Below are 44402 nucleotides of genomic sequence, written 5' to 3'. Positions count from 1 at the left end.
GCACGGGGGCGGACAGGCGGTGGTGACGGTGTGTCCGCCGGCCGGAGCCCGCGGATGCCCGGCCGTGCCTGCCGGACACACCGTCGGGTGGGTGCCGGCCGAACGCTGTGCCGGCCGGGTTCGGGCGGGCGGCGCGGCCCGCCCGTCGGTCAGCGTGCCTCGGCCAGCAGGTCGGACAGCCGCTGGACGCCCGTGACCAGGTCCTCGTCGCCGAGCGCGTAGGACAGCCGGGTGTAGCCCGGGGTCCCGAACGCCTCACCCGGCACGATCGCCACCCCCGCTTCCTCGAGGATGAGTGAGGCCAGTTCCGCCGAGGTGGCCGGGGTCTTCCCCCGCAGCGTGCGGTCGAGGACGCCGGCCACCGACGCGTAGCAGTAGAACGCCCCGTCGGGCAGCGGGCAGACCACCCCGGGCGTGCTGGAGAGCATCCGGTGCATGGTCAGCCGTCGCCGGTCGAAGGCCTTGCGCATCTCCACGACAGCGTCCAGCGGCCCGGTCACCGCTGCCAGCGCCGCGGCCTGCGCGACATTGGAGACATTGGACGTGGCGTGGGACTGCAGGTTGGTGGCGGCCTGCACCACGTCCGGCGGGCCGATCAGCCAGCCGACCCGCCAGCCGGTCATGGCGTAGGTCTTGGCCACCCCGTTGACCACGATGGTGCGGTCGGCGATCTCCGGCACCTCGACCGGCAGGGAGGCGAACCGGGCGTCGCCGTACACCAGATGCTCGTAGATCTCGTCGGCGATCACCCACAGGCCGGCGTCGGCCGCCCAGCGCCCGATCGCCCGGACCTCTTCGGGGGTGTGTACCGCCCCGGTGGGGTTGGACGGCGAACAGAACAGCAGCACCTTGGTGCGGGGGGTGCGGGCCGCCTCCAGCTGCTCGACCGTCACCCGGTAGCCCTGTTCCGGGGTGGTGACGACGTCCACCGGGACGCCGCCGGCGAGCCGGATCGACTCCGGATAGGTCGTCCAGTAGGGAGCGGGCAGCAGGACCTCGTCACCGGGGTCGAGCAGGGCGGCGAACGCCTGGTAGACCGCCTGCTTGCCGCCGTTGGTGATGATCACAGAGCTGGCGGGGACGTCGAAACCGGAGTCGCGGCGGGTCTTGTCCGCCACCGCCTCCCGGAGCTCGGGCAGGCCGGCGGCGGGTGTGTACCGGTGCATCTTCGGGTCGCTACAGGCCTTCTCGGCGGCTGCGACGACGTGGTCGGGGGTGGGGAAGTCCGGTTCGCCGGCACCAAAGCCGATCACGTCCCGGCCGGCTGCACGCAGCGCCTTCGCGGTCGCGTCCACGGCGAGCGTCGCGGAGGGGGCGATGCTGCCGATGCGGTGAGAGATCCGGGTCATGACCGTCATGCTGCCACGTATCAGGGGTTGGCCGCCCGATCATTGCCGGAGCCGTTCGGATTCCACGGGACGCCACAAGGGTCGGTGTGCGGGCGGTCCGGCAGCGGTTTCGGTCGGTATCCGCCTCGTCTGGAGGAAGACCTTCGGCACCCATCCTCCGTCTGGCCCCCGGTTCCGCACCCGGCTCGGTGCCGGCTTCGTGCCGGTTCTGCACCGGTTCCGCAGGGATGCGGGACGTCGAATCCGCGTCACAGGATCGCTCCCCGGCGGGCATCCGCGGATCCCCGCCGGGGCCGGGGCCGGGCGGCCAGGTAAGCGGGCCTGCGTAGGAGTATGGTGGACGCGCTTGGGCTGTCGTCCCGGTATGTAGTGCTGCTGATGGTCATCAGGGATGGTCATCAAGATTGATCTCTTGATGGATTCGATCTTGTTCGGCGGCTGCTGCTCCGAGGACGACCGCAGTGCAAAGGGGCGTGGCTCAATTGGTAGAGCACCGGTCTCCAAAACCGGCGGTTGCAGGTTCGAGTCCTGTCGCCCCTGCGGTATCCGACGACCAGGTAGGTGGAGTGAGTGGCGACCGACACACGTGACGCGGCACCGCGGGCCGGCCGGCCGAGCAGGCCCGCGGGCCGGCGTCGCACGACGCCACTGCGGTTCTACCGCGAGGTTGTCGCCGAGCTTCGGAAGGTCGTCTATCCGGGCCGGAGCGAGCTGGTCACTTATGTGATCGTCGTGCTCGTGTTCTGCTCGATCACGGTGGCCTTCGTCGCGTCGTTGGACTTCGGTCTCACCAAGGCGGTGTTGGCCATCTTCGGTTGATGTGACCGGATTCCGCGGATTCATGTCGCCCCGAGGCCCACACAGCTCACAGAGCACGGTCATAGAGAGAAGGAACGTCCGCGTGTCCCAGTTTCCCGAGCACGTCTCCTCCGAACAGGGGGAGGCCCTCGACGGTCTCGATCCGCTGGCGGCACTGGCGCGCGACGAGGTGGCGAGTACGGAGGCCGGCGCTCTGCCGCAGGCTGGCGAGAGCGGCGACGGCACCACGGGCACCGACACGTCTCCCGGCTACCTCGCGACGGACCAGGCGGACGTGACCGGCCCGGCAGGCGCGGACCAGCCCGCTGCCGACGACGAGGACGACGCCGAGGACATCCGGCAGGCCTTGGAGGACGCTCCGGGCGAGTGGTACGTCATACATTCGTATGCCGGATACGAGAACAAGGTCAAGACGAACCTTGAGACCCGGATCTCCAGCCTCAACATGGAGGACTACATCTTCCAGATCGAGGTGCCGACCGAGGAGGTCCCGGTCATCAAGAACGGCAAGCGGCAACTGGTGCAGCAGAAGAAGTACCCCGGCTACATCTACGTGCGGATGGACCTCACCGACCAGTCGTGGTCGGCGGTCCGCAACACCCCGGGCGTGACCGGCTTCGTGGGGCTGACCAACAAGCCGTCGCCGTTGCGCACGGAGGAGGTCCTCTCGATCCTCGCGCCGCCGGCGCCACGCGAGAAGAAGGTCGAGACGGTCCGGGTACAGGAGTTCGAGGTCGGGGAGTCGGTGACCGTCATGGACGGCCCGTTCGCGACCCTGCCGGCCACCATCAGCGAGATCAACCTCGACGCACAGCGGCTCAAGGTGCTGGTGTCCATCTTCGGCCGCGAGACGCCGGTCGAACTTCAGTTCAACCAGGTCGCGAAGATCTGAACCCGCCCCACCAGCAGCAACTCGCAGCAGCAACTCGGAGAGAAACGACACCATGCCTCCCAAGAAGAAGATCGCCGCCATCATCAAGCTCCAGATCAATGCCGGTGTGGCGACGCCGGCGCCTCCGGTGGGGCCGGCACTCGGCCAGCACGGCGTGAACATCATGGAGTTCTGCAAGCAGTACAACGCCGCCACCGAGTCCCAGCGGGGGAACGTGGTGCCGGTCGAGATCACCGTGTACGACGACCGCTCGTTCACCTTCGTCACCAAGACACCGCCGGCGGCGCGGCTGATCCTCAAGGCCGCCGGGGTGGAGAAGGGCAGCGGCGTTCCGCACCGGACGAAGGTCGCCAACCTGACCGCCGAGCAGGTCCGTCAGATCGCCCAGACCAAACTGCCGGACCTCAACGCCACCACCCTGGAAGCCGCCGAGAAGATCATCGCTGGGACCGCCCGGTCGATGGGCATCACCGTCAGCGGGTGACGACCAGTCCGGCCGCGAGGTTGCGACGGCCGTGACCGCGACAACTGTGGGAGGGCGCCCGATCACGCCCGACCCGTCCTGGAAGGTGCCTGCAACCAGGATGGGCGGGTGGTGCAGCGGCTCCGGCCCGTCATCACCACGAGGAGACACACATGACGAAGCGCAGCAAGGCGTACCGGGCCGCGATCGAGAAGATCGAGCCGGACCGCCTGTACACCCCGCTGGAAGCCGTCCAGTTGGCCCGTGAGACCTCCACGACCAAGTACGCCGCCACCGTCGAGGTCGCGCTGCGTCTCGGGGTGGATCCGCGCAAGGCCGACCAGATGGTCCGGGGAACCGTGAACCTGCCGCACGGCACTGGGAAGTCCCCGCGGGTGGCGGTCTTCGCCGCCGGGGAGAAGGCAGCCGAGGCCACCGCCGCCGGTGCCGACATCGTCGGCAGCGACGATCTCGTGCAGCGGATCCAGGAGGGCTTCCTCGACTTCGACGCGACCGTCGCGACCCCCGACCAGATGGCCAAGGTCGGCCGCATCGCCCGCATCCTGGGGCCGCGCGGGCTCATGCCCAACCCCAAGACCGGCACGGTCACCCTCGACATCGCCAAGGCCGTCCGCGACATCAAGGGCGGAAAGATTAATTTTCGGGTCGACAAGCAGGGCAACCTGCACATCGTCATCGGGAAGACGGCCTTCACCGACGAGCAGCTGATCGAGAACTACAGCGTCGCACTGGACGAGATCGTCCGGGTCAAGCCGGCCGCGGCCAAGGGCCGCTACCTGAAGAAGATCACTTTCACGACCACGATGGGCCCCGGAATTCTGGTCGACCCGGGTCGTACCCGCAACCTCCTCGAGGACGTCGTCGCCTGATCCAGGCGGTACCGGCTTCGGTCGGTACCGGCCCTCGCGGGCCGCGGTCGGACGGGGTGCGCAGGGCGCTCCCTGGCCGGCCGCGGTTTCCAGGCCGTGTACCATTTTGATGCGAAGGCCGAAAGCGGAACGATCATATTTTTCGTATCGCGGTAGGCCCGAGTATCCTGCCCACTGAGAACCAACTGTTCACTGAGAACCAAACCGAAGACCGCTGGTCGTCGTCCCCTCGTGGGGCGGCCGAAGGTTCCGGAGCCACCGGACGGCCCGCGCAGGTGAGGGAGCATTGTCCGGGGTCGGCATCGTTGTGCTCCGGTCGGTACGCCCCGCGCGCCTGCGCCGGGGCGTTCGTCGTCTGCGGCACCTTTCGGACGACTGGCCAGACCCCATGAAGGAGCCCGATGGCGAAGCCGGAAAAGGTCGCCGCGGTAACGGAGATCGCAGACTCGTTCCGGGGCGCGTCCGCGGCGGTGCTGACCGAGTATCGCGGGCTGACGGTGAGCCAGCTCACCGAACTGCGCCGTTCGCTCGGCGAGGGCACACAGTACGCGGTGGTCAAGAACACCCTCACCAAGATTGCCGCTGGGCAGGCCGGCGTCAACGGCCTGGACGATCTGCTGGTCGGCCCCACCGCGGTCGCGTTCGTCACTGGCGACCCGGTCGAGGCGGCCAAGGGCCTGCGTGACTTCGCCCGAGCCAACCCGGCTCTGGTGGTCAAGGGCGGCGTCGTCGAGGGCAGGCCGGTGTCGGCGGACGACATCCGCAAGCTGGCCGATCTCGAGTCGCGCGAGGTGTTGCTCGCCAAGCTCGCAGGTGCGCTCAACGGTTCGCTGGCCAAGGCGGTCGGCCTGTTCGCGGCGCCGTTGTCCCAGACGGCCCGCCTGGCCGAGGCGCTGCGGGCCAAGCGGGAGGCGGAGGCGTCCGCGGTTCCCGAGCCGGCGGCCGACGCGTCCCCGGCCGAAGCGGGCGCCTAGCGCACCGGCCGCCCGTGGCCCGACACGTCCTGCTACCCGGTCAGCTGGCCGGTAGCCGATGTCGACGGGCGCCGGCCGTCCCGGTCCCCGGGATCCGTGAACCAGGCAGTCCGAAGTAGCCCCAAGTAACAACAAGTAGCCACAGGTAACCCGACGGGCGGTAGTCGCGGCGCTTTCGGCCCGCTGACGCGGTACGCCCGACCGGACTTTCTGATCCATCACGATGAAAGGACCGCCATCATGACGAAGCTGTCGACCGACGAGTTGCTGGACGCGTTCAAGGAAATGACGCTGCTGGAGCTGTCGGAGTTCGTGAAGCAGTTCGAGGACACCTTCGGTGTGACCGCGGCCGCGCCGGTCGCGGTTGCCGCGCCGAGCGCCGCGGGGTCGGCCGCCGAGGCGCCGGCCGTCGAGGAACAGGACGAGTTCGACGTCATCCTCGAGTCCGTCGGCGACAAGAAGATCCAGGTCATCAAGGAGGTCCGCGCGCTGACCAGCCTCGGGCTGAAGGAGGCCAAGGACCTCGTCGACGGAGCGCCCAAGCCGGTGCTGGAGAAGGCGACCAAGGAAGCCGCGGAGAAGGCCAAGGCCGCCCTGGAGGGCGCCGGCGCCACGGTCACCGTCAAGTAACCATGACACCGCGGGCCGTTGCTCTCTCCCTCCGTGGAGACGAGAGGGCAACGGCCCGCGTCGTTGGCTCAGACCGTCCTGACGCTTCAGACTGCCCTGGTGGGTCAGGCTGTCTCGACAACAAAGCCGAGGCTGCCGGTGCCCGTCGAACGGGCTGCCGAGCGTCTGCCCGAGCCGGCCGCCACCGGGCCGGTCGTCGCGGCTGTCGGCCCGGTCGCGGGCGGACGGATCGGGTGGGGGAGCCTCGCTGCGCCGCCTCGCGGCCGGACGGCCTGCCCGGGCGCGCGGGCCGCTCACGCAGGCCCGGCCGGGGCGTGCCGCGGACTTCCTCGCGCTCATTACCTCGCAACCGGTTGACGACCTTACCCGGGACGGAGTTCCATCATCTCCGAGGCGGTGACCCAGACCCGTCGGACGGCGTCGGTCAGCTGGCATCGGCTGACCAGCTTCCGTCGGGCGGCCCCCGTCGGCCAGCCTCGAGCTCAGCCTTGCGGCCAGCCTTGTCAGCAGTGCAGCCATCGGCTACACTGCTCGTTTGGGCTGTCCTTTCGTCGTGCGCTCACTGCTCCTCGAGGTATGCGACGGTGCCAGCCCGCGTACGGCTTCAGTCCCTGTGCAGCCGCGTCCACCGGGCGCGACCGTCCAGACAGACGTCACGACCGAGGTAACCCGAGCGAGACCGTTGATCGCAATCCGCCACCGAAGCGCCGCCACGTCACCAGTACAGGACGACCATCCCACGCGGAGGTCCCCGTCCGAAAGCTGTCGTGACGGACTACTCGCTGACGCCCGTGTCGCGTCTGCCTGCATTCGTGAGTCACCCGTGCACCCTGTTGGACTACCCCCGCCGACAGTCACCACAACCGTAGCGAGACACTGATCACCCGACCACCCCTCCGTCGGATTGTTCTCGAGCAGGCCGAAGGCGACGCGATCATGAATCCTCCCGTGTTGCCGGAGGCCGTATCAAGGAAGCCGCAGCGCCACCAGCCCGACGATCAGGCCACCGGAAGGACCACCTTGGCCGCCTCGCCTACCTCCTCCCGCATCTCGTTCGCAAAGATCATCGAGCCTCTCGAGGTCCCCGATCTTCTCGCCCTGCAGACCCAGTCCTTCGACTGGCTGATCGGCAGTGATGCGTGGGCGGAACGGGTCCAGGAAGCCATCGACGCCGGTCGTGACGACGTACCCGTCACGTCGGGTCTCGAAGAGGTCTTCGAGGAGATATCCCCGATCGAGGACTTCTCCGGTTCGATGTCACTGTCGTTCCGGGACCACCGTTTCGAACCGCCGAAGTACTCCGTCGAGGAGTGCAAGGACAAGGATATGACCTACTCGGCCCCGATGTTCGTGACGGCCGAGTTCACCAACAACACCACTGGTGAGATCAAGAGCCAGACGGTTTTCATGGGTGATTTCCCGCTCATGACCCCGAAGGGCACGTTCGTCATAAACGGGACCGAGCGGGTCGTCGTCAGTCAGCTGGTGCGTTCCCCCGGGGTGTACTTCGAGAAGACCATCGACAAGGTCTCCGACAAGGATCTGTTCTCCTGCAAGGTGATTCCGTCCCGGGGTGCCTGGCTGGAGTTCGAGGTCGACAAGCGGGACACCGTCGGCGTCCGTATCGACCGCAAGCGCCGCCAGTCCGTGACCGTGCTGCTCAAGGCGCTCGGCTGGGACGAGGCGCGCATTCTGGAGCGGTTCGGTGATTTCCCGTCGATGCGGGTGACCCTGGAGAAGGACCACACCTCCAGCCAGGACGACGCGCTGCTCGACATCTACCGCAAGCTGCGCCCGGGCGAGCCGCCGACCCGCGAGTCCGCGCAGACGCTGCTGGAGAACCTCTTCTTCAACCCGAAGCGCTACGACCTGGCCAAGGTCGGCCGCTACAAGGTGAACAAGAAGCTCGAGGTGGACGTCCCGCACGACGTCGGAGTGCTCACCGAGGACGACATCGTCCGCACGATCGAGTACGTCGTCCAGCTGCACGCCGGCAGGGACTCGTCCTACGACGTGGACGACATCGACCACTTCGGCAACCGGCGGCTGCGCACGGTCGGTGAGCTGATCCAGAACCAGGTGCGCCTGGGCCTGGCCCGGATGGAGCGGGTCGTCCGGGAGCGGATGACCACCCAGGACGTCGAGGCGATCACGCCGCAGACGCTGATCAACATCCGGCCGGTGGTCGCCTCCATCAAGGAGTTCTTCGGCACCAGCCAGCTCTCCCAGTTCATGGACCAGACCAACCCGCTGGCGGGCCTCACCCACAAGCGGCGCCTGTCCGCGCTCGGCCCGGGCGGTCTCTCCCGGGAGCGGGCCGGCTTCGAGGTCCGGGACGTCCACCCCAGCCACTACGGCCGGATGTGCCCGATCGAGACGCCGGAAGGGCCGAACATCGGTCTGATCGGCTCGCTGTCGACATTCGCGCGGGTCAACCCGTTCGGCTTCGTCGAGACGCCCTACCGCAAGGTCGTGGCCGGGCGGGTCACCGACCAGATCGACTACCTCACCGCGGACGAGGAGGACAGGCACGTCATCGCGCAGGCGAACGCGCCGCTGAGCTCCGACGGGTCGTTCGCCGAGCACCGGGTCCTGGTCCGCCGCAAGGGCGGCGAGGTCGAGTTCATCCCGCCCGACGAGGTCGACTACATGGACGTCTCGCCGCGGCAGATGGTGTCGGTCGCCACCGCGATGATCCCCTTCCTCGAGCACGACGACGCCAACCGGGCCCTGATGGGCTCGAACATGCAGCGTCAGTCCGTCCCACTGCTGCGCAGTGAGGCGCCGCTGGTCGGCACCGGCATGGAAGCCCGCGCGGCCAAGGACGCCGGCGACGTCGTCGTCTGCGCGCAGGCCGGCGTGGTCGAGGACCTCTCCGCCGACTACATCACCGTCATGCACGACGACGGCACCCGGCGCACCTACCGGATGGCGAAGTTCCGCCGGTCCAACCAGGGCACCTGCATCAACCAGAAGCCCATCGTGGACGAGGGGGACCGGGTCGAGGCGGGCCAGGTCATCGCGGACGGCCCCTGCACGGACAACGGCGAGATGGCGCTGGGCAAGAACCTGTTGGTCGCCTTCATGCCGTGGGAGGGCCACAACTACGAGGACGCGATCATCCTCTCCCAGCGGCTGGTCCAGGACGACGTGCTGTCCTCGATCCACATCGAGGAGCACGAGGTCGACGCCCGGGACACCAAGCTCGGGCCCGAGGAGATCACCCGGGACATCCCCAACGTCGCCGAGGAGGTCCTCGCCGACCTCGACGAGCGCGGCATCATCCGTATCGGCGCCGAGGTCTCGCCCGGTGACGTGCTGGTCGGGAAGGTCACGCCCAAGGGCGAGACCGAGCTGACTCCGGAGGAGCGGCTGCTGCGTGCGATCTTCGGTGAGAAGGCCCGGGAGGTCCGCGACACCTCGCTGAAGGTGCCGCACGGGGAGTCTGGCAAGGTCATCGGGGTCCGGGTGTTCTCCCGGGAGGACGGCGACGAGCTGCCACCCGGCGTCAACGAACTGGTCCGGGTGTACGTCGCCCAGAAGCGCAAGATCACCGATGGTGACAAGCTCGCCGGGCGGCACGGGAACAAGGGCGTCATCGCGAAGATCCTCCCGGCCGAGGACATGCCCTTCCTCTCCGACGGCACCCCGGTGGACGTCGTGCTCAACCCGCACGGTGTGCCCCGCCGGATGAACATCGGCCAGATCCTGGAGACCCACCTCGGCTGGGTGGCCAAGACCGGATGGCAGGTCGACGGCGGTGCCGAGGGCTGGAAGGAGCGGCTGCGCGGCATCCGGGCGGACCAGGCGCCGCCGAACACCAACGTGGCCACGCCGGTCTTCGACGGCGCCCGTGAGGAGGAAATCACCGGCCTGCTCGCCTCGACGCTGCCCAACCGGGACGGCGTCCAGCTCATCGGGGCCAGCGGCAAGGCCGAGCTCTTCGACGGCCGGACCGGCGAGCCCTACCCGTACCCGGTGGCGGTCGGTTACATCTACATCCTCAAGTTGCTGCACCTGGTCGACGACAAGATCCACGCTCGTTCGACCGGCCCCTACTCGATGATCACCCAGCAGCCGCTGGGTGGTAAGGCGCAGTTCGGTGGGCAGCGTTTCGGCGAGATGGAGGTGTGGGCGCTGGAGGCCTACGGTGCCGCCTACGCCCTGCAGGAACTGCTCACCATCAAGTCGGACGACGTCCTCGGGCGCGTCAAGGTCTACGAGGCCATCGTCAAGGGCGAGAACATTCCCGAACCCGGTATCCCGGAGTCCTTCAAGGTGCTCATCAAGGAAATGCAGTCGCTGTGCCTGAACGTCGAGGTTCTCTCCAGCGACGGCGTTTCCATCGAAATGCGTGACACCGACGAGGACGTCTTCCGCGCCGCGGAGGAACTCGGTATTGACCTGTCCCGGCGGGAGCCGAGCAGCGTTGAGGAGGTCTGACGAGTAGTGGTCTGCGGCCGGGTGACCGCCAGCGGCCGGAGGCGGCGTGACCAGGGGGCTGTGGGGATCAGGATGATCTTCCTGGAGTCGCCGCCCTCGCGCCGCCGCGGCCGCGGACCACACGGCCAGGACACGGCAACCGGTAGTCCCCGGGCACCGGCCGTGTCGCGGCACCCCCGCCGACCTTGGACAAACTGACGGCCCACGCCCCCCGCCGCCGCCATCCGCACGAACACCTGCCGGCGACAGCGGGCAGCCAGACGGCAGAGAGAGAAGACACGTGCTCGACGTCAACTTCTTCGACGAGCTGCGCATCGGCCTCGCCACGGCGGACGACATCCGCCAGTGGTCACACGGCGAGGTCAAGAAGCCGGAAACGATCAACTACCGTACCCTCAAGCCGGAGAAGGACGGGCTCTTCTGCGAGAAGATCTTCGGTCCGACCCGGGACTGGGAATGCTACTGCGGTAAGTACAAGCGCGTTCGTTTCAAGGGCATCATCTGCGAGCGCTGCGGTGTCGAGGTCACCCGCGCCAAGGTGCGTCGGGAACGGATGGGCCACATCGAGCTGGCCGCGCCGGTCACCCACATCTGGTACTTCAAGGGTGTCCCGAGCCGGCTCGGCTACCTGCTCGACCTGGCGCCGAAGGACCTTGAGAAGGTCATCTACTTCGCCGCCTACATGATCACAAATGTGGACACGGACGCGCGCCACCGCGACCTGTCCACCCTCGAAGCCCGGATCTCCGTCGAGAAGCAGCACCTCGAGGACAAGAAGAACGCCGACGTCGAGACCCGGCAGAAGAAGCTGGAAGCCGACCTCGCCCAGCTGGAGGCCGAGGGCGCCAAGGGCGACGTCCGGCGCAAGGTGCGGGAGGCGGCCGAGCGCGAGATGCGCCAGATCCGCGACCGCGCGCAGCGGAAGATCGACGATCTGGACCGGGTGTTCGATCGTTTCAAGAGCATGAAGGTCCAGGACCTCGAGCCGGACGAGCTGCTCTACCGCGAGCTGCGGGACCGGTTCGGCCAGTACTTCGAGGGCGGTATGGGGGCCGAGGCCCTGCAGCGCCGGCTCGTCGACTTCGACCTGGCGGCGGAGGCCGAGTCGCTGCGGGAGACCATCCGCAGCGGCAAGGGACAGAAGAAGGCCCGGGCGCTGAAGCGTCTCAAGGTCGTCTCGGCCTTCCTCAACACCCGCAACTCCCCGAACGGGATGGTGCTCGACTGCGTCCCGGTGATCCCGCCGGACCTGCGCCCGATGGTGCAGCTCGACGGTGGCCGGTTCGCCACGTCCGACCTCAACGACCTCTACCGCCGGGTGATCAACCGGAACAACCGGCTCAAGAGGCTGCTCGACCTCGGCGCGCCCGAGATCATCGTCAACAACGAGAAGCGGATGCTGCAGGAGGCCGTCGACGCGCTGTTCGACAACGGCCGCCGCGGCCGGCCGGTGACCGGGCCGGGCAACCGTCCGCTGAAGTCGCTGTCGGACATGCTCAAGGGCAAGCAGGGCCGGTTCCGGCAGAACCTGCTGGGCAAGCGCGTCGACTACTCCGGCCGTTCGGTCATCGTCGTCGGCCCGCAGCTCAAGCTGCACCAGTGCGGCCTGCCCAAGCAGATGGCACTCGAGCTGTTCAAGCCGTTCGTGATGAAGCGGCTGGTCGACCTCAACCACGCGCAGAACATCAAGTCGGCCAAGCGCATGGTGGAGCGGGCCCGCCCGGTCGTCTGGGACGTCCTCGAAGAGGTCATCACCGAGCACCCCGTGCTGCTCAACCGCGCGCCGACCCTGCACCGGCTGGGCATCCAGGCGTTCGAGCCGCAGCTCGTCGAGGGCAAGGCCATCCAGATCCACCCGCTGGTCTGCACCGCGTTCAACGCGGACTTCGACGGGGACCAGATGGCCGTACACCTGCCGCTGTCCGCGGAGGCGCAGGCCGAGGCGCGCATCCTGATGCTGTCGAGCAACAACATCCTCTCGCCGGCGTCCGGGCGTCCGCTGGCCATGCCGAGCCTGGACATGGTGACCGGGGTGTTCCACCTCAGCCGGATGGCCGCGGGTGCCCGCGGCGAGGGCCGGGCGTTCTCCAGCGTGGCCGAGGCGCAGATGGCCTTCGACGCCCGGGAGATCGAGCTCCAGGCGAAGATCAAGGTGCGGCTGCGCGACACCACGCCGCCGCTGGACTGGACCCCGCCGCCCGGCTGGGCCACCGGCGACCTGTTCACCCTGGAGACGACCTTCGGTCGCTGCCTGCTCAACCAGGCGCTCCCCGAGGGCTACCCGTTCCTGAACTACCTGATGAACAAGAAGGCCCAGGCCGCGATCGTCAACGACCTGGCGGAGCGCTACCCGAAGATCCAGGTGGCCGCGACGCTGGACGCGCTGAAGAGCGCCGGCTTCTACTGGGCCACCCGCTCGGGGGTGACCGTCGCGATCGAGGACGTTGTCGCGCCGCCGAACAAGGCGCAGATCCTCGACGAGTACGAGCAGCGGGCCGAACGGGTGCAGAAGCAGTTCGACCGCGGCTTCCTCTCCGACGACGAGCGCCGTGCCGAGCTGGTCCAGATCTGGAACGAGGCGACGAACAAGGTCGCCGAGGCCATGGAGGCCAACTTCCCGGAGACCAACCCGGTCGCCGTGCTGGTCAACTCCGGGGCCGCCGGAAACATGATGCAGATCCGGCAGCTCGCCGGGATGCGCGGACTGGTCGCCAACCCCAAGGGCGAGATCATCCCACGTCCGATCAAGGCGAACTTCCGCGAAGGGCTGAGCGTGGTGGAGTACTTCATCTCCACGCACGGCGCCCGCAAGGGTCTGGCCGACACGGCGCTGCGGACCGCGGACTCCGGGTACCTCACCCGGCGTCTGGTCGACGTCAGCCAGGACGTCATCGTCCGTGAGGACGACTGCGGCACCGAGCGCGGCATCGCCACCCGCATCGCGCGCAAGGGAGCGGACGGCGTGCTCGTCCGCGACCGTTACGCCGAGACCGCGGCCTACGCGCGCACGCTTGCCTCGGACGCGGCGAACGCCGCCGGTGACGTGGTGGTACCGGCCGGCACCGACCTCGGCGACGTGGTCATCGGCAAGATCATCGATGCCGGGATCGAGTCGGTGAAGGTGCGTTCCGCCCTCACCTGCGCGGCCCGGATGGGTGTCTGCGCGCAGTGTTACGGCCGGTCGCTGGCCACGGGCAAGCTCGTGGACGTCGGCGAGGCCGTCGGTATCGTCGCCGCCCAGTCCATCGGTGAGCCCGGCACCCAGCTGACGATGCGTACCTTCCACAGCGGTGGCGTCGCCGGCGACGACATCACCCAGGGTCTGCCCCGTGTCGTGGAGCTGTTCGAGGCCCGTTCCCCCAAGGGCAAGGCCCCGATCAGCGAGGTCTCCGGGCGGGTGCGCATCGAGGAGACCGAGAAGACCGTCAAGGTCGTGGTCATCCCCGACGACGGCAGCGAGGAGATCTCCTACCCGGTCTCCCGCCGGTCGCGGCTGAAGGTCGAGGAGGGCCAGCGCATCGCAGTCGGTCAGAAGATCGTCGACGGCGCGGTCGACCCGCACGAGGTGCTGCGCATCCTCGGCCCGCGTCAGGTGCAGCTCCACCTGGTCGACCAGGTGCAGGAGGTGTACCGCTCGCAGGGTGTGTCCATCCACGACAAGCACATCGAGATCATCATCCGGCAGATGCTCAAGCGGGTGAACGTGCTGGAGTCGGGGGAGACCACGCTCCTGCCGGGCGAACTGGTCGAGCGGGCCCGGTTCGAGGAGGAGAACCGTCGGGTGGTCGAGACCGGCGGCCAGCCGGCTTCGGCCCGTCCGGTCCTGATGGGGATCACCAAGGCGTCCCTGGCGACCGAGTCGTGGCTGTCGGCGGCATCCTTCCAGGAGACGACCCGGGTGCTCACCGACGCCGCGATCAACGCCCGGTCGGACTCGCTGGTCGGCCTGAAGGAGAACGTCATCATCGGCAAGCTCATCCCGGCGGGTACCGGCATCTCGCGGTACCGCAACATCCGGGTCGAGCCGACCGAGGAGGCACGGGCGTCGGTGTACTCGGTCAGCGGCTACGACGAGGGCGCGAGCGTGGAGTACGGCGCGTTCGGCACCGGCAGCGGCCAGGCCGTCCCGTTGGACGACTTCGACTACCGCAGCACCGGCGGCGACTACCGGTAGTTCTCGCTACCCGATAGTTCCTGCCACGGAGCGCCCCGGCGGCCCAGGTAGGCGTCCTTACCAGACGTCCACCCGGGCCGCCCTGCTGTGTGGAGCTTGCTGCGTGGAGGCGACCCACCGGTGACCGGTGCGGACCACCGGCGGGAGCGGCCGTCGCCCCGGCGAGGACCGCATGCGGCGACACGCGACGGCAGCATGCGACAGATGCCGGCATGCGATGACGGAGCGTGCGACGGCCGGCTGGAGAGACGGTCAGCCGAAGAAAAGCCTGTGCCCGGACCACTGTGGCGTGTGGTCCGGGCACAGGCTTTTTCTGACTCTTCCGCGGTGAGCTGTTCCGTCGCTTTCCGCAGTGGGTTTCTCCGGCGGGTCTTTTACCGGCTACCGTTCCTGCTCCTTCGCAGGGCCCGGTCAGCCGGGCCGCGGGCCAGCCGGGCGTAGATACCACCGCTGCGGGAGCCGGTCGTGCGGCCCGGCCTCCATCACCGTGCCGTTCTCCAGCACGTAGATGCGGTCGGCGGCGACGGTCATCGTCGCCCGGTGGGCCACGATGAGACAGCTTCTCTCGGCGAGCAGACGTTCCAGGGAGGCGCGCAGCAGGTCCTCGGTCAGGGTGTCGAGGTTCGACGTGGCCTCGTCGAGGACGACGGTCCGCGGGTTCTGGACCAGTACGCGGGCGATGGACAGCCGTTGCCGTTCTCCGCCGGAGATCTGGTGGCCGTTGTGCCCCAGTGGGGTGTGAATCCCCTCCGGCAGCGAACGCACGAGCGTGACCAGCCCGGTCGCCTCCAGAGCGGCCCACAGTTCGTCGGTCGTCGCGGCCGGATTCCCGAAGCGGAGATTTTCGGCGACGCTACGACGCTGGACGAACGGCTCCTGCGACACCAGACCGACCGCGGCCCGGGCTGCGGCGGGGGAGAGCCCGCCGGCGTCGCAGCCGCCGAGCAGGACACGCCCACTGGTGGGGGTGAGCAGGCCGCTGGCGAGATGGCACAGCGTGGTCTTCCCGGCGCCGCTGAACCCGACGACGGCCACCATCTCGCCGCGGCCCACGGCGATGTCGACGCAGCGCAGCGCCCACCGGGGAGCGGGCACGTCAGGCGCGTAGGAGTAGGAGACGTTCTCCAGGACGAGATCGCCATGGGCCGGCGGACGCTGGGCGTCCTCGGAGCCGGAAGCCACCGGGCCCGCCGGTGGCGTGGCGCCCGCGGGCGGATGCGGCCGATCGGCCGTGGTCAGTGGCCTGACATTGCTGCGGTCGCCGGCCGGCGTCGTCCCCAGCGGGATGTCGAGAAAATCCAGGATGCGGACGAGGGAGGCCTCGCCGTCGAAAAGCTGGGTACGCAGGTCGGCGAAGCCGGCAATGGAACGGAACGCCAGCAGGAGCACGCTGAGAAAGGCCACGAAGGTGCCAACCGTCATCGTCTGGTTCAGGGTGAGCCACACCCCGAACCCGATCACGGTCATGGTCGCCAGCACCGAACTGGCCGCGGCGATGAGCTGCAGGCGGGCGAAGACCTGCACGCGGGTGCGGGCGGCCGTCGAAATGGCCGCGCCCAGCCGGTCGAACTCCTCCTGACCGGTGTGCTGCGCGCGGAAGGCGCGCAGGTGCAGCGCTCCCGCCGGCCCGGTCAGCTCGATGAGATGATCGGCCAGCCGGCTGAGCCGTTCGCTTTCCACCCTGGAGATGGCCCGGACGCGTCCGCGTACCAGGCGCAGCAGGACGAGCGGGACCACGCCGATCGCGGCCACGGCGAACGCGAGACGCCACTGGAGCAGGTAGGCGACCACCCCGGCCACGACGAGTTCGACCGCCATGGTCGCGATGGCCGGCAGACAGAAGGCGGCGGCGGTGCGCACCCTGACGGTGTCGATGGTGAACAGGGTGATGACGTCACCGTGCCGGGCCCGGGCGATGTGGGGAAACGGCAGCGCGATCGCGTGCTGGTAGAGGTCACGCCGGATCCGCAGCGCGAGTTTCTCGCTGAAATAGCCAACCAGTATGTATCGCAGGGTCGACACCACGGCGCTGAGCACAAAGGCGCCGAGGATGAGGAGGACCGGCAGGAGTATGCCGTTCGTCCGCAGTCGCAGCAGCCAGCCGTCGATCAGGTTCCGAATCGCGAACGGCGCGGCCACCAGGGTCGACACGCCCAGCAGGGAAAGCGCGGCGTGCGTGGCGGCTGCCCTGTTCTGGTCCCGGATGAAATATTCGACGCGGGCGGCCGCGGGATTTCCGGTGAGCCAGGCGAACAGGCGCCCGTAGAGCCAGGACACACCGGCGGTGGTCTTCGGGAATGTCGTCCCCGCCGAGGTCTGTTGGTGGGTCGGCTGCCCGATCCACCTGTTGGTCCCGGTGGACGACCGGCGAGATGTCGTCATTGTGAGCCGCCTGCCTGGTGCGGTCCGGAGGTCAGTCGTCGCGGTGCGCGGTGCTGGATGCGTCCACCGTGCTGTCGACGGCCGTTTCCGGACCGGCGATCGCGTGGGGGATGGTGGCGGGAGCGGCGTCGGGGGTCGCCTCGACAGTGACCTCGGGGTCCGCGTCGACGGCTGTGCCCGGGCCGGGGCGGGCGGTCACGGGCTGGCTGCCGTGGTCTTCGTCCCGCTGCTCGGCGCAGGCGTCCGGCAATTTCGGAAGCGTTTTTCTGGGAATTTCCTCGGTGCTGCGGAAAACGGATATCTCGACATCGTCGGACACCTCTATGACCAGCCCGATGGTGCTTGACGGACTAATTTCCGCGTGGCCGGGGAGGGGGAAGTGAGTAGACATTTGTCCTCCATCGAGGTCGGCCGGACGGGACGGTAGCAAAACCGAATTTATCGGGACGCCGATTACCGGGCAAGGATTCAACATCATGACTCGGCTCACAGCTTTCGTGGTACCCGGGTATTTGGTCTCGAACGCGACATGTGCGCTACGACAAACGTTGTGACGTGCCGGCGGATTCTTTTGACGACCGGACGGTCCGCGGTGTTTTCGCAGGTGGCGGGGGTGCCGGCGGAGCAGGGTCCGGGCCGGTGGCACCGGCCCGGGAAAGCGGTTCGTCGGCCGCGGTACACCGCCGCGGTCGGCAATCGGACGGTCGGGGTACGCACGCCGCGGTCGAGTGTGCGGCGGCTGGGCGAGGCCCGGCCACGATGGTGGTGCGCGGTGGGTATTTTGGCGGCGGCGGTGTTGCCGGGCCTCGGTGTCGCCGGGCTGGCGTGCCCGTGGTGGCGGCGCGAGCAGGATGTGGCGGGGGGGCTGGGTGAACCGGAAGCGGGCGCTGTTCGTACGGCGGCTGTCCGAGATCCTTCAGCTCGCCGAGTCCGAGGTGGTCGACCGCCTCTGCCTGGACCGCCGCCCCGGCGTCCGGGTCAACCGGCTCTCACCGCTGGGCGTGGCGACGATCCACCGCGCCATCGCGGATCTCGGGCTCACCCTCGACCCGCTCGACTGGTGTCCCGACGGCTATCTCCTGCGCGGCGACAAGCGGGTGCTGTCGCGCTCGGAGGTGTTCGGCGGCGGTCATGCCTACATCCAGAACATCTCCAGCCTGGTGCCGGCGCTGGCTCTCGCGCCCGCGCCCGCGCCCGCGCCGGACGAGTCGATCATCGATCTGTGCGCGGCGCCGGGCGGTAAGACGGCGCACATCGCGGCGCTGGTCGGTAACGAGGCGCGCCTGTGGGCCAACGACGGCATCGCGCCCCGGCTGGAGAAACTGCGCGCGGTCACCCGGCAGTTCCACGTCCGCCTGGCCGAGACGAGCTGTCACCCGGCGCAGTATGCCGACAAGTTCATAACGGAGCGTTTCGACCGGGTGCTGCTGGACGCCCAGTGCAGCGGTGAGGGCCTGGTCGACCTGCGGTCGTCCGCGGCGCTGCGGTACTGGACCGAACAGCGGGTGATCGACTACGGCTGGCTGCAGCGCAAGATGCTGGTGGCGGCCTGCCGGCTGCTGCGCCCCGGCGGCGTCCTGGTGTACTCCACCTGCACGTTCGGCCCGGAGGAGAACGAGGCGCCGTTGAGCTACCTGCTGCGTCACCATCCCGTCGAGGTGTGCCCGATCGAGGTCGACATCGACGGCTTCGCGCCGGACGCGTGGCGGCCGGGCCTGCGCCACTGGCGGACCGAGACCTTCCATCCGGCGCTCGCCGATGCCCGGCGCATCCTGCCGGGCCCGGCGTTCGAGGGCTTCTTCGTCTGCAAGCTGCGGAAGCTGCCGGGCTGACGCTGCCGGGCTGGCCGGGCTTTCCTCGCAACGCCGCCACCCTGGAAGCACTCTGCTATCACAACATTCCATCACTGTGGCGTCGTCGGCGCCGGGAGGTGCGCGCGCTTCCCACTGGCGCCGCGGGTTCCGGCGGCCCTGCCTGCCCCGCCGGCGCGGGGGAGGCGGCTACCAGTGGCACGTGGGGTACCCCGATTCGACACAGCCGTCGGCGGGTCTGTAGTCTCGGTTTCTGCGGCGCTGTGCGTTGCAAGGTTGACCTGTGTCCTGCGCCATCCCATGGCCATTCCGTGACACTGTGGCCCGTCCTGCCGGGCCTGTGGTGTCAGGGGCGGCCCGGCCTTCACCAAGGCGGGCGGGCGTACTCCCATGGCAGACCGTCCCGGTTGTCGGGCTGCTCCCAGGGGTCGCGACACGCCCGACCGCGTGGGTCGGACAGCGTGGGCCGGGCACAGGCGAGATGACGGCAGGTACCGGCAGGAACGGAACAGGAACGGGAGCGGCGTTGCCGACGATCCAGCAGTTGGTCCGCAAGGGCCGGCAGGACAAGGTCGAGAAGACCAAGACCCCGGCGCTCAAGGGGAGCCCGCAGCGTCGTGGCGTGTGCACCCGCGTCTACACGACCACGCCCAAGAAGCCGAACTCGGCGCTGCGCAAGGTTGCCCGGGTCCGGCTCCACAGCGGGATAGAGGTCACCGCCTACATCCCGGGGGTGGGACACAGCCTGCAGGAGCACTCGATCGTCCTGGTTCGCGGCGGCCGGGTGAAGGACCTTCCGGGCGTCCGCTACAAGATCGTTCGCGGGACGCTGGACACGCAGGGTGTCCGCAACCGCAAGCAGGCGCGCAGCAAGTACGGAGCAAAGAAGGAGAAGGCCTGATGCCACGCAAGGGCCCGGCTCCCAAGCACGTCGTCGTCGTCGATCCGGTCTACGGCTCACCGCTGGTGACAGCGCTGGTCAACAAGGTTCTGTTCAGCGGTAAGAAGTCGCTGGCCGAACGGATCGTCTACGGGGCGCTCGAGGGCGCTCGGGAGAAGACCGGCAACGACCCCGTGGTCACGCTCAAGCGCGCTCTCGACAACGTCAAGCCGACGCTGGAGGTGCGCAGCCGCCGGGTCGGTGGCGCCACCTACCAGGTGCCGGTCGAGGTGCGCGCGAGCCGGAGCACCACCCTCGCGCTGCGCTGGCTGGTCGGCTACGCCCGGCAGCGCCGCGAGAAGACCATGACCGAGCGCCTCATGAACGAGCTGATCGACGCCAGTAACGGTCTCGGCGCGAGCGTGAAGCGGCGCGAGGACACCCACAAGATGGCGGAGTCCAACAGGGCCTTCGCCCACTACCGCTGGTAACCGACAATGTCTGCTGACGTACGTGCCGCGCTGGCCGCGACCCGCAACATCGGGATCATGGCCCACATCGACGCGGGCAAGACCACGACCACCGAGCGGATCCTGTTCTACACCGGCGTCAACTACAAGATCGGTGAAGTCCACGACGGCGGCGCCACGATGGACTGGATGGAGCAGGAGCAGGAGCGGGGGATCACCATCACCTCCGCGGCCACCACCTGTACCTGGCGCGACCACACCATCAACATCATCGACACTCCGGGGCACGTCGACTTCACCGTCGAGGTGGAGCGGTCGCTGCGGGTGCTCGACGGTGCGGTCGCCGTCTTCGACGCCGTGGCCGGTGTGGAGCCGCAGAGCGAGACCGTCTGGCGCCAGGCCGACCGTTACAACGTCCCGCGGATCGCGTTCGTCAACAAGATGGACCGGGTCGGCGCGGAGTTCCACCGGTGCGTGGAGATGATGGTCGACCGGCTCGCCGCGACCCCGGCTGTCATCCAGCTGCCGTGGGGCGTCGAGGCCGACTTCAAGGGCATCATCGATCTGATCCGGATGAAGGGCCTGCTCTGGCACACCGAGGACAAGGGCGCCTCCTACGAGACCGTCGACATCCCGCGTGACCACCTGGAGGCCGCGCAGGAGTGGCGGGACAAGCTCATCGAGACCGTCGCCGAGAACGACGACATCCTGATGGAGCTCTACCTCGAGGGTGAGGAGCCGACCGAGGAGCAGCTGCGGGCGGCGCTGCGCCGGGGCACGCTGGCCGGAGCGCTCAACCCGGTGCTGTGCGGGTCGGCGTTCAAGAACAAGGGCGTGCAGCCCATGCTCGACGCCGTCGTCGACTTCCTCCCGAGCCCGCTGGACATCGGCGCCACCGTTGGTCACGCCATCGGCCGTGAGGACACCGAGGTCTCCCGCGAGCCGGACGAGAGCGAGCCGTTCGCCGCACTCGCCTTCAAGATCATGACGGATCCCTACGTCGGGAAGCTGACCTACATCCGGGTCTACTCCGGCCGGCTCACCTCGGGCTCCCCGGTGCTGAACTCGACCAAGGACCGCAAGGAGCGCATCGGCCGCATCCTCCAGATGCACGCCAACCACCGGGAGGACCGCGAGGGTGTCGGCGCAGGTCAGATCGTCGCGGTCGTCGGTCTGAAGAACACCACGACCGGTGACACGCTGTGCGACCCGAACGCCCCGGTCATCCTGGAGTCGATGACCTTCCCGGCCCCGGTCATCAGCGTCGCGATCGAGCCGAAGACCAAGGCCGACCAGCAGAAGCTGGGAACGGCCATCGGCCGGCTGGCCGAGGAGGACCCGACCTTCCAGGTCCGCACCGACGACGAGACCGGGCAGACGATCATCGCGGGCATGGGTGAGCTGCACCTCGACGTGCTCGTCGACCGGATGCGCCGCGAGTTCGGCGTCACCGCCAACGTCGGCAAGCCGCAGGTCGCCTACCGGGAGACCATCCGGCGCAAGGTCGAGAAGGTCGACTACACGCACAAGAAGCAGACCGGTGGCTCCGGGCAGTATGCCCGAGTGATCATCGATCTCGAGCCCTCCGGCGGCGACGGCGGCGGCTACGAGTTCGAGAACAAGGTCACCGGCGGTCGCATCCCGCGTGAGTACATCCCGTCGGTCGACGCCGGGTGCCAGGAGGCGATGGAGTTCGGCGTGCTCGCCGGATACCCCCTCGTCGACGTGAAGGTCACCCTGACCGACGGTCAGTACCACGACGTCGACTCGTCCGAGCTCGCTTTCAAGATCGCCGGTTCGATGGCGTTCAAGGAGGCGGCGCGGCGGGCCGACCCGGTGCTGCTCGAACCGATGATGGCGGTCGAGGTCACCACCCCCGAGGAGTACATGGGTGACGTGATCGGCGACCTGAACTCACGGCGCGGGCAGATCCAGGCCATGGACGAACGGTCCGGCGCGCGCATCGTGAAGGCGATCGTCCCGCTGTCGGAGATGTTCGGCTACGTCGGGGACCTGCGCTCGAAGACCTCGGGGCGAGCGGTCTATTCGATGCAGTTCGACTCCTACGCCGAGGTTCCGGCGGGGGTCGCGAAGGAGATCATCGCGAAGGCGCGCGGAGAGTGACCGGTGGCCGGGCGTGGTGGCCCCGTCCGGGGGTCGCTCGCGGATCCGGCACCACTATTGATCATTAGCAGGCTACAAGTGGCCGGCAGGCGGCGCGATCACTTCTCTCGCGCCGCCGGCGGTCCCAGGACCACCAGCACGGCACGACACCACCCGTCCTTGGAGGGACACCCGTGGCGAAGCAGAAGTTCGAGCGGAACAAGCCGCATGTCAACATCGGGACCATCGGTCACATCGACCACGGCAAGACCACGCTGACCGCGGCCATCACCAAGGTCCTGCACGACGCGCACCCGGACCTGAACCCCTTCACGCCGTTCGACCAGATCGACAAGGCGCCGGAGGAGAAGGCCCGCGGCATCACGATCTCGATCGCCCACGTCGAGTACCAGACCGACAACCGGCACTACGCTCACGTCGACTGCCCCGGCCACGCCGACTACATCAAGAACATGATCACCGGCGCGGCGCAGATGGACGGCGCGATCCTCGTCGTCTCGGCGACCGACGGCCCGATGCCGCAGACCAAGGAGCACGTGCTGCTCGCCCGCCAGGTCGGCGTGCCCTACATCGTCGTGGCGCTGAACAAGGCCGACATGGTCGACGACGAGGAGATCCTCGAGCTTGTCGAGCTGGAGGTCCGGGAGCTGCTGAGCTCGTACGAGTTCCCCGGCGACGACGTGCCGGTGATCCGGGTCTCGGCGCTCAAGGCGCTGGAGGGCGACAAGGAGTGGGGAGCCAAGCTCCTCGAGCTCATGCAGGCCGTCGACGACTCCATCCCGGAGCCGGAGCGCGACATCGACAAGCCCTTCCTGATGCCGATCGAGGACGTCTTCACGATCACCGGTCGTGGCACTGTCGTCACCGGTCGCGTGGAGCGCGGTGTCGTCAAGGTCAACGAAGTGGTCGAGATCGTCGGCATCCGGCCGGAGGTCACCACGACGACCGTCACCGGTGTGGAGATGTTCCGCAAGCTGCTCGACGAGGGGCGTGCCGGTGACAACGTCGGCCTGCTCCTGCGTGGTGTCAAGCGTGAGGACGTCGAGCGCGGCCAGGTCGTCACCAAGCCGAAGTCGATCACTCCGCACACCAACTTCGAGGCGCAGGTCTACATCCTCAGCAAGGATGAGGGTGGCCGCCACACCCCGTTCTTCAACAACTACCGCCCGCAGTTCTACTTCCGTACCACCGACGTGACCGGCGTGGTGACCCTCCCCGAGGGCACCGAGATGGTCATGCCGGGCGACAACACGGAGATGACGGTCGAGCTCATCCAGCCGATCGCCATGGAGGAAGGCCTGCGGTTCGCCATCCGCGAGGGCGGTCGCACCGTCGGTGCCGGTCGCGTCACCAAGATCCTGAAGTAGTCGCTGCGGCGGCGGGCCCGCTATGCCCCATCCAGGGCATATGACCCGCCGCTTGCGCAGTGTACGCACCTGACAACAAGCGGTACATCCGGCGGCAGCTCCGGCCAAGGAACGGACCCTGCGGGGCCTGCCAGCCGGACGAGACAGACAGGACAGGCGAAGCCCACCATGGCGGCACAGAAGATCCGCATCCGGCTCAAAGCCTACGACCACGAGATCATCGACAGCTCGGCCCGCAAGATCGTCGAGACGGTGACGCGGACTGGTGCGCAGGTCGCGGGACCGGTGCCGCTGCCGACGGAGAAGAACGTCTACTGCGTGATCCGGTCGCCGCACAAGTACAAGGACAGCCGCGAGCACTTCGAGATGCGCACGCACAAGCGGCTGATCGACATTCTTGACCCGACGCCGAAGACGGTCGACTCGCTGATGCGCCTCGACCTTCCCGCCGGTGTCGACATCGAGATCAAGCTTTAAAGGGGCCGGCGCAGTCATGCTCAATCGCAACTACAGGGGGCTCCTGGGCACCAAGCTCGGGATGACCCAGGTATGGGACGCGAACAACCGCGTCATCCCGGTCACGGTGATCAAAGCTGGGCCGAACGTGGTGACGCAGGTCAGGACATCCGACCGGGACGGCTACTCGGCGGTCCAGCTCGGCTACGGCGAGATCGACCCCCGCCGGGTGACCCAGCCGCTGCGCGGCCACTTCGCGCGCGCCGGGGTCCCGCCGCGGCGGCATCTGGTGGAGCTGCGCACCGCGGACGCCACCAACTACCGCCCCGGCCAGGAGCTGACCGGCGAGATCTTCTCCGCGGGCAGCATCGTGGACGTGACCGGCACATCCAAGGGCAAGGGCTTCGCCGGTGTGATGAAGCGGCACGGCTTCAAGGGCCTCGGCGCCGGCCACGGCGTCGAGCGCAAGCACCGCTCGCCCGGATCGGTCGGCGGGTGCGCCACCCCCGGCCGCGTCTTCAAGGGCCTGCGGATGGCCGGGCGGATGGGGCACGAACGGGTCACCACCGCCGGCCTGACCATCCACGCCGTCGACACCGAGCGCGGCTTCCTGCTGGTCAAGGGCGCGGTTCCCGGCCCGGACGGCGGTCTGGTGCTCGTCCGCAGCGCGGCCAAGCGGCCCGCGCCGGCGGACTTCGAGCCCGTCGCCGAGCCGGCCACGGCATCCGCCACCGGTGACGTCGCGACGTCCAGCGAGGAGGTATCGGCATGAGCGCAGTGACGGCGTCGGCGCGCCGGCGGCCACTGGCCGCCGACGACGAGCGGAGCGCGCCGCCACAGACCCGCACGGTCGTCGTCCACGCCCCCGCCGGTGGCGAGGCCGGCAGCGTCGACCTGCCGGGTGAGATCTTCGACGTGGCGCTGAACGTGCCGCTCATCCACCAGGTGGTGGTGGCGCAGCTCGCCGCGGCCCGGCAGGGGACCCACTCCACCCGCACCCGCGGCGAGGTCCGCGGCGGTGGGCGCAAGCCGTACCGGCAGAAGGGCACCGGCCGGGCCCGGCAGGGCTCGCTGCGCGCCCCGCAGTTCACCGGCGGTGGTGTGGTGCACGGCCCCAAGCCGCGTTCCTACGAGCAGCGGACGCCGAAGAAGATGAAGGCCGCCGCGCTGCGCGGGGCCCTGTCCGACCGGGCCCGGGGCGGCCGGGTGCACGTCGTGTCGTCGTTCGTCAGCGGTGACACGCCGTCGACGAAGACCGCGGTCACCGCCCTGCGGACGATCACGGATGTCCGGCGGGTGCTGGTGGTGGTCGACCACACCGACGAGCTCACCTGGAAGAGCCTGCGCAACATCCCCAGCGTGCACCTGCTCGACCCCGGCCAGCTCAACACCTACGACGTGCTGGTCAGCGACGACGTGGTGTTCACCCGCGACGCTCTGGCCACGTTCGTGGAGCGGGCGCTGGCGCCGATCTCCCGTGGTGCGCGGACCGCTTCCGACGAGCCGGCGGCACCGGCCGGTGCCGACGAGGACGCGGCAGCCGAGGAGGAGGCCAAGTGAGCGCCGACCCGCGCGACGTGATCATCAAGCCGGTCGTCTCCGAGAAGAGCTACGGCCTGCTGGACGAGAACGTCTACACCTTCATCGTCCATCCGGACGCGAACAAGACCGAGATCAAGCTCGCGGTCCAGCGGATATTCAACGTCCGGGTCCTCAGCGTCAACACCAGCAACCGGGCGGGCAAGCGCAAGCGCACCCGTACCGGCTGGGGGCAGCGCAAGTCCACCAAGCGGGCCATGGTCGCGCTGGCGCCGGGGGACTCCATCGAGATCTTCGGGGGTCCCGGTGCGTGACATGCAGGCCGACGAGTACGCAGCCGTCCGCGGCCAGTGCCCCACCGGGCCTGGCCCGCGGGGACGAGGACACGGTGGGTGACGATGGGGATTCGTAGGTACAAGCCGACGACGCCGGGGCGCCGCGGCGCGAGCGTGTCCGACTTCGTCGAGATCACTCGTGACCACCCGGAGAAGTCGCTGGTCCGCCCGCTGCACTCCAAGGGCGGTCGCAACGTCCACGGGCGCATCACCACCCGGCACCAGGGCGGTGGCCACAAGCGTGCCTACCGCCTGATCGATTTCCGGCGGGACAAGGACGGCGTGCCGGCCAAGGTCGCCCACATCGAGTACGACCCGAACCGCACCGCCCGGATCGCCCTGCTGCACTATGCCGACGGGGAGAAGCGCTACATCCTCGCCCCGGTGAAGCTCCGGCAGGGTGACGTGGTCAGCTCGGGCCCGACCGCCGACATCAAGCCCGGCAACGCCCTCCCACTGCGCAACATCCCCACCGGCACGGTGGTGCACGCCATCGAGCTGCGTCCCGGCGGCGGTGCGAAGATCGCGCGCAGCGCGGGGGCGAGCGTCCAGTTGGTCGCCAAGGACGGTCCCTTCGCCCAGCTGCGGATGCCGTCCGGGGAGATCCGCAACGTCGACGTCCGCTGCCGGGCCACGGTCGGGGAGGTCGGCAACGCCGAGCAGAGCAACATCAACTGGGGCAAGGCCGGCCGGATGCGCTGGAAGGGCCGCCGCCCCACCGTCCGTGGTGTGGCAATGAACCCGGTCGACCACCCGCACGGTGGTGGTGAGGGCAAGACCTCCGGTGGCCGCCACCCGGTGAACCCGAAGGGCCGTCCGGAGGGGCGCACCCGCAGGACCCGCAAGGAGAGCGACGCGCTGATCGTCCGTCGTCGGAAGCAGAACAGGCGGCGGTGATCACGATGGCGCACACCCGGCGGCACCCAACGTACGACCACCGATTCTGAGCGGGAAGGAGGAGACACACGCCATGCCACGCAGTCTGAAGAAGGGCCCGTTCGTCGACGACCACCTGCTCAAGAAGGTGGACCTGCAGAACGCCAAGGGCACGAAGAACGTCATCAAGACCTGGTCGCGGCGCTCGACGGTGATCCCGGACATGCTCGGTCACACGATCGCCGTGCACGACGGTCGCAAGCATGTCCCGGTGTTCATCACCGAGGGAATGGTCGGCCACAAGCTCGGCGAGTTCGCACCGACGCGGACCTTCCGCGGCCACGTCAAGGAGGACCGGAGGTCACGCCGTGGCTGACGCTCTTGTCGACGGGGTGACCCGCTCCGGGCTGGCGGGCGCCCGCGCGTCGGCCCGTTACGTCCGGGTGTCGCCGACGAAGGCCCGCCGGGTCATCGACCTGGTGCGTGGCCGCTCGGCCAGCGAGGCCCTCGACATCCTCCGGTTCGCCCCGCAGGCGGCCAGCGAGGACGTCTACAAGGTGGTCGCGAGCGCGGTGGCCAACGCCGAGCACAACCACGGCCTCGACCCGGCCACGCTCTGGGTCGGTGAGGCCTTTGTCGACGAGGGCCCGACCCTCAAGCGCATCCGTCCACGGGCCCAGGGCCGTGCCTACCGGATCCGCAAGCGGACCAGCCACATCACGGTTGTCGTGGAGAGCCGGCCGCCGGTCGCGGGAACCCGCGGCGCGAAGAGCACAGGGAGGGCCCGGTAGTGGGTCAGAAAGTCAACCCGCACGGGTTCCGGCTGGGTATCACCTCGGAGTTCACCTCCCGCTGGTACGCCGACAAGCAGTACAAGGCGTACGTCGGCGAGGACGTGAAGATCCGGAAGATGATGTCCCGGGGCATGGAGCGCGCGGGTATCAGCCGGGTCGACATCGAGCGCACCCAGGGCCGGTTGCGGGTGGACATCCACACCGCCCGTCCGGGGATCGTCATCGGACGCCGTGGCGCCGAGGCCGACCGCATCCGTGGCGACCTGGAGAAGCTGACCGGCAAGCAGGTCCAGCTCAACATCCTCGAGGTGAAGAACCCCGAGGTGGACGCCCAGCTCGTCGCGCAGGGCGTGGCCGAGCAGCTCTCCAGCCGGGTCAGCTTCCGGCGGGCGATGCGCAAGGCCATGCAGTCGGCGATGAAGGGCGGCGCCAAGGGCATCCGGGTGCAGTGCTCGGGACGCCTCGGCGGTGCCGAGATGAGCCGCTCGGAGTTCTACCGTGAGGGCCGGGTGCCGCTGCACACGCTGCGCGCCAACATCGACTACGGGTTCTACGAGGCCCGGACAACCTTCGGGCGCATCGGCGTGAAGGTCTGGATCTACAAGGGTGATGTCGTGCAGAGCCGGGCGGAGCGGGAGGCCCAGGAGGCGCTGCAGCGGCAGCACCGCCGGGAGCGTCCGCGCCGCGGGCCGCGGTCGGGCTCGTCCGGTACCACCACTGGCGGTACCGACGCCGGCCGGGCGGCGGCCCGTCAGGGTGAGCGCCGTGGCCGTGGCCGTGGTGGCGGCGGCGCTGGCGCGGGTGCGGGTGGCGCGAGCGGCGCGAGCGGCGCGGCTGAGGCCACGCCGGCCCCGACCCCGGCGGCTCCGGCAACCCCGACGGCCCCGGCAGCCCCGACGGCCCCGGCGAGCTCCGAGGCCGCGGCCTCCACAGCACCGGCCGCGTCTCCGGCCGACACCGCTGGGCCCGCCGCTGGCGCGGCCACCCAGGAGACGGAGGGCTAGAACGATGCTGATTCCCCGTAAGGTCGCACATCGTAAGCAGCATCATCCTGGACGTGACGGCGCGGCCAAGGGTGGGACCAGACTTGCGTTCGGCGAGTTCGGCATCCAGGCGCTCGAGCCGGCCTACGTGACGAACCGGCAGATCGAGTCGGCGCGTATCGCGATGACCCGCCACATCCGTCGTGGTGGCAAGGTCTGGATCAACATCTACCCGGACCGTCCGCTGACGAAGAAGCCGGCCGAGACCCGGATGGGTTCCGGTAAGGGCTCGCCCGAGTGGTGGGTCTCCAACGTCAAACCCGGGCGCGTGCTGTTCGAGCTGTCCGGTGTCGCCGAGCCGGTGGCTCGGGAGGCGATGCGGCGCGCCATTCACAAGCTGCCGATGAAGTGCCGGTTCGTCACCCGTGAGGGAGGTGCGTGATGGCGACCGCGACCGCGGACGAGCTGCGGGCCCTGTCCCGGCAGGATCTGGCGGACAAGCTGCGGGAGGCCAAGGAGGAGCTGTTCAACCTCCGTTTCCAGGCCGCGACCGGCCAGCTCAGCAGCAATCACCGGCTGTGGGTCGTCCGGCGTGACATCGCGCGTATCTACACGGTGCTGCGCGAGCGTGAGCTGGGTCTTTCCGAGGACCCGGAGCTGGTGGAAACCGGCGTGGCGGTCGCGGCTGACCTCGACCAGGCGCAGGCCGAGCAGGCACAGACGGCTACCCAGGCGGAACGGGCGTGAGTGGGATGACAACAGACGACACCCCGACGACGGACGGCGCGGCGACGGACGCGGGGCACGACGCGTCGGCGGCAAAGGTCGACCGTGGCTTCCGCAAGGTCCGCGAGGGCCTGGTGGTCAGCGACAAGATGGCCAAGACAGTGGTCGTCGCCGTCGAGGACCGGGTGCAGCACCCGCTCTACGGTAAGACGATCAGGCGCACCAAGAAGATCAAGGCACACGACGAGAACAGCACCAGCGGCGTCGGCGATCGGGTCCTGCTGATGGAGACCCGGCCGCTGTCGGCGACGAAGCGCTGGCGTGTGGTGGAAATTCTGGAGAAAGCCAAGTAGGTCGACCCGCTGACGGCGACGCGACGATGGCCGGCGCGTCGCCTGGGCAGCGGCAGGCCCGGATAGATGGCCCGACGGCGACGTGACGAGTCCGGCGCGTCGCCGCGGGCCGCACAGTAGGTCCAGCGAGCCGGCCGCCGGCAGGCGGGCGCCGACGCAGTTCGGGAGCGGGAAGTGATCCAGCAGGAGTCGCGACTTCGGGTCGCCGACAACACGGGTGCCAGGGAGTTGCTGTGCATCCGCGTACTCGGTGGTTCGGGGCGTCGTTATGCCGGCATCGGCGACATCATCGTCGGGACCGTGAAGGACGCCCTGCCCGGGGCTGGCGTCAAGCGTGGTGACGTGGTCAAGGCGGTCGTCGTACGCACTACCAAGGAGCGTCGTCGCCCTGACGGCTCCTACATCCGGTTCGACGAGAACGCCGCCGTGCTCATCAAGGACGGCGGGGATCCCCGAGGCACGCGTATCTTCGGGCCGGTTGGTCGCGAATTGCGTGACAAGAAGTTCATGAAGATCATTTCACTGGCGCCGGAGGTGCTGTGACCGTGGCCGGAATGAAGATCAGAAAAGGCGACACGGTCCAGATCATCACGGGCAAGGACCGGGGTCTGCGGGGGAAGGTCATCAGAGCCTTCCCGGCCGACGACAAGGTGCTCGTCGAGGGAGCCAACCGGGTCACCCGGCACACTCGGGTGAACACCTCGGCCCGCGGTTCGCAGTCCGGGGGGATCATTACCCAGGAGGCGCCCATCCATGTCAGCAACGTCATGATCGTGGATCCCTCCGACAACCGTCCCACCCGGATCGGCTACCGCGTCAACGACGACGGTACGAAGGTGCGGATCTCCCGCCGTACCGGCACCGAGCTGTAGCCAGCCATGGCTGGTGTGATCGAAGGGGCCGTTGCCGGCGTCCGGGTGGCCGCCGCTGGCGTTCCTGCCGGCCTGCGTGCCCTCCGGGCACGTGGTGCCTCCTGCGTTCCCGCCGGATCGCGGTGGGGATCGCCGTCCGTTGGGCCGAGGCTGCAAGGAAACGAGAGATGACAACTACCACTGAAGCCCGTCCGCTGCCGCGGCTGAAGCAGCGGTATCGCGAGGAGATCGCGACGGGCCTGCGCGAGCAGTTCCAGTACGCGAACGTGATGCAGATCCCGACCGTGGTCAAGGTCGTGGTCAACATGGGTGTCGGGGACGCCGCCCGGGACGCCAAGCTCATCGACGGCGCGCTGCGGGACCTTGCTTCGATCACCGGCCAGAAGCCGGCCGTCCGGCGGGCGAAGAAGTCCATCGCGCAGTTCAAACTGCGCGATGGCATGCCCATCGGCGCGAAGGTGACCCTGCGCGGCGACCGGATGTGGGAGTTCCTGGACCGGCTGGTCTCGATCGCCCTGCCGCGTATCCGTGACTTCCGGGGGCTGTCGCCGAAGCAGTTCGACGGTGCCGGCAACTACACTTTCGGCGTCATCGAGCAGTCGATCTTCCACGAGATCGACATCGACCGGATCGACCGGGTCCGCGGGATGGACATCACGGTTGTCACGAGCGCGACCACCGACGACGAGGGCCGCGCACTGCTGAGGGCGCTGGGCTTCCCGTTCCGCGAGAGCTAGCCGGCGGCCCTGAGAAGCCACTGGTCGAGGGTCATGCGAAAATTTTTTCGGATGGCCGGCGGCCTGGGAGAGGCTACCGGCCAAAGGCTGTGCGAAGATTTTTCGCACAGCCGGCGGCCCTGGAAGAAGTGCCGGCCAAAGGCTGCGCGAAGATTTTTCGCACGGCCGGCGGCCCTGGAAGAAACAGGTCAGATGGCGAAGAAAGCACTGGTTGAGAAGGCGATCCGCAAGCCGAAGTTCGGCGTGCGGGGCTACACCCGTTGCCAGCGGTGCGGGCGTCCGCGGTCGGTCTACCGCGCGTTCGGCCTCTGCCGGGTCTGCCTGCGGCAGATGGCGCACCGCGGCGAGCTTCCAGGAGTCACCAAGAGCTCGTGGTAGGAGCTCCCGGTGACGGCCGCCCGGCACGCCGTGTCGGGGCGACGACGGGTCCGCCGGTCGTCGCGCCCGGCGGATCGCGCCGGCGCTGGCCGCACGGGCCACGGAAGCTGACGCACACCACCCACCGTTCGCGGTAGGCCCCACGACCCTGTGTCGCGGGGAACCCTCGCGAGGAAGGTTCCAGCCCCATGACGATGACAGACCCGATTGCGGACATGCTGACCCGTGTCCGCAACGCCAACCGGGCATACCACGACCGAGTGGTGATGCCGAGCAGCAAGATCAAGACGCATATCGCCGAGATCCTCCAGCAGGAGGGTTACATCGCCGGGTGGCACGTCGAGGAGCCCCCGGATGGGGCTGTCGGCGCGTCCCTCGTCGTGGAGCTGAAGTACGGCCCGAACCGGGAGCGCTCCATCGCCGGCGTGAAGCGCATCAGCAAGCCGGGCCTGCGGGTCTACGCCAAGGCGACCAACCTTCCCAAGGTGCTCGGTGGGCTCGGTGTGGCGATCATTTCCACGTCGTCGGGCCTGCTGACCGACAAGCAGGCGAACAAGCGCAGAGTGGGCGGGGAAGTCCTCGCCTACGTCTGGTAAGGAGTCGCGCGATGTCACGTATCGGACGTCTACCGATTCCGGTGCCAAGCGGTGTGGATGTCTCCGTCGACGGCGCGGAGGTCGTGGTCAAGGGCCCGAAGGGCACGCTCAGCCACTCGGTGGCGGAGCCGATCACCGTCAGTGCGCAGGACGGGCAGTTGCTCGTCGCCCGTCCGGACGACGAGCGCCGCTCGCGTGCCCTGCACGGGCTGACCCGCACCCTGGTGGCGAACATGGTGACCGGCGTCACCGCCGGATACTCCAAGACGCTTGAGATCGTCGGTGTCGGCTACCGCGTGCAGGCCCGGGGCTCGGATCTGGAGTTCGCGCTGGGTTTCAGCCACCCGGTCGCGGTGAAGGCTCCCGAGGGCATCAGGTTCGAGGTACAGACGCCGACCCGTTTTGTTATCCACGGGATCGACAAGCAGCAGGTCGGCGAGGTGGCAGCCAAGATCCGGCGGTTGCGCAAGCCCGACCCGTACAAGGGCAAGGGCGTGCGGTATCAGGGCGAGGTCGTCCGCCGCAAGGTCGGCAAGTCCGGGAAGTAGAGGAACGGATCATGGCTGTCAGTGTCAGCGCCCAGCGGCGTACGGCGAAGTTCCGCCGGCACGCGCGGATACGCAAGAAGGTCTCGGGCACGCCCACCCGCCCGCGTCTCGTGGTCACCCGCTCGACCCGTCACATCTACGCCCAGGTCGTCGACGACGTCGCCGGCCACACCCTGGCTTCGGCGTCCACGCTGGACCTGGCGTTGCGTACCGTGGATGGCGACAAGACCGAGCTGGCGAAGGCTGTCGGCCAACTGGTCGCTGAGCGCGCTCGCAAGGCCGGCGTCACCGCGGTGGTCTTCGACCGCGGCGGGCGGACCTACCACGGGCGGATCGCCGCGCTGGCGGACGCCGCCCGGGAAGGCGGGCTGGAGTTCTGATGCCTCGGGCCTGCATGCGCGGACATTCAACGAACAGGGAGATTCACTGATGCCAGGCCAGCAGCGCCGCGGAGGCGGCTCCGGCGGCTCTGACCGTCGGGAACGCCGCGACCGCCAGGGCGGCGGTCCGGCCCAGGACAAGAACGCATACGTCGAACGAGTGGTCGCCATCAACCGGGTGGCGAAGGTCGTCAAGGGTGGTAGGCGGTTCAGCTTCACCGCTCTGGTCGTGGTCGGGGACGCCGACGGCACCGTCGGCGTCGGCTACGGCAAGGCCAAGGAGGTGCCGGCCGCCATCGCCAAGGGTGTGGAGGAGGCCAAGAAGCACTTCTTCAAGGTGCCGCGGATCGGCTCGACGATCCCGCACCCGATCCAGGGCGAGGCCGCCGCGGGGATCGTGCTGCTCAAGCCGGCTTCCCCTGGTACCGGTGTCATCGCCGGCGGCCCGGTCCGCGCGGTGCTGGAGTGCGCGGGCGTCCACGACGTGCTGTCGAAGTCGCTCGGCTCGTCGAACCCCATCAACATCGTGCACGCCACTGTCGCGGCGCTGCGGGGCCTGATGCGCCCCGAGGAGATCGCCGCCCGCCGTGGCCTGCCCATCGAGGACGTGGCGCCGCCGGCGATGCTGCGTGCCCGCACGGTCGGGGCCGGTGCCTGATGGCCCGCCTGAAGATCACACAGATTCGTTCGGAGATCGGGGGGACCCGCAACCAGCGTGAGACGCTGCGGACCCTCGGCCTGCGCCGGATCAACGCGACGACCGAACGGGACGACCGGCCGGAAGTGCGCGGGATGATCGCTACTGTGAGTCATCTCGTCAGGGTCGAGGAGGTGGACGCATGAGCGAGCTGACCAAGGCAACCGAGCCGGAGACCGCCGATGCCCGGCGAGAGTCCGGTCTGAAGATCCACCACCTGCGGCCTGCGCCGGGTGCCCACAAGGCAAAGACCCGGGTCGGCCGTGGTGAGGCCTCCAAGGGCAAGACCGCCGGTCGCGGCACCAAGGGCTCCAAGGCCCGCAAGCAGGTCCCGGCCCGCTTCGAGGGCGGCCAGATGCCGCTGCACATGCGGGTGCCCAAGCTCAAGGGGTTCCGCAACCGCTTCCGCACCGAGTACCAGGTCGTCAACGTCGCGACGCTCGCCGAGCTGTTCCCCGACGGGGGCGAGATCGGCGTAGACGATCTTGCCAGGGCCGGTGCCGTCCGTCGCAACAGCCTGGTCAAGGTGCTCGGTGACGGGGAGATCGGGATCGCGCTGAGTGTGCGCGCCCACGCTTTCTCCGCGTCCGCCAAAGAAAAGATCACCGCTGTCGGCGGTAGCGTCACCGAGATCTAGGGTCACCGAGATCCAGGCCACATCCGGTGGGTGCTGGTCGGCGTGGGCACCGCCCGCGCGATCGGAGATCCACCGGATACGACCTGGTCCACCGGGGCCTCGGAGGCACTGGACGACTGCCCTCCGGCGTCCCGGTGTTCCGGCTGGCCATGGTCGCCGGGGGCTGGCGAGAGCCGTCGCGTCGCCTGGGTCCGCTGGCTTCGGGCGGCGCGCTGCCGTTACCCTTACCCCGAACGCCTCGAACGCCGAGGTTGATGCCTGATGTCGCCGGCTACCGGAGGTGGAAGACAGTTCCACACCCTTCCGCTTCCGCGGCGACCGGGCCGGATGGACCTGCCGCAGGCCCATGTCGGGACGAGTGGACCGTCTCTACTGTTACAGTCGGCACACCGCGCACCGCCGGTCCTATCCCCGGTCGGGGCAGTCGTCCACCGCGTGCGTTTGCCGTGACGATCAGCAGGAGGAGTCGTGCTCACCGCCTTCACACGGGCTTTCCGCACGCCTGACCTGCGCAAAAAGCTGTTTTTCACCCTCGGGATCATCGTTCTGTTCCGGATGGGCAGCGTACTGCCTTCCCCCGGGGTGTCGACCGGTGCGATCAACTCCTGCCTGTCCTCGGCGAGCGCCGACAGCAGCAACGTCTACTCGCTGATCAATCTGTTCAGCGGTGGCGCTCTGCTGCAACTGTCCATCTTCGCCCTCGGGATCATGCCGTACATCACGGCGAGCATCATCATTCAGTTGCTGGTCGTAGTGATCCCCAGGCTTGAGCAGCTCAAGAAGGAAGGCAGTTCGGGTGAGCAGAAACTCACCCAGTACACCCGTTATCTGACGATCGCGCTGGCCGTCCTACAGGCAACCGGCATCGTTGCCCTCGCCCGCAGCGGCAACCTGTTCCCCGGCTGCGCCGCGCCGATCATCCCGGACACCAGCCTGTTCCGGATCGCGGTCATCGTGGTCACGATGACCGCCGGCACCGCCCTCATCATGTGGCTGGGTGAGCTGATCACCGCCCGTGGGGTCGGCAACGGGATGTCCCTTCTGATCTTCACGTCGATCGCGGCGGCGCTGCCCTCCCAGGGCAGCCGGATTCTCCAGGTGGCCGGTGGCGTGGTCTTCGCCCTCGTCTGCCTGCTGGGGCTGGTGATCGTCGTGTTCGTCGTGTTCGTCGAGCAGTCGCAGCGCCGTATCCCGGTGCAGTACGCCAAGCGCCTCATCGGCCGCAGGATGTACGGCGGTACCTCGACCTACCTGCCCATCAAGGTCAACCAGGCCGGCATCATCCCGGTGATCTTCGCATCCGCGCTGCTGCAGCTGCCGCAGCTGCTCGGGCAGGTCTGGAGCAACAGGACCTTCCAGGACTTCGAGCAGCGCTATCTGGCTCGTGGCGACCACCCGTTGTATCTCGTCAGCTATGCCGCACTGATCATTTTCTTCACTTACTTCTACGTGGCCATCACTTTCAACCCGACCGAGGTGGCGGACAACATGAAGAAGTACGGCGGTTTCATCCCCGGCATCCGGCCAGGACGACCCACCGCGGAGTACCTCGATCGCGTGTTGTCCAGGATCACGCTCCCGGGCTCGCTCTTCCTCGGTGCCATCACGGTCCTCCCGCTGGCCCTGTTGAACCTCACCAAACAGCAGCCCTTCCCGTTCGCCGGAACATCGGTACTGATCATTGTCGGAGTGGGGCTGGAGACGGTGAAACAGATCGAAAGCCAGCTCATGCTCCGCAACTACGAAGGCTTCCTGCGGTAGTGCGCCTCGTACTGGTCGGACCGCCGGGCGCCGGCAAGGGCACCCAGGCCGCCTTCATCGCCCAGGCACGGTCGATTCCCAAGATTTCCACGGGCGACATCTTTCGGGCGAACGTCCGGGAGGGCACCGAGCTGGGGGTGCTCGCCAAGCAGTACATGGACGCTGGCGACCTCGTCCCCGACGAGATCACGATCGGCATGGTCCGCAACAGGCTGGCCGAGGACGACGCGGCCAAGGGGTTCCTGCTCGACGGTTTCCCCCGCAACGTGCCCCAGGCCGAGGTGCTGGGCCAGCTGCTCGAGGAGATGGGGACGCGCCTGGACGTCGTCCTGGAACTCGTCGTCGACGACGACGAGGTGGTGCAGCGCCTGTCCGGGCGGCGGACGTGCCGTAACTGTGGTCACATCTGGCACATCGACTTCGACCCACCCGCGGTGGAAGGTGTCTGCGACCGCTGCAACGGCGAGCTGTTCCAGCGGGACGACGACCGTTCCGAGACGGTACGCCACCGACTGGAGGTCTACGCCGAGCAGACCGCGCCGCTGGTCGCCTACTACGCGGCAAAGGGTCTGCTGGTCGGTATCGACGCGACCGGCCCGGTGGACAACGTCACCGACCGCGCTCTCGACGCCCTGCGCCACTACGCGAGCTGATGCCCGCCGACGCCTGTGTCGGCCCGCTGTCGCCGGCCCGCCCGGCCGGCTTGGCGCCACCCGCCCCGGTGTGAGCCTGGCCGCGCTGTGACCAGCACTGTGGAGCCGGCATACGGAAGCCGGCATGTGGAGCCGGCATCGTGGGGCGTCAGGGGTGGCTGGCTGTGGTGCTACCGACAACGCGGCAGGCACACTAGGGCGGGGTGGGGTACCGATGGCAAGCTCACGGACACGCCGCCAGGTGGCTCCGATAGCGTGTCCTCACTGTTCGCGCCACCGGAGGCGTACGGGACGGCCGCCGTCACAGGCGGATGAGACCACAGAGTTACGAGCGGTACCACAGGGTTACTAGGGATACGGACCGGGGCGACGAGCGTGGCGCGACGAGAACATGTCCAGATCAAGACCGCGGGCGAGATCGCGAAGATGCGGGTGGCGGGACTCGTCGTCGCGCGCGCCCTGGAAAAGCTGCGAGCGGCGGTCGAGCCGGGGATCACCACTGGTGATCTTGATGCGATCGCGGAGAAGTCGATCCGCGACGACGGCGGAATTCCCTCCTTCAAGGGGTATGGCCGGCCGCCCTTTCCCGCGTCGATCTGCGCGTCCATCAACGACGAGGTCGTCCACGGGATACCGCGCCGCGGGCGGGCGCTGCGCGAGGGGGACATCATCTCCATCGACTGCGGCGCGATCGTGGACGGCTGGCACGGAGACTCCGCGATCACGGTGCCGGTCGGGACGGTACCCCAGCAGTTCCTCGACCTGATCGAGGTATGCGAGCAGTCGCTGTGGCAGGGCCTGGCGGCCGCGCAGCTCGGCAGCAAGCTGACCGATATCTCGGCGGCGGTCGAGCACCACGTCCGCCCCCGGGGATACGGCATCGTGGACCACTACGGCGGCCACGGCATCGGGACCGAGATGCACCAGCCGCCGCACGTGCTCAACCACGGGCGGCCGGGCCGGGGGATCCGCCTGGTCGAGGGAATCGCGCTGGCGATCGAGCCCATGATCACGATAGGGCGGCCGGACACCCGAGTGCTCGGCGACGAGTGGACCGTCGCCACCACGGACGGCTCCTGGGCCGCGCACACCGAGCACACGGTCGCGGTGACCCCACGCGGCCCATGGGTGCTGACGGCCCTCGACGGTGGCGCGGCGAAGTTCGCCGAACTGGGAGTTGCCTGCGGCCAGCCGGTCGAAACGCCCGCGTCCTGACGCCATCTCCTGTTACTCATCCTCCCGTTACTCATCGTGATCTATCACTGGCGCGCTCGCCGTCATTCGGCCACCGTTGGCCCGGCAGCCGGTCGCTGCCGGTAGTGGGTCGGCCCGGCAGCCCGCGGTTGCCGGCGGGGGCCGGGCCGCCAACGGCAGTGAGGGAGCCAGATTGGCCCTTGACGGGTGGGCCACGTACACTTGAAAGCCGACGGCTAGCGGGGCATTGATGTTCGTCTGTGTCCACCGTCGGACACCCGAAGGTAGGACAGCGGAGGACATGCCGAAGAAGGACGGGGCCATCGAGATCGAGGGCCGAGTTGTGGAGCCACTCCCGAACGCGATGTTCCGGGTCGAGCTCCAGAACGGTCATCGAGTACTCGCCCACATCAGTGGCAAGATGCGTCAGCACTACATCCGGATCCTTCCAGAGGACCGGGTCGTCGTGGAGCTGTCGCCCTACGACCTGTCCCGTGGCCGGATCGTCTACCGCTACAAGTAAGCTCTCTGGCTACCGACGGCGTGCCCTGCTTCTCGGGCGCCGTCGGTAGCCTGGTGACACCCCAGACATTCGCAGGCGCACCTGAAGCGGCTGCGCAAGGGAGGTTCGTGCAGCCGTGAAGGTCAAGCCGAGCGTCAAGAAGATATGTGACAAGTGCAAGGTGATCCGTCGCCATGGCCGCGTGATGGTCATCTGTGACAACCTGCGCCACAAGCAGCGCCAGGGCTGACAGCCCCGTCGGGTGACCCCAGCGCAGGTGTCCGCGGTCACGGTCACCTGCGCTGGGCGACGCCCCTCCAAGCGTCACCAGGCCGCGGTATGCGGTATCCACCCCCGGTCGGAGGCCGGGGCCCGAGCCGGCACCCACGTCGCCGGTACGGGACGGAGACGCTCAAGACCTCCGGTAAAGGAAGGAAGCACCTGGCATGGCACGCCTTTCCGGCGTAGACCTCCCGCGTGACAAGCGGGTGGAGATCGCTCTGACCTACATATTCGGGATCGGCCGCAGCCGTTCCCTGGAGACTCTTGCCGCCACCGGGGTCAACCCCGACACGCGCGTCCAGGACCTGACCGACGAGGAGATCGTCCGGCTCCGGGAGTGGATCGACGCGAACTACCGGGTCGAGGGTGACCTGCACCGGGAGGTGCGTCAGGACATCCGCCGGAAGATGGAGATCGGCTGCTACCAGGGCCTGCGGCACCGGCGCAACCTTCCCGTCCACGGCCAGCGGACGCACACCAACGCGCGTACCCGCAAGGGCCCGCGCCGCGCCATCGCCGGTAAGAAGAAGGCCGGCAAGAAGTAAGCCAGTAGTCAGCCGCCCCGGCCGACATCCGTTGACGGTGGCCATGGCCGGGCGCTGACCGACGACCTCGTAAACGGAGATCACGAAAGCATATGCCGCCAAAGACGCGTGCCGCCGGCATCAAGAAGGTCCGGCGCAAGGAGAAGAAGAACGTCGCGCACGGCCACGCCCACATCAAGAGCACCTTCAACAACACGATCGTGTCGATCACCGATCCCAGCGGGAACGTGATCTCCTGGGCGAGCGCCGGCCACGTCGGATTCAAGGGATCGCGCAAGTCGACCCCCTTCGCCGCCCAGATGGCCGCGGAGAACGCCGCCCGCAAGGCGCAGGAACACGGAATGCGCAAGGTGGACGTCTTCGTCAAGGGCCCCGGCTCGGGACGAGAGACCGCGATCCGCTCCCTGCAGGCGGCCGGTCTCGAGGTCGGCGCGATCCAGGACGTCACCCCGACCCCGCACAACGGCTGCCGGCCGCCCAAGCGGCGCAGGGTCTGACCAGCGGGATCCGACGACACAGGATCTGACGACAGCAGTATCGCGGCTGCCGGTGGCGCGACACGGAGCATGACTGCGCCACCTCCGGTCTGGTTCGCGCCAGCAGCACCAGGGCCTCGAAGGCCTCCGATGGCGCGAAGAAGCACATCCTCGCGCCACCTCTGGCCGAAAAAGGAGAGAAGGATAAGCATGGCCCGCTATACCGGCGCGGACTGCAAGCGCTGCCGCCGTGAGAAGACGAAACTGTTCCTCAAGGGCAGCAAGTGCGAGTCGCCCAAGTGCCCGATCGAGATCCGCCCCTACCCGCCGGGCGAGCACGGCCGTGGCCGCACCAAGGACTCCGAGTACCTGCTGCAGAAGCGTGAGAAGCAGAAGTGCGCGCGCATCTACGGCATTCTGGAGAAGCAGTTCCGCGGCTACTACGACGAGGCCAACCGGCGCACCGGCAAGACCGGTGACGAGCTGCTGAAGATCCTTGAGTCGCGGCTGGACAACGTCGTGTACCGCGCCGGCTTCGCTCCTTCCCGGGACGCCGCGCGCCAGGCTGTCCGCCACGGCCATGTCGTGGTCAACGGCGGCAAGGTCGACATCCCCAGCTATCGGGTCAGCGAGAACGACATCGTCGAGATCGCACCCAAGGCGCGCGAGCTGACCCCGTTCATCATCGCTCGGGAGACCGCCGGCCAGCGCACTCCGCCGCCCTGGCTGGAGGTCATTCCCAGCCAGCTGCGGGTGCTGGTGCACTCGCTGCCGGCCCGTCAGGTGATCGACACCCAGGTGCAGGAGCAGCTCATCGTCGAGCTCTACTCCAAGTAGGCCGCGCCCGTCCGGGGCTCGCTGTCGGGCCCCGGTGCGGACGTCGCGTTCCAGATGGTCCACACTGGAACGAGTACGACGTGGACGGGACGGACAGAGGCCCCCTCCACGGGCTCCGACCGGAGCCACAGGTCACGGCGTCATATAGCGGTCGCCGTGTACGGAAGGACGTACCCCATGCTTATCGCCCAGCGTCCGACGCTGATCGAGGAGTCGATCTCGGAGTTCCGCTCGCGGTTCGTCATCGAGCCGCTTGAGCCGGGTTTCGGCTACACCCTCGGCAACTCGCTGCGCCGGACCCTGCTGTCCTCCATCCCCGGCGCGGCGGTGACCAGCATCCGTATCGACGGGGTGCTGCACGAGTTCTCCACCGTCCCCGGTGTGAAGGAGGACGTCACCGACCTGATCCTGAACCTGAAGGAACTGGTCGTCAGCTCGGAGAACGACGAGCCGACCGTGATGTACCTGCGCAAGCAGGGCCCGGGAGTGGTGACCGCGGCGGACATCGCTCCGCCGGCCGGCGTCGAGGTCCACAGCCTCGACCTGGCGCTGGCCACCCTCAACGACAAGGGCAAGCTCGAGATCGAGCTGACCGTCGAGCGCGGTCGCGGCTACGTCAGCGCCGCCCAGAACAAGCAGCCGGGGCAGGAGATCGGCCGGATCCCGGTGGACTCCATCTACTCCCCGGTGCTCAAGGTCACCTACAAGGTCGAGGCGACCCGTGTCGAGCAGCGCACCGACTTCGACCGGCTCATCGTGGACGTCGAGACGAAGCAGTCGATCTCGCCGCGGGACGCGATGGCCAGCGCCGGCAAGACGCTCGTCGGCCTCTTCGGCCTCGCGCAGGAGCTGAACGCCGAGGCGGAGGGCGTCGACATCGGCCCGTCCGCCGCGGACGCCGCGCTCGCCGCGGATCTGGCACTGCCGATCGAGGAGATGGACCTCACCGTCCGTTCCTACAACTGCCTCAAGCGCGAGGGCATCCACACCATCGGTGAGCTGGTGTCCCGCAGCGAGGCGGATCTGCTCGACATCCGCAACTTCGGGCAGAAGTCGATCGACGAGGTCAAGACGAAGCTCGCCGCGATGGCTCTCCAGCTCAAGGACTCCCCGCCCGGGTTCGACCCGCGGCACGCGGTGGACACCTACGGCACCGACACCTACTCGGCGGCTCCGTTCAGCGACTCCGCTGACGACAGCTCTGAGTTCGTCGAAACCGAACAGTACTGACGAACAGGCACCCAGAGAACAACAGCACCCAGCAGGCAGCACCGAAGAGGCAGCAGAGCTCAGCCCGAAGGCGGCGCGGTATCATTGCCGCGCCGCCCGATGGTCTGCATCTACTGATCTTCGTTTTTGCGTGATCGTCGACGGCGGTTGCGTGCCCCCAGGCGGTGGCCCGCCCACGAGCTCGGGGTCTTCCTAAGGATTCCGGCGAAGCCATCCGGCGGGATAGAAGGATCGAGGAGTACCTGTCATGCCCACGCCTACCAAGGGCCCCCGGCTCGGTGGCAGCCCCGCACACGAGCGGCTGTTGCTGGCCAACCTCGCCACCGCGTTGTTCGAGCACGGCGGCATCACCACGACCGAGGCCAAGGCGAGGCGGCTGCGCCCGTACGCCGAGAGACTGGTCACCTTTGCCAAGCGCGGCGACCTGCACGCCCGCCGACGTGTGCTCAGGTTCGTCCGCGACAAGTCCGTGGTGCACGTCCTGTTCACCGAGATCGGCCCACGCTACGCGGACCGCAACGGTGGCTACACCCGCATCGTCAAGCTCGGGCCCCGCAGGGGGGACAACGCCCCGCTGGCCCGTATCGAGCTGGTCGAGGCCCTGACGGTCGCTCAGCAGGCGATCCAGGAGGCCGAGCAGGCCCGAGGCACCCGCTTCGCTCCCCGTCGCCGCCCCACCGGCGCGACGGCCGAGGCCGCGGCCGATCTGGCGAAGGAGTCGCCCACCGCGGCAGCGGTTGCGGCCGAGGCCGAGGCGGCCGCCGAGGCGGAGGCGACCCTCACCGAGGCTGTTGTCGCCACGCCCGCTGACACCGATGCCGGTGCCGAGTCGGCGCAGGCGCTGTCGGTGGAGGAGAGCGCCGACGATACGCCGCAGACCCCCAAGGCCGACTGAGTCCGCAGGGGCGGCTGAGCTGTCAGGGGCGGCTACGCCTTCAGAGGCGACCGGGCCTGGCCGGCAGGCCGAAACCAGCTGAAGTCAGATGAGCGGTCGGGGGTCCGTCCCCTGGCCGCTCGTCTGATTTGGCCGCCGTCAGGCGCTGGCCCGCAAGGCGGCCTCCAGGCGTCAGTCGGACGGCACGGACTCCGTCCACGATCGTTCTGCGGGTCCTGGCCCAGGACGGGGCCTGATCCGGGCGACCGCGTCACCGGGTGCGTTTCCTGGCCGCATGGGCGCGTATCCGGCGGCAGACCTTTAATGATCTTCCTGGTGGTGTGTGCGCCTCTCCCGTCGATTCGCACGTCCCAACGCCCGCGCAGTGCTTCGGCAGATGACGCCTGGTCGCACGACGGTTGCGCTGGCCGCTTCGACGGGACCCGCGTCGCACCGGCCTACCGTCCGGCGGAGGATGATGGGTCTCATGTTTCGCGCGCCACCGTGATCCCGGTGATACCCGATGTGCTTACATCATCATCTTCTTTGTATCCTGCGGGACGATACGACCCGAAGTATGATCGGCGACCGTGTAACCCGAATCGTCAGGAAGCGGTGAGCGCTGTCGACGGCCTGCTCCGGCTACGCCTCGATCTCGCGTATGACGGGACCCCGTTCGCGGGGTGGGCGCGTCAGCCCGGGCAGCGCACCGTGCAGGGTGACGTCGAGGACGCGCTGATGCGGGTGGCACGGCTGCCGGCGGTCCGCCTCACCGTGGCCGGACGTACCGATGCCGGCGTCCACGCCCGCGGCCAGGTGGCCCATGTGGACATTCCCGACGACGTCCCGCTCGGCGGGCTTGCGCGCCGGCTCAACGGCGTACTCGACCGCGCTGTGCGGATCACGGCCCTGGCGCCGGCCCCGCCGGGTTTCGACGCCCGCTTCTCCGCGCTGTCCCGCCGCTACGTCTACCGGATCGGTGACGCGCCGTACGGGGTTGATCCGCTGCGCCGACACGACACGCTGGCCTGGCCGCGTCCCCTGGACGCCGAGCGGATGGCCGACGCGGCCCTGGCCCTGGTGGGGGAGCGCGACTTCGCCGCCTTCTGCCGGCGCCGGGAGGGCGCGACCACGGTGCGCACGTTGTTGCGCCTGGACGTGGCCCGGGTACCCGACGGCCACGACGGTGTGGTCGTCGCGGACGTGGAGGCGGACGCCTTCTGCCACTCCATGGTGCGGGCCCTGGTCGGGGCGCTGCTGGCGGTGGGGGAGGGGCGCCGCCCCCACCACTGGCCGGCGGACGTCCTCGCCCGCGGCGTCCGCGACCCGGCGGTGACGGTGGCCGCGCCCCACGGGCTGACCCTCGTCGAGGTCCGCTACCCACCGGACGCGGAGCTGGCGGCCCGGGCGGCGGTGACCCGGGCGGTGCGGGTGCCCACGAGCCCGTCCGGATAGCCGTCAGAGCAGCGGCGC

The 44402-nt window shown here is 68.6% G+C and carries 48 protein-coding genes and 1 tRNA gene; 46 read left to right on the top strand and 3 right to left on the bottom strand.

All coding sequences use genetic code 11. From position 1 onward, the window contains the following. Window positions 1-149: 149 nt before the first annotated feature. Window positions 150-1358 carry a pyridoxal phosphate-dependent aminotransferase gene (locus CM1CMNOD_RS18590; protein WP_013875129.1) on the bottom strand — a complete coding sequence of 403 codons (1209 nt, stop codon included), beginning with the start codon at window positions 1356-1358 and terminating at the stop codon, window positions 150-152. Between the two features lie 458 nt (window positions 1359-1816). Here CM1CMNOD_RS18590 and CM1CMNOD_RS18585 point away from each other — a divergent pair. The 9 genes from CM1CMNOD_RS18585 to CM1CMNOD_RS18545 all read left to right on the top strand — a co-directional run bounded on the left by CM1CMNOD_RS18585 (window position 1817) and on the right by CM1CMNOD_RS18545 (window position 14634). Beyond that, window positions 1817-1889 (top strand) — tRNA-Trp (locus CM1CMNOD_RS18585). Between the two features lie 30 nt (window positions 1890-1919). Continuing rightward, the gene (gene secE / locus CM1CMNOD_RS18580; RefSeq protein ID WP_013875128.1) at window positions 1920-2168 is read left to right on the top strand and encodes a preprotein translocase subunit SecE; all 249 of its coding nucleotides are present in this window, start codon (window positions 1920-1922) and stop codon (window positions 2166-2168) included. 82 nt (window positions 2169-2250) lie between these two features. After that, window positions 2251-3060, top strand: a complete 810-nt coding sequence (nusG, locus tag CM1CMNOD_RS18575; protein ID WP_013875127.1) for a transcription termination/antitermination protein NusG — start codon at window positions 2251-2253, stop codon at window positions 3058-3060. A 52-nt stretch (window positions 3061-3112) separates the two neighbouring features. Then, window positions 3113-3544, top strand: coding sequence for a 50S ribosomal protein L11 (rplK, locus tag CM1CMNOD_RS18570; protein ID WP_013875126.1), 432 nt, complete (start codon window positions 3113-3115; stop codon window positions 3542-3544). A gap of 152 nt (window positions 3545-3696) precedes the next feature. Continuing rightward, complete coding sequence (gene rplA / locus CM1CMNOD_RS18565) at window positions 3697-4413, top strand: 50S ribosomal protein L1 (protein ID WP_013875125.1); 717 nt, start codon at window positions 3697-3699, stop codon at window positions 4411-4413. 401 nt (window positions 4414-4814) lie between these two features. Next, on the top strand, window positions 4815-5387 hold the full coding sequence (gene rplJ, locus CM1CMNOD_RS18560; protein WP_013875124.1) for a 50S ribosomal protein L10: 573 nt from the start codon (window positions 4815-4817) through the stop codon (window positions 5385-5387). 240 nt (window positions 5388-5627) lie between these two features. Continuing rightward, on the top strand, window positions 5628-6017 hold the full coding sequence (gene rplL / locus CM1CMNOD_RS18555; protein WP_013875123.1) for a 50S ribosomal protein L7/L12: 390 nt from the start codon (window positions 5628-5630) through the stop codon (window positions 6015-6017). A 1020-nt stretch (window positions 6018-7037) separates the two neighbouring features. Next, the gene (gene rpoB, locus CM1CMNOD_RS18550; RefSeq protein WP_013875122.1) at window positions 7038-10460 is read left to right on the top strand and encodes a DNA-directed RNA polymerase subunit beta; all 3423 of its coding nucleotides are present in this window, start codon (window positions 7038-7040) and stop codon (window positions 10458-10460) included. Between the two features lie 280 nt (window positions 10461-10740). After that, window positions 10741-14634 carry a DNA-directed RNA polymerase subunit beta' gene (locus CM1CMNOD_RS18545; protein ID WP_013875121.1) on the top strand — a complete coding sequence of 1298 codons (3894 nt, stop codon included), beginning with the start codon at window positions 10741-10743 and terminating at the stop codon, window positions 14632-14634. Between the two features lie 411 nt (window positions 14635-15045). Here the strand turns inward: CM1CMNOD_RS18545 and CM1CMNOD_RS18540 are convergent, their stop codons facing one another. Next, on the bottom strand, window positions 15046-17016 hold the full coding sequence (locus tag CM1CMNOD_RS18540; protein ID WP_013875120.1) for an ABC transporter ATP-binding protein: 1971 nt from the start codon (window positions 17014-17016) through the stop codon (window positions 15046-15048). A 31-nt stretch (window positions 17017-17047) separates the two neighbouring features. Next, a complete protein-coding gene (locus CM1CMNOD_RS18535) occupies window positions 17048-17407 on the bottom strand; it encodes a hypothetical protein (RefSeq protein WP_013875119.1) in 360 nt (119 codons plus the stop codon). Window positions 17408-17885: 478 nt separating this feature from the next. Here CM1CMNOD_RS18535 and CM1CMNOD_RS18530 point away from each other — a divergent pair, with 478 nt between their 5' ends. The 37 genes from CM1CMNOD_RS18530 to truA all read left to right on the top strand — a co-directional run bounded on the left by CM1CMNOD_RS18530 (window position 17886) and on the right by truA (window position 44384). Continuing rightward, window positions 17886-18848 (top strand): RsmB/NOP family class I SAM-dependent RNA methyltransferase, encoded by a 963-nt coding sequence (locus CM1CMNOD_RS18530; RefSeq protein ID WP_043604046.1) that lies wholly within the window; start codon window positions 17886-17888, stop codon window positions 18846-18848. Window positions 18849-19353: 505 nt separating this feature from the next. Further along, a complete protein-coding gene (gene rpsL, locus CM1CMNOD_RS18525) occupies window positions 19354-19728 on the top strand; it encodes a 30S ribosomal protein S12 (protein WP_013875117.1) in 375 nt (124 codons plus the stop codon). Further along, window positions 19728-20198: a 30S ribosomal protein S7 gene (gene rpsG / locus CM1CMNOD_RS18520; RefSeq protein WP_013875116.1), complete on the top strand. Its 471-nt coding sequence runs from the start codon at window positions 19728-19730 to the stop codon at window positions 20196-20198. Before rpsL ends, rpsG begins: the two co-directional genes overlap by 1 nt. Before the next feature lie 6 nt (window positions 20199-20204). Next, window positions 20205-22301 (top strand): elongation factor G, encoded by a 2097-nt coding sequence (gene fusA / locus CM1CMNOD_RS18515; protein ID WP_013875115.1) that lies wholly within the window; start codon window positions 20205-20207, stop codon window positions 22299-22301. Between the two features lie 173 nt (window positions 22302-22474). Next, the gene (gene tuf / locus CM1CMNOD_RS18510) at window positions 22475-23668 is read left to right on the top strand and encodes an elongation factor Tu (protein WP_013875114.1); all 1194 of its coding nucleotides are present in this window, start codon (window positions 22475-22477) and stop codon (window positions 23666-23668) included. Window positions 23669-23836: 168 nt separating this feature from the next. Then, window positions 23837-24145 (top strand): 30S ribosomal protein S10, encoded by a 309-nt coding sequence (rpsJ, locus tag CM1CMNOD_RS18505; RefSeq protein ID WP_013875113.1) that lies wholly within the window; start codon window positions 23837-23839, stop codon window positions 24143-24145. A 16-nt stretch (window positions 24146-24161) separates the two neighbouring features. Further along, window positions 24162-24896, top strand: a complete 735-nt coding sequence (gene rplC, locus CM1CMNOD_RS18500) for a 50S ribosomal protein L3 (RefSeq protein ID WP_013875112.1) — start codon at window positions 24162-24164, stop codon at window positions 24894-24896. Continuing rightward, window positions 24893-25684: a 50S ribosomal protein L4 gene (gene rplD / locus CM1CMNOD_RS18495; RefSeq protein WP_013875111.1), complete on the top strand. Its 792-nt coding sequence runs from the start codon at window positions 24893-24895 to the stop codon at window positions 25682-25684. The genes rplC and rplD overlap by 4 nt, the downstream gene beginning before the upstream one ends. Then, complete coding sequence (rplW, locus tag CM1CMNOD_RS18490; protein WP_013875110.1) at window positions 25681-25977, top strand: 50S ribosomal protein L23; 297 nt, start codon at window positions 25681-25683, stop codon at window positions 25975-25977. Before rplD ends, rplW begins: the two co-directional genes overlap by 4 nt. Before the next feature lie 84 nt (window positions 25978-26061). Further along, the gene (rplB, locus tag CM1CMNOD_RS18485) at window positions 26062-26895 is read left to right on the top strand and encodes a 50S ribosomal protein L2 (protein ID WP_013875109.1); all 834 of its coding nucleotides are present in this window, start codon (window positions 26062-26064) and stop codon (window positions 26893-26895) included. Between the two features lie 73 nt (window positions 26896-26968). Then, window positions 26969-27250 carry a 30S ribosomal protein S19 gene (gene rpsS / locus CM1CMNOD_RS18480; RefSeq protein ID WP_013875108.1) on the top strand — a complete coding sequence of 94 codons (282 nt, stop codon included), beginning with the start codon at window positions 26969-26971 and terminating at the stop codon, window positions 27248-27250. Further along, the gene (gene rplV, locus CM1CMNOD_RS18475) at window positions 27243-27665 is read left to right on the top strand and encodes a 50S ribosomal protein L22 (protein WP_013875107.1); all 423 of its coding nucleotides are present in this window, start codon (window positions 27243-27245) and stop codon (window positions 27663-27665) included. The genes rpsS and rplV overlap by 8 nt, the downstream gene beginning before the upstream one ends. Continuing rightward, the gene (gene rpsC, locus CM1CMNOD_RS18470; protein WP_013875106.1) at window positions 27665-28672 is read left to right on the top strand and encodes a 30S ribosomal protein S3; all 1008 of its coding nucleotides are present in this window, start codon (window positions 27665-27667) and stop codon (window positions 28670-28672) included. The genes rplV and rpsC overlap by 1 nt, the downstream gene beginning before the upstream one ends. Before the next feature lie 4 nt (window positions 28673-28676). After that, entirely contained in the window at window positions 28677-29093 is a 417-nt protein-coding gene (rplP, locus tag CM1CMNOD_RS18465) for a 50S ribosomal protein L16 (RefSeq protein WP_013875105.1), read from the top strand. Next, window positions 29093-29398 carry a 50S ribosomal protein L29 gene (rpmC, locus tag CM1CMNOD_RS18460; RefSeq protein WP_013875104.1) on the top strand — a complete coding sequence of 102 codons (306 nt, stop codon included), beginning with the start codon at window positions 29093-29095 and terminating at the stop codon, window positions 29396-29398. The genes rplP and rpmC overlap by 1 nt, the downstream gene beginning before the upstream one ends. A 5-nt stretch (window positions 29399-29403) precedes the next feature. After that, on the top strand, window positions 29404-29730 hold the full coding sequence (rpsQ, locus tag CM1CMNOD_RS23730) for a 30S ribosomal protein S17 (RefSeq protein ID WP_043604042.1): 327 nt from the start codon (window positions 29404-29406) through the stop codon (window positions 29728-29730). A 174-nt stretch (window positions 29731-29904) separates the two neighbouring features. After that, entirely contained in the window at window positions 29905-30273 is a 369-nt protein-coding gene (rplN, locus tag CM1CMNOD_RS18450; protein ID WP_013875102.1) for a 50S ribosomal protein L14, read from the top strand. A gap of 11 nt (window positions 30274-30284) precedes the next feature. Further along, window positions 30285-30602, top strand: a complete 318-nt coding sequence (gene rplX, locus CM1CMNOD_RS18445) for a 50S ribosomal protein L24 (protein WP_043607140.1) — start codon at window positions 30285-30287, stop codon at window positions 30600-30602. Between the two features lie 167 nt (window positions 30603-30769). Continuing rightward, window positions 30770-31339, top strand: a complete 570-nt coding sequence (gene rplE / locus CM1CMNOD_RS18440; protein WP_013875100.1) for a 50S ribosomal protein L5 — start codon at window positions 30770-30772, stop codon at window positions 31337-31339. Window positions 31340-31531: 192 nt separating this feature from the next. Continuing rightward, entirely contained in the window at window positions 31532-31717 is a 186-nt protein-coding gene (locus CM1CMNOD_RS18435) for a type Z 30S ribosomal protein S14 (protein WP_013875099.1), read from the top strand. A 188-nt stretch (window positions 31718-31905) separates the two neighbouring features. Then, entirely contained in the window at window positions 31906-32313 is a 408-nt protein-coding gene (gene rpsH / locus CM1CMNOD_RS18430) for a 30S ribosomal protein S8 (RefSeq protein WP_013875098.1), read from the top strand. Between the two features lie 11 nt (window positions 32314-32324). After that, entirely contained in the window at window positions 32325-32861 is a 537-nt protein-coding gene (gene rplF, locus CM1CMNOD_RS18425) for a 50S ribosomal protein L6 (RefSeq protein ID WP_013875097.1), read from the top strand. 11 nt (window positions 32862-32872) lie between these two features. Then, entirely contained in the window at window positions 32873-33241 is a 369-nt protein-coding gene (gene rplR / locus CM1CMNOD_RS18420; RefSeq protein ID WP_013875096.1) for a 50S ribosomal protein L18, read from the top strand. 49 nt (window positions 33242-33290) lie between these two features. Next, window positions 33291-33899 (top strand): 30S ribosomal protein S5, encoded by a 609-nt coding sequence (gene rpsE / locus CM1CMNOD_RS18415; protein ID WP_013875095.1) that lies wholly within the window; start codon window positions 33291-33293, stop codon window positions 33897-33899. Then, window positions 33899-34084, top strand: coding sequence for a 50S ribosomal protein L30 (gene rpmD / locus CM1CMNOD_RS18410; protein WP_013875094.1), 186 nt, complete (start codon window positions 33899-33901; stop codon window positions 34082-34084). Before rpsE ends, rpmD begins: the two co-directional genes overlap by 1 nt. Next, on the top strand, window positions 34081-34575 hold the full coding sequence (rplO, locus tag CM1CMNOD_RS18405) for a 50S ribosomal protein L15 (protein ID WP_013875093.1): 495 nt from the start codon (window positions 34081-34083) through the stop codon (window positions 34573-34575). Before rpmD ends, rplO begins: the two co-directional genes overlap by 4 nt. Window positions 34576-35043: 468 nt before the next feature. After that, on the top strand, window positions 35044-36336 hold the full coding sequence (gene secY, locus CM1CMNOD_RS18400) for a preprotein translocase subunit SecY (protein WP_013875092.1): 1293 nt from the start codon (window positions 35044-35046) through the stop codon (window positions 36334-36336). Continuing rightward, a complete protein-coding gene (locus CM1CMNOD_RS18395) occupies window positions 36336-36989 on the top strand; it encodes an adenylate kinase (RefSeq protein ID WP_013875091.1) in 654 nt (217 codons plus the stop codon). The genes secY and CM1CMNOD_RS18395 overlap by 1 nt, the downstream gene beginning before the upstream one ends. 375 nt (window positions 36990-37364) lie before the next feature. Further along, a complete protein-coding gene (gene map / locus CM1CMNOD_RS18390; protein ID WP_013875090.1) occupies window positions 37365-38204 on the top strand; it encodes a type I methionyl aminopeptidase in 840 nt (279 codons plus the stop codon). A gap of 280 nt (window positions 38205-38484) precedes the next feature. Next, complete coding sequence (gene infA / locus CM1CMNOD_RS18385) at window positions 38485-38706, top strand: translation initiation factor IF-1 (RefSeq protein ID WP_006541558.1); 222 nt, start codon at window positions 38485-38487, stop codon at window positions 38704-38706. 115 nt (window positions 38707-38821) lie between these two features. After that, complete coding sequence (gene rpmJ, locus CM1CMNOD_RS18380) at window positions 38822-38935, top strand: 50S ribosomal protein L36 (RefSeq protein ID WP_003956441.1); 114 nt, start codon at window positions 38822-38824, stop codon at window positions 38933-38935. 196 nt (window positions 38936-39131) lie between these two features. After that, window positions 39132-39512, top strand: coding sequence for a 30S ribosomal protein S13 (rpsM, locus tag CM1CMNOD_RS18375; RefSeq protein ID WP_013875089.1), 381 nt, complete (start codon window positions 39132-39134; stop codon window positions 39510-39512). A 92-nt stretch (window positions 39513-39604) separates the two neighbouring features. Then, window positions 39605-40009: a 30S ribosomal protein S11 gene (gene rpsK / locus CM1CMNOD_RS18370; protein ID WP_013875088.1), complete on the top strand. Its 405-nt coding sequence runs from the start codon at window positions 39605-39607 to the stop codon at window positions 40007-40009. Between the two features lie 189 nt (window positions 40010-40198). Next, window positions 40199-40825, top strand: a complete 627-nt coding sequence (rpsD, locus tag CM1CMNOD_RS18365) for a 30S ribosomal protein S4 (protein ID WP_013875087.1) — start codon at window positions 40199-40201, stop codon at window positions 40823-40825. A 177-nt stretch (window positions 40826-41002) separates the two neighbouring features. Continuing rightward, window positions 41003-42055, top strand: coding sequence for a DNA-directed RNA polymerase subunit alpha (locus CM1CMNOD_RS18360; protein ID WP_013875086.1), 1053 nt, complete (start codon window positions 41003-41005; stop codon window positions 42053-42055). A gap of 247 nt (window positions 42056-42302) precedes the next feature. Beyond that, a complete protein-coding gene (gene rplQ, locus CM1CMNOD_RS24195) occupies window positions 42303-42950 on the top strand; it encodes a 50S ribosomal protein L17 (RefSeq protein ID WP_013875085.1) in 648 nt (215 codons plus the stop codon). 594 nt (window positions 42951-43544) lie between these two features. Beyond that, window positions 43545-44384 (top strand): tRNA pseudouridine(38-40) synthase TruA, encoded by an 840-nt coding sequence (truA, locus tag CM1CMNOD_RS18350; protein ID WP_013875084.1) that lies wholly within the window; start codon window positions 43545-43547, stop codon window positions 44382-44384. Window positions 44385-44402: the final 18 nt, after the last annotated feature.

Source organism: Protofrankia symbiont of Coriaria myrtifolia, assembly GCF_900634755.1.
GTDB lineage: Bacteria > Actinomycetota > Actinomycetes > Frankiales > Frankiaceae > Protofrankia > Protofrankia coriariae.
Note: the sequence above shows the minus strand (reverse complement) of the source record. Positions and strands in the feature narration are given on the sequence as shown.

Excerpts from the sequence above, each read along its gene's own strand:
- rpsH (WP_013875098.1), top strand. The coding sequence starts at position 31,906 with ATGACGATGACAGACCCGATTGCGGACATGCTGACCCGTGTCCGCAAC.
- CM1CMNOD_RS18590 (WP_013875129.1), bottom strand. The coding sequence starts at position 1,358 with ATGACGGTCATGACCCGGATCTCTCACCGCATCGGCAGCATCGCCCCC.
- rplO (WP_013875093.1), top strand. The coding sequence starts at position 34,081 with ATGAGCGAGCTGACCAAGGCAACCGAGCCGGAGACCGCCGATGCCCGG.
- rplJ (WP_013875124.1), top strand. The coding sequence starts at position 4,815 with ATGGCGAAGCCGGAAAAGGTCGCCGCGGTAACGGAGATCGCAGACTCG.
- rpsE (WP_013875095.1), top strand. The coding sequence starts at position 33,291 with ATGCCAGGCCAGCAGCGCCGCGGAGGCGGCTCCGGCGGCTCTGACCGT.
- CM1CMNOD_RS18360 (WP_013875086.1), top strand. The coding sequence starts at position 41,003 with ATGCTTATCGCCCAGCGTCCGACGCTGATCGAGGAGTCGATCTCGGAG.
- CM1CMNOD_RS18540 (WP_013875120.1), bottom strand. The coding sequence starts at position 17,016 with ATGACGACATCTCGCCGGTCGTCCACCGGGACCAACAGGTGGATCGGG.
- rpsD (WP_013875087.1), top strand. The coding sequence starts at position 40,199 with ATGGCCCGCTATACCGGCGCGGACTGCAAGCGCTGCCGCCGTGAGAAG.
- rplQ (WP_013875085.1), top strand. The coding sequence starts at position 42,303 with ATGCCCACGCCTACCAAGGGCCCCCGGCTCGGTGGCAGCCCCGCACAC.
- rpmD (WP_013875094.1), top strand. The coding sequence starts at position 33,899 with ATGGCCCGCCTGAAGATCACACAGATTCGTTCGGAGATCGGGGGGACC.
- rpsK (WP_013875088.1), top strand. The coding sequence starts at position 39,605 with ATGCCGCCAAAGACGCGTGCCGCCGGCATCAAGAAGGTCCGGCGCAAG.
- fusA (WP_013875115.1), top strand. The coding sequence starts at position 20,205 with ATGTCTGCTGACGTACGTGCCGCGCTGGCCGCGACCCGCAACATCGGG.
- infA (WP_006541558.1), top strand. The coding sequence starts at position 38,485 with ATGCCGAAGAAGGACGGGGCCATCGAGATCGAGGGCCGAGTTGTGGAG.
- rplD (WP_013875111.1), top strand. The coding sequence starts at position 24,893 with ATGAGCGCAGTGACGGCGTCGGCGCGCCGGCGGCCACTGGCCGCCGAC.
- rpsS (WP_013875108.1), top strand. The coding sequence starts at position 26,969 with ATGCCACGCAGTCTGAAGAAGGGCCCGTTCGTCGACGACCACCTGCTC.
- rpsQ (WP_043604042.1), top strand. The coding sequence starts at position 29,404 with ATGACAACAGACGACACCCCGACGACGGACGGCGCGGCGACGGACGCG.
- rplA (WP_013875125.1), top strand. The coding sequence starts at position 3,697 with ATGACGAAGCGCAGCAAGGCGTACCGGGCCGCGATCGAGAAGATCGAG.
- rpmC (WP_013875104.1), top strand. The coding sequence starts at position 29,093 with ATGGCGACCGCGACCGCGGACGAGCTGCGGGCCCTGTCCCGGCAGGAT.
- rpsJ (WP_013875113.1), top strand. The coding sequence starts at position 23,837 with ATGGCGGCACAGAAGATCCGCATCCGGCTCAAAGCCTACGACCACGAG.
- rplB (WP_013875109.1), top strand. The coding sequence starts at position 26,062 with ATGGGGATTCGTAGGTACAAGCCGACGACGCCGGGGCGCCGCGGCGCG.
- rplP (WP_013875105.1), top strand. The coding sequence starts at position 28,677 with ATGCTGATTCCCCGTAAGGTCGCACATCGTAAGCAGCATCATCCTGGA.
- rplR (WP_013875096.1), top strand. The coding sequence starts at position 32,873 with ATGGCTGTCAGTGTCAGCGCCCAGCGGCGTACGGCGAAGTTCCGCCGG.
- rpsM (WP_013875089.1), top strand. The coding sequence starts at position 39,132 with ATGGCACGCCTTTCCGGCGTAGACCTCCCGCGTGACAAGCGGGTGGAG.
- rplE (WP_013875100.1), top strand. The coding sequence starts at position 30,770 with ATGACAACTACCACTGAAGCCCGTCCGCTGCCGCGGCTGAAGCAGCGG.
- rplK (WP_013875126.1), top strand. The coding sequence starts at position 3,113 with ATGCCTCCCAAGAAGAAGATCGCCGCCATCATCAAGCTCCAGATCAAT.
- rpsG (WP_013875116.1), top strand. The coding sequence starts at position 19,728 with ATGCCACGCAAGGGCCCGGCTCCCAAGCACGTCGTCGTCGTCGATCCG.
- rplC (WP_013875112.1), top strand. The coding sequence starts at position 24,162 with ATGCTCAATCGCAACTACAGGGGGCTCCTGGGCACCAAGCTCGGGATG.
- rplX (WP_043607140.1), top strand. The coding sequence starts at position 30,285 with ATGAAGATCAGAAAAGGCGACACGGTCCAGATCATCACGGGCAAGGAC.
- rplL (WP_013875123.1), top strand. The coding sequence starts at position 5,628 with ATGACGAAGCTGTCGACCGACGAGTTGCTGGACGCGTTCAAGGAAATG.
- CM1CMNOD_RS18435 (WP_013875099.1), top strand. The coding sequence starts at position 31,532 with ATGGCGAAGAAAGCACTGGTTGAGAAGGCGATCCGCAAGCCGAAGTTC.
- rplF (WP_013875097.1), top strand. The coding sequence starts at position 32,325 with ATGTCACGTATCGGACGTCTACCGATTCCGGTGCCAAGCGGTGTGGAT.
- CM1CMNOD_RS18535 (WP_013875119.1), bottom strand. The coding sequence starts at position 17,407 with ATGTCTACTCACTTCCCCCTCCCCGGCCACGCGGAAATTAGTCCGTCA.